This is a genomic window from Amycolatopsis sp. NPDC114484 (genome assembly GCF_055633755.1).
In genome coordinates this window covers 249550-307220 of the sequence record NZ_JBVKDQ010000005.1, presented here as the reverse complement: position 1 = coordinate 307220, position 57671 = coordinate 249550, and the positions used below count along the sequence as shown (strand labels likewise).

Below are 57671 nucleotides of genomic sequence, written 5' to 3'. Positions count from 1 at the left end.
CGCACCCTGGTCGCGCGCGGCGCATCGGTCATCAACGTCTACGGGCCGACCGAAGCGTCGATCTGGGCCACCGCGGACGCTGTCGACGGAATCCCGGCGGGTCAGCCGATCGGCCGCCCGCTCGCCAACTACCGCGCCTATGTGCTGGACGCGGACCTCCGTCCGGTCCCGGTAGGCGCTCCCGGCGAGCTGTACCTGGCCGGTCCCGGCCTGGCGCGGGGCTACCTCGGCCGCCCCGGCCTGAGCGCGGCGCGGTTCGTGGCGAATCCGTTCGACGCGGGCCGCCGGATGTACCGGACCGGCGACGTCGCGCGCTGGCGGTCCGACGGCCGCCTGATGTGCCTCGGCCGGATCGACCATCAGGTCAAGATCCGCGGTTTCCGCATCGAACTGGGCGAGGTCGAAGCGGCTCTCACCGGCCACCCCGGGGTTGCCGCCGCCGTGGCGATGGCTCGCGAGGACCGCCCGGGCGACGTCCGCTTGATCGCCTACGCGGTGCCCGCCGCCGGACAGACCGTGGATCCGGCCGCGCTCCGCGCCCACGCCGCTCGGAGCCTTCCGGCCTACATGGTGCCCGCGGCCGTCGTCGTGCTTCCGGTCTTCCCGGTCAACACCGCCGGAAAGCTGGACCGCGCCGCACTGCCCGCCCCGGAACCGCCCCGGGCCCCGGCCGGCCGTCCTCCGCGCACCCGGCGGGAGCAGACGCTGTGCGGCCTGTTCGCGGAACTGCTCGGACTGGACTCGGTGTCGATCGACGACAGTTTCTTCGACCTCGGCGGCCATTCCCTGCTCGCCGCCCGGCTGATCAGCCGCGTGCGGTCGGCGCTCGGGGCGGAGGTCGGCATCCGGCAGCTGTTCCAGTCGCCGACCGTGGCCGGACTGGCCGCCGCGCTGGACGGCCCGGACGGCGGCTCCCCGCTGGACGTCGTGCTGCCCCTGCGCGCTGGGGGAGAGGCCGAACCGCTGTTCTGTGTGCATCCGGCGTCGGGCATCGCGTGGGTCTACGCGGGTCTGCTGCCGCACGTTGACTCACGGCATCCGGTCTACGGCCTGCAGGCGCCGGGCCTGACCGACCCGGCCCGCCGTCCGTCCGATGTGGACGGATTGGCCGCGGAGTACCTGCGGCTGATCCGGGAGATCCAGCCGACCGGTCCGTATCACCTGCTCGGCTGGTCCTTCGGCGCGGAAGTGGCACACCGGATCGCCGCCCGGCTCGCCGCGGCTGGGGAGCGGGTCGCGTCGCTGGTCCTGCTGGACGGCACCACGGGGATCGCTGCGCCGCCGGTCCAAGACGTCTACGCGGGGTTGCTGGGCTCACTCGGCTTCGATCTCGGCCGGTTCGGCGGTGCGCCGCTGACCGAGGCGGATTTCCTCGCGGTGGCTGCCGAACCCGGCGGGCCGCTGGCCGATTTCGCACCGGCGGAACTGTCCGCGATGGCGGCGGTGTTCGGGCATCATCTGGCGATCGCCGGAAGCGGCGAACCGGGGGTGCACGAGGGCGACGCGCTGGTGATCTCGGCCGTCCGGGACCGGGACTCGGACTCGCCGGATCCCGCCTTGTGGCGGCCGTACGTGACCGGCGAGATCGAGGTGCGCGAAGTGGATTGCGCCCACGGAGAACTGACCCAGCCCGCCGCGATGGCGGTGCTCGGCCCGCTGATCGCGGCCCGCCTCGCCGCCGGGAGCGCCGCGGCCGTGGGCTAGCCGCTGCCCAGCACCTCGGCACCCCACACGCCCCCGGCCCGGCCCGGGGACTGTCCGTGAGGGGAACCCCGAGGGAATCTGATTCCCCCAGGATTCCCCTCACGGACCCACGGCCGGGACGCGGGAAAACTGGCCGATAACCGTTCCCCGACACGATGTTCCCATCGCAGGACCTCCGGATGGGAGCGACGGGAAATGTGTGGCATTGCAGGCGTCTTCGCCCTCGCCGACGGGCGGCGGGCCGACGGCGGCGCGGTCGGGCGGATGACCGCCGCGCTCGCGCACCGCGGGCCCGACGACCTCGGCCGCTACGCGGACGGTCCGGTGTCCTTCGGCTTCCGCCGGCTGTCCCTGGTGGACCTCGAGCACGGCGGCCAGCCGCACCGGACTCCGGACGGCGGCGTCGTTTCGGTCTGCAACGGCGAGATCTTCAACCATCGCCAGCTGCGGACCCGCCTGATCCGCGATGGGCACCGGTTCCGCTCCGAATCCGACACCGAGGTCCTGGTCCACCTGTACCGGGAACAGGGGCCCGGCTTCGTCGCGGAGCTGGACGGCCAGTTCGGTTTCGCCCTCTACGACGCGCGGGCCCGGCGGCTGCTGCTGGCCCGCGACCGCTGCGGGATCGTGCCGCTCTTCTACACCGTGGTCGACGGGCAGCTGATCTTCGCGTCCGAAATCAAAGCAGTGCTGGCACATCCGCTGGTGCACCGCGCGGTCGACCTGCGCGGCCTCGACCAGGCGCTCGCCCTGCCCGGACTGGTCAGCCCGCGGACGATGTTCGAGGGCATCCGCTCGGTCCGGCCCGGCGAGCTGATCATCGCCGACGCCAGCGGGATCCGGACCCAGCAGTACTGGGACCTCGATTATCCCGAACACGACCCGGCCTCGGGACCCAGTGAGTCCGAAGTGGACCGGCACGCCGACGAGGTGCGCGAACTGCTCGACGAAGCGGTCCGCAGCAGGCTCGCCGCTGACGTCCCGGTCGGGCTTTACCTCTCCGGCGGGCTGGATTCCAGCCTGCTAGGCGCGCTGGCCACCGGTGCCGATCCGCGGCGGCAGCTGAAGAGCTTCGCGGTTTCGTTCCCGGGCAAGGAGTTCGACGAGAGCGGCTACCAGCGGCTGGTCGCGGCGAAGCTCGGCACGCACCACCACGAGGTGCCGATGCGCGACGGCGACTACGCCGATCTGCTCCGGAAGATGGTGCGGCACGCCGAAACCCCGGTGCGCGAATCCTACAACGTGTGCTCGCTGGCGCTGTCCCGCGAGGTCCGGGCGGCCGGGGTCACCGCGGTGCTGAGCGGGGAAGGGGCCGACGAGCTGTTCGGCGGCTACCCCGGCTACCGGTTCGACGCGTCCGGGCTCGGCGGCGGGGAACAGGATCCGCTCGAAGCCCGGCTGGAGCGCGAGATCAGCGAGCGGATGTGGGGCCTCGATTGGCGCTACGAACAGGCGCAGCTGCCCGCGCTGGAGGCCCGCCGCGAGATCTACAGCGCCGATCTCGCCGCCTCGCTGGACGAATTCGCGGTGACCGGGCAGCGGCTGGTCGACCCGGCCAAGCTCGCCGGACGGCACCCGCTGCACCAGCGGTCCTATGCGGACTTCAAACTGCGGCTCGCCGACCACCTGCTCGGCGACCACGGCGACCGGATGGCGATGGCCAACGGCGTCGAACTCCGTTTTCCCTTCCTGGCCAACAGCGTCCTGGACCACGCGCGGACGATGCCCGCCGAGCTGATGGTCGCGGGCGGGCGGGAGAAGGCGGTGCTGCACCGGGTCGCGCCGGGGCTGGTGCCGGACGAGGTGCTGAGCCGGACCAAATTCGGCTTCCGCGGCCAGACCAGCACCGACCTGCTCCGGGAGCGGGCGGAGTGGTTCGAGGACCTGATCTCGCCCGCGACGGTCGCCGCGCAGGGGTATTTCGACCCGGCCGCGATCACCGCGCTGGCCCGTCGCCAGCGCGCGGGCGGGCATCGGGTGCACCCGCATCTGGACACCGATTTCCTGTTGTTCGCCGCCACTTTCGCGCTGTTCGTGGAGGAGTTCGAGTTGCCATGCCTGCGCTGACGAAGGAACGGACCCCGCTGTTCGGCGTGGTCGGCGGAATGGGCCCGATGGCGTCGGCCGAACTGGTCGGCACGATCTACGGCGTCGAACCGCCGGACGACGAACGCACCGCCCCGCGCGTGCTGCTCTGTTCGGACCCGGCCGTCCCCGACCGGACCGAGGCGATCGAATCCGGGACCGAGCACGGGCTGGCCGACCGGCTGGAGGCGTCGGTCCGGCTGCTGGCCGCGGCCGGGGCCGAGCGGATCGTCGTCGCCTGCGTCACCGCGCATCACGTGCTCGACCGCCTGCCGCCGGAACTGGCGAGCCGCTGTGTGTCCTTAGTGGACCTGGTGATCGACGAGCTGGCGCGGGCCCGGCACCGGTATCTGCTGCTGTGCACCAGCGGCACCGCGAGCGCCGGGGTCTTCACCCGGCATCCGCGCTGGCCGGAGGTCGCCGACCGGGTCGCGGTGCCTGGCGAGGCGGACCAACTGGCGGTCCACCAGCACATCTACCGGCTCAAACGCGGCGGCGGGCGCGGCGAGGCGATCGAGTTCGTGCGGGACGCGCTGGTCCGGCACGGGGTGCGCGGATTCGTCGCCGGCTGCACCGAATTCCACTTGGTGACCAGGGCGATCGACGCCGCGGGCTTGGCCGCCGACCTGCCCAGCATCGACCCGCTGGCCATCGCCGCCAGGCGGATCAAGGAGGGAACACTGTGACCACGACCATCCTCGGCCGCTGGGCGGCGGGCGTCGCCCGGAACGGCCGCGCACCGGCGATCGAGACCAGCGAACGCGGGTTCACTTACACCGGACTGGCCCACCGCGTGGCCGGGTACGAAGCGGCGCTCGGGACCGGGTCCGGTCCCGTGCTGCTGCTCGCCGCCGACGCCGCGCAGGTCGTCGCCGCGATGCTCGGCTGCATGGCGGCGGGCCGGGCGTTCGCTCCCGCCGATCCGAGGCTGCCGAGCGCCGGGATCACGGATCTGATCGGCGTTCTCGCCCCGTCGACGGTGGTCGCGGACGAGGCCGGACGGGCCGCGCTCGCTGACGTCACGCTGCCCGCCGAGGTGCGGGTGCTGAGCACCGACGAGGTGCCGGACGCGCCGCCGGACGTGGAACGCTGGCTCGACCACGCCGTGCCGGACCGCGGCTACGTTTACTTCACTTCCGGCTCCACCGGCCGTCCGAAGGGCCTGCGCGGCAGCCTCGCCGCGATCGAGCACTTCGTGAGCTGGGAGATCGAGGAGTTCGCGGTCGACGCCGACAGCCGCGTCTCGCTGCTCACCTCGCCCGGTTTCGACGCCTTCCTGCGCGACGCCTTCGTCCCGCTGTGCGCTGGCGGAACGGTGTGCGTCGCGCCGCCGGAGGCCCGGATCGGAGCCGGGCTCGCGCGGTGGCTGACCGAATCCCGGATCACGCTGCTGCACTGCGTCCCGACGGTGTTCCGCACGCTGCGGGACGCACCGGCCGGCTGGCCCGCGCTGCGGTCCGTTCTGCTGGCGGGGGAGCGGGTGCACGCCTCGGACGTCGAGTGGTGGTTCTCCCGCTTCGACGGCAAGGACCTGGTGAATCTCTACGGCCCGTCCGAGACCACCATGACCAAGCTGTACCGCAGGCTCGGCATCGCGGACGCCGCGGCCGAGGTGGTGCCGGCCGGGCGTCCGCTGCCGGGTTGTTCGGTGCGGGTGCTCGGGTCCCGGCCCGGGGACGTCGGCGAGATCGAGCTGGAGGTCCCGTTCCGGCTGCTCGGCTACCTCGGCGCGGACCAGGGCGGATTCGACCCCGACGGACGCCGGTACCGCACCGGCGACCTCGGGCGGGTGCGCGAGGACGGCGAGATCGAGGTGCTCGGGCGCCGGGACCAGCAGGTGAAGGTCCACGGGGTGCGGGTCGAACTGGGGCAGATCGAAGCGGTGCTGCGGCGGCATCCTGGAGTTCGGGACGCTTGTGTGCTCGCCGTCGAAGGGGAGTTGCGCGCTTACGTGCTCGCTCCCGGCGTCGAGGACGCTGAGCTGGCCCGCCACACCGGCGAACTGCTTCCGCCATGGCTGGTCCCGGCCGAATTCGTTGCGGTGGAGGAGATTCCGCGGACGCTGAGCGGGAAGGTGGACCGCCGCGGGTTGCCTTCCCGGGCGGTGCGGCCGAGCGGGGGAGAGCCGCCGTCGGGGCCGCTGGAATGCGAGATCGCGGAGCTGGCGGCGGAACAGCTCGGCGTGCGAGGACTCGGCCGCCGGGACGATTTCACTGTGCTGGGCGGGAATTCGCTCACCATCGCGCGGCTGCTGGACCAGGTGCGGGCCCGGTTCCGCGCCGACGTCCCGTTGCGGGCCCTGCTGGCGGACCCGACCGTCGCCGGGCTGGCGGAGTCGGTCGCCGCGACTCGGCAGGAGCGGGTCGGATGAGCCCCCGGACCGGCATCCCGAAGCGCCCGGACCGCGAGTCCGCCCCGCTTTCCTTCGCCCAGCGCGCGATCTGGCGTGCCGACCAGCTCGCCGACGGCGCACCGCTGCACAACGAAGCCGTCGCGTTCCGGCTGTCCGGGCCGCTGGACGTCGACGCCTTGCGTGCCGCGCTGCAAGGTGTCGTCACGGCGCACGAGGTGTTCCGCGCGGCCCTCCGCTGGGACGGAACCGCCGAACCACACCAGGTCTTCGCCGAGCACGCCGACCTGCCGCTGGACCTGATCGACCTGACCGAGAACCCGGCCGCATTGCCGGACAAGATCGCCGAACTGGCCGCGGTGCCCTTCTCTCTGGACCGCGCCCCGCTGGCCAGGGCGCACCTGCTGCGGCTGGGACCCGACGACCACGTCCTCGTCCTGATCGCGCACCACCTGGTCATCGACGCGGGCGGGTTCGCGGTGCTCCTGGACGACCTCGCCGCCCGCTACACCGGCGCCGTCCCGGCAGAAACCCCCGGCGGCATCGGCTTCGGCGATTACGCGTCCTGGCAACGCACTTCGACCGAGCCCGGCGCCGACCTCGGCTACTGGACGCAACGGCTGGCAGCCGCGCCGACGACGGAACTGCCCTCCGACAGTCCACAAGGGACCTTCAAACACACCGACGGCGGCGCCTGCCACGCGGTGCTCCCGCCGGAGCTGGTCGCGCGCCTGAGCACGCTGGCCCGCGCCGAACGGGCGACGCTCGCCTCGGTCGTCCTCGCCGGGTTTTCCGCGGTGCTGCAGCGGTTCGCCGGGCTGGCCGAGCTGGTGGTCGGCATCCCGGTCGCCACTCGCGGCCGTCCGGGGCTCAACCGCGTGGTCGGCCCGTTGCTGAACCTGATCCCGTTCCGGATCGCGACGTCCGGGGCGCGGCCGTTCGCCGGGCTGCTGGACGAGGTCCGCCGTTCGCTGAAGGCCGATCTCGCCCACCGCGACGTTCCGCTCGACCTGCTCGTCGACGAACTGCGCCCGGCGAACCCGCTTTTCCAGCTTCTGTATGTGTTCCACAGTGGACCGGCGGCGCAGCTGAGCTTGCCCGGCGTCGCTTCGACCGCGCTCCCGGTGCACAACGGCTCCGCGAAGTACGACCTGTCGCTGCTCGTCCGCCCGAGGCCGGACGGCGGGCTCGACGTCACCCTGGAATACCGGTCCTCGCTGTTCAGCGAGGCGCTGGCGGAAAGCCTGACCGAAGCGATCGGCGCACTCCTGGGCGCGGCTGCGAACGAGGCGGAGCTCCCGATCGGCGCCTTGCCGCTGACCCCCACTCCACTGTCCGAAGTGGACTTCCCGGAGCGGGACTACCGCGACGCACCGGACGTCTCCACGGCAGTCCGGCGGCGGGCCGCCTCCGATCCGCACCGGCCAGCCGTCCGTCAGCACCGCACGACGCTCACCTATGCCGACCTAGACGAGCGCGCGGACCTAGTCGCGGACCGGCTGGCAGTCCGGCCCGGCGACAGGGTCGCGGTCCGGCTGGACCGCACGGTGAACGTGCTCCCGGTCGTGCTGGGGATCTGGCGGTCCGGCGGCGTGCTCGTGCCGGTCGACGGCGCGCTCCCGACTGAACGCGCTCGCTACCTTCTCGAAGACAGCGGTGCGAAGGTGCTGGTCACCGACCTCCCCTCGGCGGACCTGACCGCCGAGCGGGTACTGCACCCCGAAACCCTTCTCGCGCCAGGCCCGCGCTCCGAACCCCGGCACCGTCCGAAAGCGGACGAACTGGCCTACCTCATCTACACCTCCGGCTCGACCGGCAAGCCCAAGGGCGTCGCGGTCCGCCACGGCAACCTGACCAACCTCCTGCACACCATGGTGGAGACCCCGGGAATCGGCCCGGACGACGTCCTGCTCGCCATCACCTCGCTGTCCTTCGACATCTCCGTCCTGGAGCTGTTCGGCCCGCTGGTGGCTGGTGCCCAGGTGTGGATCGCGCCGTCGGGCACGGCCGCGGACGGCGAAGCGCTGGCGGCACTCGTCGGGAGCAGCGGCGCGACGATCGTGCAAGCGACGCCGTCGGTGTGGCGCGGTCTCGTCGCGGCGGATTGGCGCGGGTCCGGCGTGCGCGCCTGGACTGGCGGCGAAGCGCTGCCGCAAGACCTCGCCGAGGACTTGACTGGACGCGCCGCAGAGGTTTGGAACCTTTACGGGCCCACGGAAACGACCATCTGGTCCACAGTCGGCCGGATCGCCGCCGGAGAGCCGGTGACGGTCGGCCGCCCGGTGGCGAACACGTCCTGCGCCGTCGTCGATCCGGCCGGCCGTCCCGTGCCGCACGGCTGGACCGGGGAACTGACGATCGGCGGGGCCGGAGTGTCGGCCGGGTACTGGGGGCGGCCCGGGCTCACCTCGAGGGCCTTCGTCGCCGACCCGGCGCGGCCCGGCCGGATCCGGTACCGCACCGGGGACCGGGCGCGGGTGCGGCCGGACGGCCGGATCCGGGTGCTCGGCCGGATCGACGACCAGGTCAAGATCAACGGCCACCGCGTCGAACTGGGCGAGATCGAGCACGTGCTCGCCGGACTGCCCGGGATCCGGGAGGCCGCCGTCGTGCTGGACGTCTCCCGTGCGCCGCGGCTGGTCGCCTTCGTGACCGGGCAGCAGCCGGAAGAGGCCGCCCTGCGCGCCGCGCTCGGCCGTGTGCTGCCCGCGCAGATGATCCCGTCGGTGTTCCGCGCTCTGCCGAGGCTCCCGCTGAACACCAGCGGAAAAGTCGACCGCCCCCGGCTCGCTTCGGAAGCGGCCGGAATCGCGGCCGGAACCTCCCGGCGCGCACCGGTCGGCGCCACCGAACACCTGCTGGTCCGGATCTGGACCGACGTCACGGGTTCGCCCGCGGACGAGATCGGCACTGACGACGATTTCCTCGCCACCGGCGGGAATTCCCTCGCCGCGACCCGGCTGCTCGGCCGGATCCGCGCGGAATTCGGCACCGCGCCGACCCTCGCCGAGTTCTACGCCCGCCCGACCGTCGCCGCGCTGGCCGCGACGCTGCCGGAGCCGTCCGCGGGGCCGGTTCCGCTGGCCCGCAAGGAAAAACCGGCGCAGGTGCCGCTCACTGATCAGCAGCGGCAGGTGTGGCTGGCCGATCAGCTGGCCCCGGGGTCGGCCCGGTACAACCTGGCCGCCGCGATCCGCCTTTCCGGACCGCTGGACGTGGCAGCGCTGACCGCCGCGTTCGACGACCTGGTGGCCCGGCACGACCTGCTCTCCGCCCGGTGCGCGTCGGTCGACGGCGAGCCGATGCTCGTCCGCGACGCCGCCGCGGCTGCTCGGTTGCGGGTGGTGGACTTGCTTTCCGCCCGGTGCGCGTCGGTTGACGGTGAGTCGGTGCTCGTCCGCGACGCCGCCCGGTTGCCGGTGGTGGGCGATCCGCTTTCCGCCGGGTGCGCGTCGGTTGACGGGGAGCCGGTGCTCGCCCGGGACGCCGCCCGGTTGCCGGTGGTGGAGGACCCGCTTTCCGTCCGCTGCACCACGGTCGACGGGGAACCGATGCCCGACACCGCAGCCGCCGCTCAGCGCCGAGCCGTGGAAGGCTCGGCCGACAAGGAGGCAGCCAAGCCGTTCGACCTGGCCACCGGCCCGCTGCTGCGCGCGACCCTCCTCCGCCGCAGCCCCACCGAAGCCGAACTGGTCGTAGTCGCGCACCACCTGGCCCTGGACGGCTGGTCCATCGGCGTGGCCACCCGCGACCTCGCCGCCCTCTACGCCGCACGGACCGCAGGCACCGCACCGCCCGCGCCCCTCGACTGGAATTTCTTCGACCACGCCGCCGAAATCGCCGCGCGGACCGCCGACGAAGCTCCGCTGGAGTACTGGGCCGAACGTCTTTCCGGCCACTCCGGAGTGCTCCAGCTGCCAGTGGACAGCACCTCGACCGTCCAGCAGGGCGCGACCCTCCCGGTCGCCGTGCCGCCGGAGCTGGTCCGCGAAACCGCGACCCGCCTGCGCACCACCCCGTTCGCCGTGCTCCTGGCCGCGTTCGCGACCGTCCTCGGCCGCTACGGCAGCACCGACGACGTCGTCATCGGCGTCCCGGTGGCCAATCGGGCCGATCCCCGGTCGGCCGAGCTGCTCGGCTGCTTCGCCGGGACACTGCCGGTGCGCGTCGACCTCTCCGGCCGCCCCTCCTTCGACCAGCTGGTCACCCGGGTGGCGCGGACCGTTCCGGCGGACCTGGACCAGCCCGGCGTCCCGTTCGACCGGCTGGTCGAACGGCTCGGGCTGCCCCGCGACCCGGCCCGCCCGCCGGTCGCGCAGGCGATGCTCGTGTTCCAGAACCTCCCGGACGGCGACCTCGCCCTGCCCGGCCTGACCGCCGAGACCCGGCAGCTGGCCACCGGTGCCGCGAAGTACGACCTGACGCTCTCCCTCACCGACCGGCCCGGCTCGATGGCCGGCGAACTGGAGTACGCGGCCGACCGCTTCAGCGCGGGGATGGCCGACCGGTTCTTCGCCCACCTGACGACCGTGCTGCGCGCCGCCGCCGACCTCCCGCTGGACGACCTCGATCTCGGTCCGCAGACAGAACCCACCGGGGAGACGGATCTGCCGGAACTGCCGGTGCACGAGCTGTTCCACCAGCAGGCAAGCCGCACGCCGGACGCGATCGCAGTACGGCATTCGCAAGGGACGCTCAGCTACGCGGCTCTCGACCGCTGGAGCGACGCCATCGCGAACGAGCTGCTCCAGCGCGGTCCCGGCGAGTTCGTCGCGGTATCCCTGCCCGCCGGACCCGCACAAACCGCCGCGATCCTCGGCGTCGCCAAAACCGGGGCGGCCTTCGTGGTACTGGACCCAGGCGATCCCGCCTTGCGGATCAAGGAAATCCTCGCCGACGCCAACGCGACGCTGCTGCTGTCCACAATGGACATTAAAGTGCCCGGAATCGATCTGGTCGAGCTGCCCGAGTGCCCGGAAACCGCCCCGCCGGTACCGCGAAGCACCGTGCGTCCGGAGTTTCCGCTCTGCCTCGTGTACACCTCGGGCAGCACCGGCGTGCCCAAGGGAATTGTCCTGTCGCACCAGGTTTTCACCCAGTTCGCGGCCTGGCAGCGCGATCAGTTCGGGATCCGCCCGGACAGCCGGATCGCGCAGTGGGCGTCTTTCACCTACGACGCCGCCTACACCGAGGCCTTCGCCGCGCTCGGGGCCGGGGCGACGCTCTGCCTTCCCGACGCGGACAGCCGCCGCGACCCGGTGGCCATGGTGGACTGGCTGCGCGCCGAAGGCATCACCCAGCTGCAGACCGTGCCCGCGTTCTTCCGTCTCATGGTGGACGTTCTCGACGGCGCCGAGCTGCCCGCACTGGAGCATGTCCTGCTGGCCGGGGAAGTCCTGCCGCCCGCGCTCGTCGCGGATTGGGGCGGCCGGAGCAGGCTGCACAACCTGTACGGGCCGACGGAATGCATCCTCGCCACTCACCGAGAGCTGCGTAACGAGAACCTCGCGCCGACAGTGCCGATCGGCGAAGCGATCCCCGGCCGAGAGGTGCTCATCCTGGACCCGTGGCGGCGGCCGTGCCCGATCGGCGTGCCCGGCGAGCTGTACCTGCGCAGTCCGTTGCTGGCCGGTCGCTACCACCGGCGTCCCGAGGAGACGCTCGCCGCCTACGTGCCCGATCCGTGGCGGCTGGGCGGTTTCCTTTACCGCACCGGCGATCTCGCCTGCCGCCGCGCTGACGGCGAGCTGATCTTCGTCGGACGCCTGGGGCGGCAGGTCAAGCTGCGCGGCAACCGGGTCGAACTCGAAGGCGTCGAAGCCGTACTGGCCGCGCATCCGCAGGTTCGCGAAGCGGCCGCGATCGTGCACGACGGCGCGCTGCTCGCGTACGCGGTGGCCAGCGGGGCGACACCCGGCGAGCTGCGCGCGCACCTGGCCGACCGGTTGCCCGCCGCTGCGACGCCGGACGAAGTGGTCCTGCTGGACGACCTTCCCCGCACCCGCACCGGCAAACGAGACCTGGCCCGGCTGCCGGTGCGCACCAGCGGGCCAGCACCGGACAAGACCCCGCTGCGCGGCGCAGAACGCACCGTCGCCGAGGCCTGGTGCACGGTGCTGGGCCGGACGGAAATCCACCGCCACACCAACTTCTTCGAAGCGGGCGGCCAGTCGCTGCTCGCGGCGAAGCTGCAGCTCGAACTCAGTGCCCGGCTGGGCACGGAAATCCGGCTCGTGGACGTGTTCGCCCATCCGACGGTGGCCGGATTCGCCGCCTGGCTGGCGGACGCGGGCCGGACCCCGCGGCACGCGGCCCGCGGCGACCGGCGCCGGGCGGCTTTGCGCACGAGAGCCCGCACGCGGGCAGACCGCCGTACAACGAGGAAAGGATCGCTGTGAACGTCGAAGAAACCATGGCAGAGGTGACCGGCCGGGTCGGCGCGGACGGCCTCGAGCGCGTCCAGGAATGCCTGGAGATCATCGCCGGCCGCCGGGCCCCGCAGTACCTGCACGACGAGCAGGAGCCGACCCGGCTGTTCTTCCCCGGCATCAGCGCGCTGCCGTGGCACGACACCGCGCAGCTGGCGTGGGTGTCCGAAGTGGAGCGGGCGTACCCGGACATCAAGGCGGAATTCCTTGCCTTGCGCGAGGAACAAGCGCAGTTCGCGCCGTACGAGGACCTCTACACGAAGGAACTGGGCTGGCAGGGCTGGAACAATTACCAGCTTTACCGCAACGGCGAATGGCGCGAAGAGGCCCTGCGCCGCTGCCCGGCGACCGTCGAAGCGCTCCGCGCCACCCCGCACGGCCCGCGCGACGGCATGTTCACCGTGCTCAACCCCGGCGTGCACATCACCCCGCACACCGGCGGGGTGAACCTGCTGCTCACCTGCCACCTCGCGCTGCGGATCCCGCCCGGCTGCTCGATCACCGTCGCCGAGGACGAGCGGACCTGGCAGGAGGGCCGGTGCGTGCTGTTCGACGACAGCTTCATCCACGAAGCCCGCAACCAGGGCTCCGAACAGCGGGCGGTCCTGCTGTGGGACGTGTGGCACCCGGAGCTGACCCCGGTCGAGGTCGCCGCGCTCGAGTATCTGATGCCGAAGTTCCAGCGCTACTTCGCGGCCGCCTGAGACGGAGAGAACCATGACGGAACAGCACCAGAACCCCGGACTCCCGGACACCACCGACACCGACGACACCGCCGGACGGATCGCCGTCGTGGGCATGGCGGGCCGGTTCCCCGGCGCGGACTCGGTGTCCGGGCTGTGGCGGCTGCTGGAGGACGGCGCCGACGCGGTGCAACGGTTCACCGAGGCCGAACTCGCCGATGCCGGGATCCCGGCCGCCCTCGCGGCGGACCCGCGCTACGTCCCGGCGAAGGGCGTGCTGGACGACATCGCCGGTTTCGACTCGACGCTGTTCGGCTACGGCGCGCTGGAAGCCGACATCATCGACCCGCAGCAGCGGATCTTCCTGGAGGTCGCGCTGGCCGCGCTGGAGGACGCCGGCTGCGATCCGGACCGCACGGACGGCACCGTCGCCGTCTACGGCGGTTCGATGCTCAGCACCTACCTGATCCACCATCTGCTGCCGCGCGCCGATCTGCCCGCGAAGCTCGGGATTCCGTTGCTGTTCCAGGGAAACCAGCCCGACCAGCTGGCCGCGCGGGTGGCGTACAAGCTCGACCTGCGCGGTCCGGCGGTCACCGTGCAGACCGCGTGCTCCTCGTCGCTGGTCGCGGTCCACCTCGCCGCGTCCAGCCTGCTCAGCCAGGAATGCGACGTCGCGCTGGCCGGCGGCGTCACGGTCACCGTGCCCGACCGGGCGGGGTACCTGCCCACCGAGGGCGGCATCGAATCGCCCGACGGACGCTGCCGGCCGTTCGGCGCGGAAGCGAACGGCACCGTGTTCGGCAACGGCGCGGCGGTCGTGGTGCTCAAGCGGCTGTCCGACGCGATCGCCGACGGGGACCAGGTGCACGCGGTCATCCTCGGCTCGGCGGTGACGAACGACGGCGCCGCGAAGGCCGGGTACACCGCGCCGGGCGTCACCGGGCAGGCCGCGGCACTGCGGGAAGCGCTCGACCTGGCGGGCGCCGATCCGCGCTCGATCGGCTACGTCGAGGCGCACGGCACCGGCACCGCGATCGGCGACTCCATCGAGGTCGCGGCGCTGAGCGAGGTCTACGGCGAGCGGGCGGCCGAAGGCCCGGCGTGGTGCGGGCTCGGCTCGGTGAAGTCGAACATCGGCCACCTGGACACCGCGGCCGGGGTCACCGGCCTGATCAAGAGCGTGCTGACACTGCGGGCGGGCCGGATCCCGGCGAGCCTGCACGCCGGCAAGACCAACCCGGACCTCGGTTTGGACGGCAGCCCGTTCTTCGTGCCGGACCGGCTCGTCGACTGGCCGGTGGACGGCGGCCCGCGCCGCGCGGCGGTCAGCGCCTTCGGCATCGGCGGGACCAACGCCCACGTCGTGCTGGAACAGGCCCCGGAACTTCCGGCGCGCCCCGAGCCGTCCCGGAAGCCGCGGCTGCTGCCGATTTCGGCGGCGACCGGCACCGCGCTGTCGGCCGCGGCGAGCAAACTGGCCGACCACCTGGCCGAGCAGCCCGCCGAGCTGGCCGATGTCGCCAGCACCCTGCAGACCGGACGGCGGCAGCTGCCGCACCGGCGCGTCGTGGTCGCGGACGACACCGCTTCGGCGATCGCGGCGTTGCGTTCGGGCGGTCGCCGGGTGTCGGTGTCCGGACAGGCTGGCTCCGACGAGCCCTCGGTCGCGTTCGTGTTCCCGGGCCAGGGCGCGCAATTCGCCGGGATGGCGCAGGGGCTCTACGCCGCCGAGCCGGTGTTCGCCGAGGCACTGGACGAATGCGCGCAGCTGCTGGCCCGTCACAGCGACCTCGACCTGATCGACCTGTTGCGCCGGGACTCCGCGGAGCTGCAGCGCACGGAAATCACCCAGCCCGTCGTGTTCTGCGTGAGTTACGCGCTCACCAAGCTTTTCCAGCACCGCGGCGTCCGCCCGGCCGCCGTTCTCGGTCACAGCGTGGGGGAGTACGCCGCTGCCTGCGCGGCCGGAGTGTTCACCCTCGCCGAAGCCCTGAAGCTGGTCGTCGCCAGGGGCCGGGCTTTGGACGAGGTCCCGGCCGGGGCGATGCTCGCGGTGCCGCTCGCCGAAGACCAGGCCACGGTGCTCGCCGACCGGTACGGAGTGGATCTCGCCGCGGTGAACGGCCCTGAGTCCTGCGTGCTGTCCGGTCCGCGGGAGGGGATCGAGGCGGTCGCGGCGGAACTGGCCGAAGCGGGCAAACGGGCAGTGCGGCTGTCCGCCGACCGCGCGTTCCACAGCCGGTTGTGCGCGACGGCCGAGGAAGCTTTCTCCGCCGCATTGGCCGCAGTGACACCGAAAACGCCGACGGTACAGTTCGTGTCCACAGTCACCGGTGCCTGGATCACCGACGAAGCTGCCACCCGCGAGTACTGGCTCGGCCAGCTCCGCGCCCCGGTTCGCTTCCACGCCGCGCTCACCACACTGTCCGAAATGGACGGACGCGTCGTCGCCGTCGAGGCAGGCCCCGGCAGCGTGCTGACCGACCTGGCCAAGTCCGGGCGCAGCGGGATCCGCTTTGCGCCGGTGCCGCTGCCCAGCCGAGGGCAGGCCGGCGAGGAGGTTTCCGCGCTGCTGTCGGTCGCCGGGCTGTGGACCGAAGGCGTGCCGGTGGACTGGACGCGGTTCGCCGAGCCCGGCGGCCGCCGCGTGAGCCTGCCCGGCTACCCGTACGAGCACCGCCGCCACTGGATCGAACGCACCGCCCCGCTCCCGGTCAGCCCCTCCGGGCCGGTGCACGCGAAGCTCAGCTGGCGGGAAACCGCCGTCCCGGACACCGATCCGCTCGCCGAACGCCGCCACACCTGGCTGATTTTCGCCGATCCGGACGGCAGCACCCAGCCGGTCGCCGACTACCTGACCGCACGCGGCCAGATCGTCACCTCCGTGCTGCCCGGCGACGGATTCCGCCGGGTCCGTCGCGGGGTCTACGAAATCGACCCGGCCCGCGGCGAGGACTACGCGGCGCTGCTGCGCGAACTGCGCGGGATGGTCCGCACCCCGACCGCGATGGTGCACGGCTGGACGCTCGGCGGGAAAGCCGCCGCCGACGGCGATTTCGGTCCGCTCAGCCTGATCCGGCTCGCCCGCGCGATGGCCGAAGAAGCGTTGGTGACCGGCGTCGCGCTGGGCGTGCTGACCGCGGGCGGCCACGCGGTCGAAACCGGCGACCGGATCGACCCGGCGGCGACCGCGATGAGCGGCCCCGTGCTGGTCCTGCCCGAGGAGTTCCCGAACCTCCGGTGCACGCAGATCGACGTCGCCGCCGAGATCCCGGCCGAGCAGGTGGTCCGGACCGTGCTGTCGCCGCCGTCGAACCTCGTGGCCCTGCGCGGCGAACGGACGCTCGTGCGGATTCCGGTCCCGCTGCCGGATCAGGTTGGCGCGCCAACGGTATTGAAGCCGCGCGGAACCTACGTCGTCACCGGCGGTCTCGGCGGGATCGGCCGCTCCGTCGCGGAATACCTGGCCAGCACCAGCCAAGCCCGCTTGGTGCTGCTGGGACGACAGGCCGTCGCCGACGAAGCCTGGCTCGACCGGCTGCGGGCCGACGGTGCGGAAGTCCTTGTCCTGTCGGCCGATGTGGCCGACGCGAGCCAGGTCCGGCACGCGCTTTCCACGGCCCGTTCGCGGTTCGGCCGGATCGACGGTGTGGTGCACGCCGCCGGGGTGCCGGGCGGCGGATCGGTGTCGCTGCGCACCGACGAGGACGTGCGTGCGGTGCTCGCACCGAAGGTCGCCGGGACGCGCAACCTGCTGGCCGAACTCGCCGACGACGAAGCGGATTTCCTGCTGCTGTGCTCCTCGACCGCGGCCGTGCTGCCCACCTACGGGCAAGCCGACTATGCGGCGGCGAACGCCTACCTGGACGGGGTCGCGGCCGCGGCCACGGTCCGGCGCACGATCGCCGTCAACTGGGACATGTGGGCGCGGGTCGGAATGGCCGCGACCGCCGAAGTCCCGGCAGACCTCGAAGCCGTGCAAAAGGCGGCATTGGCGGGCGCGCTGACGCCGGAACAGGGCGTGGCGGCGTTCGCGGCGGTGCTCGGCGGCACGGAGCGGCAGGTGCTGATTCTGCGCGAGGGCGCGGAAATCCGCCCGGACGGCGCGCTGGACCTCGGCATCGCCGCGCCGGCCGCGGCCGCCCATCCCCGCCCGGATCTCGACACCCCTTACGCGGCACCGGAAACCGAAACCGAACTGCGGCTCGCTGAACTGTACGGGGAATCGCTCGGCCTCGACCGCGTCGGCGTCCAGGACGAATTCCTCGAACTCGGCGGGCATTCGCTGCTCGCCGCCCAGCTCGCGGCCCGGCTGCGCGCGGAGTTCGGCGTGGACGTCCCGGCGCGGGCCTTCTTCGAGGGCGGGCGGATCGCGGACGTGGCCGAAGAGATCGAAGCAGCGATCATCGCGGATTTGGAGAGTCATGAACGAGCGTGAGACACGAGTCAAGGACCGGCAACGCAAACTCGCCGCGCTCTCTCCCGAGCAGCGCGCGAAGTTCGAGCAGCGGGTGCGCGGCCAGGCCGCCGCCGCGCCGGAACGCGTTGTCCCGGCCCGCGAACCGGGCACCGCCGCGCCGCTGTCCTTCGGACAGGAACGCCTGTGGTTCCTGGATCAGCTTCAGCCCGGTCTGCCGTCCTACAACGAATATTTCGCGCTCCGGCTGACCGGTTCGGTCAGCGTGCTGGCGCTGGAAGCCGCGCTGCACGGCATCGTGCGGCGGCACGAAGCGCTGCGGACGGTCGTGGCCGCGACGGACGGCGTTCCCGCGCAACGGGTTCTGCCCGCCCCCGAGGACGTGCTGCGGGTCGTCGATCGGCCGGACGCGGATGCCGCGGAATTGGTGCGCGGCGCGGAAGAAGAGGCGGCCCGGCCGTTCGACCTGGCCGACGGACCGCTGTTCCGCGCGGTGCTGACGCGCGGCGCGGCCGAGTCGCTGCTGGTCATCGTCAACCACCACTTCGCCGGCGACGGCTGGTCACGGACGAATCTGCTCCGCGAACTGAGCGAGGGCTACCGCGCGTTCCTCGACGACGGGCCGGAACCCGAGGACCCGGCTGTGCAGTACGGCGACTGGTCCGCGTGGCAGCGCCGGGAACTGACCGACGAGAAACTGGCCGGACCGTTGCAGTACTGGCGCGAAAACCTCGCCGGGCTGCCCCCGCTGCTGGAACTGCCCGGCGACCGCCCCCGTCCGGCCACCGCCTCGTTCAAGGGCGGCCGGGTGCACTTCCGGATCGACGCCGAGGCCACCGCCGCGATCGACGCGCTGGGCAAGTCCGCGAAGGCCACCCCGTTCATGGTCGCGCTGACCGCGTGGCTGGCGGTGCTCGGGCAGTACTCCGGGCAGCGCGATGTCGCGGTCTCCACCCCGGTGGCCGGCCGGTCGCTGCCCGAGCTGACCGGTTCGGTCGGCATGTTCGTCAACAGCGTCGTGCTGCGGTCGGGCCTCGACGGCGATCCGACGTTCGCCGACCTGCTCGCCCGGGTGAAGGAAACCGTGCTCGGCGGCCTCGGGCACGCCGAAGTGCCGTTCGAACGGCTGGTGCGCGAGCTGGCGCCGGAACGCGACCCCGGCTACGCGCCGCTGGCCCAGGTCCAGTTCGGGTACCGCGTCGAGGAGGCCGTCGAGCTGGAGCTTCCCGGCGTCGTCGTGGAGCCGGTGGAGCTGGACAACGGCTGGTGCCGCGGCGATCTCGCGCTCGACCTCACCCGGATCGACGGCGAGACCGCGGGTGTCTGCGAGTACAGCCGCGATCTTTTCGACGCCGAGACGGTGACCGCGTTCACCGAATCGCTGGCGCACGTCCTTCGCACCGCCGCGGCGCACCCGGAACGCTCGCTGTCCGAGCTGTGCACGCCGACGCCGGCGGACCGGGCCCAGCTGGCGGAGGTCAACCAGACCGAGCTGAGCCTCGCCGGCGTCCCGGACGTAGTGACTGCCTTCGCCGAGCAGGCCCGCCGCCGCCCGGACGAAACCGCGCTGGTCGCCGACGGGGAAACGCTGACCTTCCGCGAACTGGACGAACGCGTCCGAACACTGGCCGCCCGGCTGCGTGCCGCGGGCGTCGGTCCGGGCACCACCGCGGGCATCTGCCTGCACCGCGGTCCGGACCTCGTCGTCGCGCTGTTCGGCGTGCTCGCCGCCGGGGCCGCCTATGTTCCGCTCGACCCCGCCTATCCGAAGGCCCGGCTCGCCTACGTGCTGGACGACGCGCGCCCAGCGGTGGTCATCGCGGAGCCCGGCCAAACCGCGCTGCCCGACGGCACGGCCGTGCTCACCGTGCGCGGCCCGGCTGCCGAGTTCGCTTACCCCGCACCGGATCCCGCCTCGCCCGCGTACGTCATCCACACCTCCGGATCGACCGGAAAGCCCAAGGGCGTGGTGCTCAGCCACCGCAACCTGACGCACTTCCTGCGCGCCATGGACGACACCGTCGAGGCCGATTGCCCGATCACCTGGCTGGCCGTGACGAGCGTGTCCTTCGACATCTCGGTGCTGGAAATCCTCTGGACGCTCACCCGCGGCCACCGCGTGGTGCTTTCCCCGGACCGCGCCCGCCCGGACGCCGCCCGGCCGGACTTCAGCCTGTTCTACTTCGGCAGCACCCCGTCCGCGCCCGGCCACGAGCAGTACCGGCTCCTGATGGAGGGCGCCCGGTTCGCCGACGACCACGAGTTCGCCGCGGTGTGGCTGCCGGAGCGGCACTTCCACGAGTTCGGCGGCCCGTTCCCGGCCCCGTCCGTGCTGGCCGGCGCGGTCGCCGCGAACACCAGCCGGGTGGCGATCCGCGCGGGCAGCGTCGTGCTTCCGCTGCACCACCCGATCCGCGTGGCCGAGGAATGGTCGGTGGTCGACAACCTGTCGGCGGGCCGCGTGGGACTGTCCTTCGCCTCGGGCTGGCACGTCGACGATTTCGTGCTGGCCAAGGATTCCTACCAGGACCGGAGCGAACTGACCCGGTCCGGGATGGACGTCGTGCGGCGGCTCTGGCGCGGCGAGCGCGCCGAGTTCGAGGCCCCGGGCGGCCGCCAGGTCGAGATCGGCGTGCTGCCCCAGCCGGTGCAGCCGGAACTGCCGTGCTGGCTGACCTCCTCGGGCAACATCGAAACCTGCCGCAACGCCGGACGGCTCGGCGTCGGCCTGCTGACGCACCTGCTCGGCCAGACCGTGGACGAACTCGCCGAACGCATCGCCGCCTACCGCGCGGCGTGGCACGAGGCCGGGCACGCCGGCCAGCCGCACGTGACGCTGATGGTGCACACCTACGTCGGCACCGACGCCGAGGACGTCCAGGCGACGGCGATCCCGCACTTCCGCGACTACCTGCGCACGTCGGTCGGCCTGATCGAGAAGATGGCGGCCGGGCTCGGCATGGACCTCAGCTCGGCCGATTTCACCGACGACGACCGCGAAGCGCTGCTCGACCACGCCGTCGCCCGCTACCAGCGCGACGCGTCGCTGATCGGCACCGCGGAAGAGTGCGGTCCGATGGTGGCCCGGCTGACCGCCGCCGGGGTGGACGAAATCGCCTGCCTGCTGGACTTCGGCGTGCCGGTCGACGCCGCGCTCGCCGCGCTGCCGAGGCTGGCCGCGCTGCGCGAATCCGCCGGCCCGGCCGAGCCGCCGTCGCTGTCGCAGCTGGTCCGCGACCACGGTGTCACCCATCTGCAGTGCACCCCGTCGCTGGCGCGGACGCTGCTGGACGAACCCGGCTCGGCGGCTTTCCGCGCGTTGCGGTTGCTGCTGCTCGGCGGGGAGCCGCTCGGCGCGGACCTGGCCGACCGCCTCGGCCGCGAGTTCGGCGTGCCGATCCGCAACATGTACGGACCGACCGAGACGACCGTCTGGTCCACCAGCACGCTCGTGCCGCCGGGCGCGGACCCGGTCGGCATCGGCGGCCCGATCGCGAACACCACCGTCCACGTGCTCGACCGCGCCGGGCGTCCGGTTCCCGTCGGCGTGGCCGGAGAGCTGTACCTCGGCGGCGCGGGCGTCGCCGACGGCTACCTCGGCCGCCCCGGCCAGACCGCCGAACGCTTCGTCGCCGACCCCTTCGGCCCGCCCGGGACCCGGCTGTACCGCACCGGCGACGTCGTGCGGCTGCGGCGCACCGGCGGGCTGGAGTACCTGGGCCGCAACGACGATCAGCTCAAGATTCGCGGTTTCCGCGTGGAACCGGCCGAGATCGAGCAGGCGCTCGCCGCGCTGCCCGGCGTCCGCCGCGCCGCGGTGCGGGCCCACGATGCGGCGCTGACCGGGTACGTCCTGCTGGAGCCGGGGGCGACGGAAACGCCGGAGGCCGAACTGCGGGCCGCGCTGGCCGCCGAACTGCCCGCCCACCTGGTGCCGTCGCGAGTGCTCGTCCTGGACGAATTCCCGCACACGGACAACGGAAAGCTCGACCGCGCCGCCCTGCCCGCCCCTGAAGGCAGGCCCGGCGGAGAACCCGCTGTACTGCCCGGCACGCCCACCGAGGCGGAACTGGCCGCGATCTGGCAGTCCGTGCTCGGCATCGACCAGGCGGGCGTCACCGACGATTTCTTCGAGCTGGGCGGACATTCCCTGCTGGCCACGCAGCTGGTCGCGCGGGTGCGCCGCGAGCTGGCGGTGGAACTGCCGCTGCGTTCGGTGTTCTCGGCCCCGACCATCGCGGGTCTCGCGGCGGAGATCGACCGGCTGCGCGGCACGGAGGTCCAGCCGGAAGCCGACGCGCTCGTGCCGGATCCGGCGCACCGCCACGATCCCTTCCCGCTCACCGACACCCAGCGCGCCTACTGGATCGGGCGCACCGGCGAGATGGGCGGGGACGTCTCCTGCCACCTGTACGTCGAGCTGGACGCGTCCGATGTGGACGTAGCCCGGCTGGAAACCTCTTGGCGCGCCATGATCGAACGGCACGACGCGCTCCGGCTGGTCTTCGGCAACGATGGCACCCAGCGCATCCTGCCGACGGTGCCCGAGTACGCGATCAGCGTGACCGACCTCCGCGCAGAGTCCGAAGTGGACACTGAAGCTCAGCTGGCTGACCTTCGCGAGCACATGTCGCACCAAGTGCTGCCGTCGGACACCTGGCCGCTGTTCGACCTGCGCGTCAGCCGGATCGGCGACTCTCGCGTCCGGCTGCACCTGAGCATCGACACGCTCATCGCCGACGGCGCCAGCGTCCGGATCCTGTTGCGCGAGCTGCTGGCCCACTACCGCGGCGAACTCGACGCGCCGCTGCCCGAACTGTCCTTCCGGGACTACGTGCTGGCCGAATCGGCGCTGCGCGAAGGCCCGGCGCAGGAACGCGCCGCCGCGTACTGGCGCGGCCGCCTGGACACCCTGCCGCCCGCGCCGCAGCTCCCGCTGCGGGTCGCGCCGGGCGAACTGGCCTCGACCCGGTTCCGCCGCCGGGAACACCGGGTGCCCGCCGAGGTGTGGTCGCGGGTCAAATCCTTCGCGGCCGGACGCCGGATCACCCCGTCCGCCCTCGCCCTCACCGCGTACGCGCAGACCTTGGGCGCCTGGGCGGCCAGCGACCGGTTCACCCTCAACCTCACCCTGTTCAACCGCGCCGGCGACCACCCCGACCTGGCGACGATGGTCGGCGACTTCACCGCGCTGAGCATGTTCGAGGTCTCCGACGCCAGCGGCGGGAGCTTCGAGCAGCGCGCGAAACGCGTTCAGGAACAGCTGTGGGACGACCTCGACCACCGGCTGATGAGCGGGGTGCGGGTGGCAGGCGAACTCGCCCGCCATCGCGGCGGCGTCGCGGACGCGACCATGCCCGTGGTCTTCACCAGCGAGCTGGGCGCGGCGGAGGTCTCCGGGCAGGAGCTGCTCGAAGAGTTCGGCGCGACCGTCGCGCACACCATCACGCAGACGCCGCAGGTGTGGCTCGACCACCAGATCTCCGAGGAAGGCCCCGACCTCCGGCTGACCTGGGACGCCGTCGAAGACCTCTTCCCCGAGGGAATGCTCGACGCCATGTTCGCCGCGTATGTCGGCCTGCTGCACCACCTCGCCGACCCGGCGGCGTGGACCGACGAGCGCCCCGAACTGCTCCCGGCCGCGCAGACGGAGATCTACCGCGAGTTCAACGACACCGCCGGCCCGATCCCGGCCGGGCTGCTGCACGAGCCGTTCCTGGCGACCGCGGCGCGCACCCCGGACGAGACGGCCGTCATCAGCGCGACCGGAACCCGTACGTACGCCGAGCTGGAAGCCGCATCGCGAGCTGTCGCCGAAGCCGTCACCGCGGCGGGACACGGGCGGGGCGACCTCGTCGGCGTGCTGGTGGAACGCGGCTGGGAACAGGTGGCCGCGGTGCTCGGCGTGCTGCGCGCCGGAGCCGCGTACCTGCCGGTCGACCCGCGCTTGCCCGCCGCGCGAGTGGCGCAGGTGCTCGGACACGCCGAGGCCGCCGCGCTGATCGCGTTGCCGGACCACGACCTCACCGGGCACCTGCCGTCCGGCGTGCAGCGGATCCCGTTCGACCCGGTCCCGTCCGGCACACCCTGCGAGCCGCCCGCCGCCTCGGCGGAGGACGTCGCCTACGTCATCTACACCTCCGGCTCGACTGGCGAGCCCAAGGGCGTCGTGATCGATCACCGGGGCGCGCTCAACACCGTCACCGACATCAACGAGCGGTTCGGCGTCGGCCCGCAGGACCGGGTGTTCGGCTTGTCCGCCTTGGGCTTCGACCTGTCCGTGTACGACATCTTCGGCGCCTTCGCCGCCGGTGCGGCGCTCGTCGTGCCCGGCGCGGACGAGATCCGCGACCCGGCGAGCTGGACCGCCTCGATCGAGCGGAACCGGATCACCGTCTGGAATTCCGTCCCGGCCCTGATGGAGATGCTGCTCGCCTACGCCGGGGAAAGCCCTCGGGAGGAACTCGCGTCGCTGCGGCTGGTCATGCTCAGCGGCGACTGGATCCCGACCGGGATGCCGGACGCGATCCGCGCGGTGTGCCCGCCGGCCGAGGTGATCAGCCTCGGCGGCGCGACCGAAGCGTCGATCTGGTCGGTGTACTACCCGATCGGCGACGTCGACCCGGACTGGCCGAGCATCCCGTACGGCCGCCCGCTGCGGAACCAGACGATGCACGTGCTGGACAGCCAGCTGCGCCCCCGCCCGCCGTGGGCGCCGGGACAGCTCTACATCGGCGGCATCGGCGTCGCGCTCGGCTACTGGCACGCGCCCGAGCTGACCGAGCGGGCCTTCGTGACCCACCCGTCGACCGGCGAGCGGCTCTACCGCACCGGCGACCTCGCGCGGCATCTTCCCGACGGCACGCTCGAATTCCTCGGCCGCGAGGACACCCAGGTCAAGGTGCGCGGGATGCGCATCGAACTGTCCGAGATCGAGTCGACCCTGCTCAAGCTGCCCGGCGTGCGCGAATCGGCGGTCGTGGTGCGGGGCAAGGGAACCGGTGCCGAGCTGGTGTCCTTTGTGGTCGCCGACCGGCCTGCTCCCGCTCCGGCACCGGCACCCGTTGCCGCCGTCAGCGTTCCCGATCCGGAAGCGGTGGCGAAACTGGCCCTGCGGTTCAGCTCGCCCGGCCGCCGGACCGACCTGACCGGCAACGTCAGCTACCCGGCCGCCGGTCTCGACGCCGCGCCGACAGCCTTGTCCGCGAAGGCGTTCGGCGAAGGCCCGGTCGCCCTCTCCGCGGTCACTGACCTGCTGTCCGTGCTCGGCCAGCACCGCGAAGACGGAATGCCGAGGTACGCCTACGCGTCGGCGGGCGGTCTCTACCCAGTGCAGGCCTACCTGGCGGTCGGGGAGGACGGCGTCCGCGGCCTGCCCGCCGGGACCTACTACTACGACCCGGTGGACGCGGCGCTGGTGTCGCTGAAGCAAGGGGATTGGTTCACCTCCGCCCTCTACGACGAACGCAACCGCCCGCTCGCCGAACAGGCCGGTTTCGCGATCTTCCTCGTCGCGCGGAACTCGGCGATCGAACCGCAGTACGGCGAACTCGCCGAGCGGTTCTGCCTGCTGGAAGCCGGTGCCATCGCACAACTGCTTCGCCAGCGGGCGGCCGACACGGGCCTCGCGCTGTGCTCGATCGGCGACGTCTACGACGGCCCGTTGCAAGACGGACTGCTGCTGGAGCCGGGCCAGACCCAGCTGCACAGCATGCTCTGCGGCCTTCCCGTCGGGGCTCCCGCGGAGAGCGTCGAGGACACGCTGCGGGCCGGGCTCGCCGAGCGGCTTCCGTCCTATATGGTCCCGCGCGAGGTCCGGGTAGTCGACGCGTTGCCGTTGAGCGCCAACGGAAAAGTCGACCGTCGGCGGCTCATCGAACTCGCTGGCGCCGCTTCCGCGCCGGAGCGGCCCGCACCGGCTCTTCCGTCCACTTCGGACACTGTGGTCGACCGGCTCAGCGCGATCTGGCGCGACCTCCTCGGGGTCGAAGACGTCGGCGTGGACACGAATTTCTTCGAACTCGGGGCCAATTCGATCCACCTGGTCCGCGCGCAGCGCCGGGTCGGGACCGAGTTCGGCCGCGAGGTGCCGATCGTGGAGATGTTCGACCGCCCCACGATCCGGCAGTTCGCCGCGCTGCTGACCGGCGACGGCCCGGCGCGGCGGCCGTCCGTCGCACCGGCCGCCGAAGGCCGCGGCGGCCACCACCGGCGCCGGCGGGAAAGCCGGCGCGAATCCGTGAGGCAGGGATCATGAACGACGAACTAGAGGACGCGGTCGCGATCGTCGGCCTCGCCTGCCGGTTCCCCGGCGCCGAGAACGCGGACCAGTTCTGGGACAACCTGGTCAACGGCCGCGAAGGGATCAGCTTCTTCTCCGGCGACGACCTCGCCGCGCGCGGAATCGACGGCACCGCACCGGGATTCGTCCCGGCGGGCGGCGTGCTGCCCGGCATCGACGAGTTCGACGCGGAGTACTTCGGCATCTCGCCGAGGGACGCCGAGCTGATGGACCCGCAGCACCGGCTGTTCCTCCAGTGCGCCGTGCACGCGCTGGAGGACGCCGGTCTCCGCCCGGACCGAGGGGGAGACGTCGGTGTCTACGCGGCGGCCGGCTTCAACTCCTACCTGGCCCGCAACCTGCTGCCCGCCGCGCACGAACTGGGCGACCGCTCGTCCGTGCAATGGCTGTCCGGCAGCGAAAAGGACTACCTGGCCACCCAGTTGTCCTACCGGCTCGGCCTCACCGGCCCGAGCCTGAGCGTGCAGTCAGCGTGCTCGTCGGCCCTGGTCGCCGTGCACCTGGCCGGAGAAGCGCTGCTGTCCGGCGAATGCTCGGTCGCCCTGGCCGGTGCTGTGTCGATCGGCCTTGGCCAAGACTCCGGCTACCAGTTCACCGAAGGCGGAATCGTCTCTCCCGACGGCCATTGCCGCCCCTTCGACGCGGACGCCCAAGGCACGGTCTTCGGCAGCGGTGTCGCCGCCGTCGTCCTGAAACGCCTCGAAGACGCCGTCGCCGACGGAGACCCGATCCGCGCGGTGCTGCTGGGCTCCGCCGTCGCCAACGACGGCAACCGCAAGGTCGGCTTCACCGCTCCCGGCCTCGACGGCCAGCACCGCGTGATCACCGCCGCCCACCGGGTCGCCGGAATCGACCCAGGCGACGTCTCCTGCGTCGAAGCGCACGGCACCGGCACCGCACTCGGCGACCAGATCGAACTGGCCGCGCTGAACCGGGTCTTCGGGGATTCCTCCGGCGACTGCGTGCTGGGCTCGGTGAAATCGAACGTCGGCCATTTGGACACCTGCGCCGGAATGGCCGGGCTGATCAAAACGGTGCTTTCCCTGCAGCACCGCCGATTCGTCCCCACCGTGCACTTCCGCCGCCCGCACCCCGACCGGGGCATGCCCGGAAGCCGGTTCCGCGTACTGGCCGCCGCCGAACCGTGGCCAGGCTCGGACGGCACCCGAATCGCCGGAGTCAGCTCCTTCGGCATCGGCGGCACCAACGCCCACCTGGTCCTGCGCGACGCCCCTCCTTCCCCCGAGCCGTCCGCCGTCGAGGAATGGCAAGTAATCCCGATCTCGGCCCGAACCCCCGAGGCCGTGACTGTCCTATCTGGACAAACCGCCGACGCCCTCGCTGGTTCTCATCTCGCCGACGCCGCGCACACCCTCCAACTAGGCCGAGGCGAACACCAGACCCGCCGCGCGGTCGTCGCCAAAACCGGCGCTGAAGCCGCCACCCTGCTGCGCGTTGCAGATTCCGTCTCCTCTCGCGCCGTCCCTCCGGTCTTCGCGTTCCCCGGCCAAGGCAACGGCTACCCAGGCATGGCCGCCGAACTGCACCGCTCGGAACCCGCCTTCGCCGCGGCCCTGGACGACGCCCTGTCCGCGCTGGACCCCTCGCTGCGGCCGCTATTGCTGGACCCGGCGCACCCAGATCTCTTCGACCAGACCGAAATCGCCCAACCGGCTCTGTTCGCCGTCGAATACGCGCTGGCTTCGTGGTGGCTTTCGCTGGGCGTCACTCCCGGTGCGCTGATCGGCCACAGCGTCGGCGAATACGCCGCAGCTTGTGTTGCCGGAGTCTTCACGGTGCCGGACGCCGCCCGCCTGGTCACCGCCCGGGGACGGTTGATGGCCACCACCCCGCCCGGTGCCATGGTCTCAGTCCCGCTGCCAGAATCTGAGCTGGCCGACCTGCTCAGCCCGGCTGTCTCCCTAGCCGCCGTCAACGCGCCAGACCGTTGCGTGCTGGCCGGATCCGTCGACGCCGTGGTCGCCGTAGAACGGCTGCTGGCCGAACGGGGCGTCCACACGAAGCGCCTGGCGACTCAGCACGCGTTCCACTCGCACCACCAGGACAGCGTCCTGGCCGCCTTCGCCGCCGAGGTACGCGCCGTGCCCCTGGCCGAACCGCAGCTGCCGATCATCTCGACCGTCACCGGCCGCACGCTGACTCCGGCGGAGGCGACTTCCCCCGACTACTGGGCCCGGCAGATCCGGGAACCCGTGCGCTTCGCCGCCGCCCTGGCCGCGACGTCGGGCCCCGTGCTGGAACTTGGCCCCGGCCGAAGCCTTTCGTCAGCAGCCCGCCGGGCGCACTCGGCCCGGCTGGTGCTCCGCGGCCTCACCGGACGCACCGACGGCGTAGACACCCCGCCGAGCTGGCTGGCAGCACTGGCCGCAGTGTGGTCGCACGGCGCCGAAGTGCGCTGGTCCGCCCAAGGCCATCGCGCCGAACGCCGTCGAATCGCGTTGCCCGGCTACCCATTCGCGAAGGACCGTCACTGGTTCGAACCGTCCACTCCCGCTCCTGTTCCGGTCGCGGGCCCGCGCTACCACGTCCCGAACTGGACGCGGAGCCCGTTGCCCGGTCGGCCGGCGGCAGGGGAGGGGACAGTCCTGGTGGTATCGGACACCTCCGGCCTCGGCGCCGCAGTGGCGGACGAACTTCGCTTTCTCGGCCGAACCGCCGTGGTGGTGCCTCCCGCCGAGGACTTCGCCCCGCTCCTGACCCAACTCCACGCCGAAGGACTCACCCCGGACGCGGCCGTGCTCTGCCGCGCCTTCGACGACCCGGATCTCGAGTCCGCCACCCCGTCCGAGATCGCCGCCGCCGCCGAATCAGCGGTCGCCGACCCGCTGTTCCTGGCCCGCGCCCTCGGCGATACCTTCCCCGGACGCCCCGTACGGCTGCTGTGCGTCACCCGCGCCGCCCAAGCCGTCGGCGCACGACCGCCGAAAACCCCGCATTCGGCGGTCGTGCTCGGCCCGGTCCAGGCGATCCCGCTGGAACTGCCCGGCCTGACCGCACGGTGCGTCGACCTGTGGCCCGAGGAGGGCACCCGGACAACCGCTCTCGCCGAACGGGTCTGCGCGGAACTGCTCTCCGCCGACTGGCCCCCGGAAGGCCCGAACCTGATCGCCGCCCACGGCCCGTCCCGCTGGGTGCGGACCTGGGAACCCGCCGACCTGCCCGAACCGGACGCCGCCCTGCCGTCGCTGATCCGCGGCCTGCCGAATCCGGCTGGCGACCTGGCCGAATCAGACGGTGGTCTGCCGGGCCGGTCCGGTGAATCGCCGCTTCCGGCGTCCGAGGCGGCCGGATCGCCTCTGCCGATCCGCGACCTGGTCGAATCAGAGGGTGGTCTGCGGGGCGGAGCTGGTGAATCGCCGCTTCCGGCGTCCGAGGCGGCCGGATCGCCTCTGCCGATCCGCGACCTGGTCGAATCAGGCGGTGGTCTGCCGGGCCGGGCAAGCGAATCGCCGCTTCCCGCGACCGACCCGGCCGCATCACCCCCGCCGACCCGCAGCCTGCCGAACCCGGCTGCCCCTCCTCAGCCACCGGGCCTCCCAGTCGAACCGTCCAGCGACCTGGCCGCACCATCCAGCGAATCCCCGCTCCCCCCGACCGCCCCGGCCCCACCCCTCCACCCCACCGGAACCTGCCTGATCACCGGCGGACTAGGCGGCATCGGCGGCCAACTAGCCCTCCGCCTGGCCCGCTCCGGCGCCCCCGCCCTGGTCCTCCTAGGCCGCTCCGCCTTCCCCGACAGTCCACTATGGACCTCCATCCGCCCACCCGAAACCGCCCCCGGCCCACCCCTCGACCCGGCCACCGAAACCCTCCTCACCGCCCTGGCACACACCGGCGCGACGATCTGCCTGGCCCAAGCCGACGTCTCCGACGAAACCGAACTCCGCCCGGTCCTCGCCCGCGTCAAAGCCGCAGTCGGCCCCATCACCGGCGTAGTCCACGCGGCAGGCGTCCCCGGCGGCGCGATGGCCCACCAAGTCACCCGCGCCGGAATCCGCCGGGTGCTCGCGGCCAAAGTCGCCGGAACCGTGCTCCTCCACCGCATCCTGCGAGAAGACCGTCCGAGCTTCTTCGCGCTCTGCTCGTCCACGATGGCCGTCTCCGGAGTCCCCGGCCAATCCGCCTACAGCGGAGCCAACGCCTTCCTCGACACCTTCGCCCACACCGCCGACGGCCTCCTCTCCATCGGCTGGGACGGCTGGGCCGAAGTCGGCATGGCCGCCCGAAGCACCGCAACCAAGCCAAAAACACCCCTGGAACCCTTCGACCACCCCCTGTTCGACGCCCGAGGCGCAAACGGAGCGCCCGAATTCCGCTTGGCCCGCAACACCCACACCCGCTGGCTCAGCGAAGAACACCTCCTCGCCGGAACCCCGGTCCTGCCCGGCAGCGCACTGCTGGAACTGGCGATCGCCGCCTACCGCCTGGCCGAACCCGGCCACACCGGCCCGGTCGAGCTGAGAGAAGTCCGCTTCCTCAGCCCGGTCGACGACCTGTCCAACGTCGTGATCACCCTGCGCCCCAAGGAAAACGGTTACACCTGGGAGGTCGGCACCCACGCCCGCGGGTTCGTCGCCGCGCACCGGGAAGCGCTTCCCGAACCGATCGGACCAGGCACGTCCACAATGGACACCCTGGACATCAGCAGGCAAACCGGTCTCGTCGCCACCGGCCCGCGCTGGGACTGCGTCGCGGGTGCCTGGTCGACCGGCACGCAGGCACTCCTCAACCTCCGCCTCGCCCCGGCCTTCGGCACCGACTTCCCGGCCCACCCCCTGCACCCCGCCCTGTTCGACGTCGCCACCGGAGCGGTCGCGGCAGGCGCCGAACTCCCCGTCGGCTACCAGCGCCTGATCTCCTACCGCGACCTCCCCGGCGAGCTGTACGCCTGGATCCGCCGGGTCGACCGAGACGAGCAAGGCACGACCACCGCAGACCTCGAACTCACCGACGCGGACGGAAACGCGGTGGCCCGGGTGGAAGGTTTCCTGCTGCGGCAGACCTCGGCGAAAACCGGCCTGACCACCGAGGAAGCCTTAGCCGCGTTCGACCGCGTGCTGGCGAACCGCCACCTCCCGCACATCGTGGTCAGCCAGCGGACCCGCGCCGCCCGGCCGGAGCGAACCAGGCCGTCCGCCCGGCCGGCCGCGGTCCAGGCCGACTACCTCGCGCCACGGAACGAAACCGAGACCGTGCTGGCCGAGGTATGGGGTCGGCTCCTCGGCGTCCCGCGCGTCGGGGTGGAGGACGACCTCTTCGAACTCGGCGGGGATTCGCTGCTGATCGTGCAGATCGCCGCCGAGGCGCAACGGCTCGGTCTCGCGGTCTCGCCCAGCGCCGTCTTCGCGAACCCGACCGTCGCCAGTCTCGCCGCGGCGGTGCGGGAACCGGAGGCCGCCGCCGACGAGCCGGAAGCACCGGACGTCGAGCTGGACGACGACGAACTGGCGACCGTGCTGGGCATGTTCGCCTCGGGAACGGGGGAGAAGCCATGACCGCGGTAGCCGAGCTGTACCGCGTTTCCCCGGCACAGGAGGGAATGCTCTTCCACAGCCGGACGTCGCCGATCGACGGCTGCTACATCGAACTCACCACGTTCCGGATCCGCGGCGAACTGGACCAGACGGCGCTGACCGCGGCCTGGCGCACGGTGTTCGCCCGCCATCCGGTGCTGCGCACGGGCTTCGCCTGGGAAGGAATCCGCACGCCGCACCAAGTCGTGGTCGCCGACGCCGAGCCGAGGATCGATTTCGCCGACCTGACCGGCCTGCCGGACGGGGAGCGCGCGGCGTACCTGGCCGCCGAAACCGAACGCCGCCGGTCCGAACGATTCGACCTCACCAGGCCGCCGCTGATGCGGCTGCTGGTCGCGCGCTGCCCCGGCGAGCACCTGCTGATCTGGACCTATCACCACCTCCTCCTGGACGGCTGGTCGGCCGGGCTGCTGCTGGCTGAGGTCGCGACCCTGCTGGCCGGAGCGGAGCCGGGGCCGGTCCCGCCGCCGTACCGCGACTACGTCCAGTGGATCCTCCGCCGTCCGCCCGGCCCGGCGCGGGAGTTCTGGACGTCGTACCTCGCCGGGGTCCGGCCCGCCCCGGCCGACCCCGGCGCCGGAGAACACCGCACCGCGCGCCTCCGCGTCCCGCCGGACCGGACCGCGGCGCTGCGGCAAGCCGCGATCCGGAACCGGATCACGCTGAGCGAGCTGTTCGAGAGCGCGTGGGGCATCGTGCTCAGCCGGTTTTCCGGCCGGGACGACGTCGTCTTCGGCGCGGCCACCGCCGGGCGGCCCCCGGAACTGCCCGGCGCGGGCGACATGGTCGGGATGTTCGTCAACACCGTCCCGGTGCGGGTGCGCCCTTCGCCGGACCTCCCGGTTTCGCGCTTCCTGGAGGAGTACCGCTCCGGGCGCCGCCTCCTGCACGACCACCAGTACCTGCCGCTGCCCGACATCCAGGCCTGTGCCGCGATCCCGGCCGGCACCGCGCTGTTCGACACCCTCGTCGCCTTCGAAAGCTACCCGGAAAGCGCCCTGCCGGAGGACAGTCCGGTCTCCGTCGAGGACGTCCAGTACGAAACCCGCACCAACTACGGCCTCACTCTCGTGATCCGCATCGGCGACGACCTCACCGTGCAAGCGATCGGGCGGCACCGCGAAAGCGATCTAAAACAGCAGCTGCACTACCTGGACACGGTGCTGACCCGGCTGAGCACCACGTCGTCCGCCACCGTGCGCGAGATCGGCGCGCTGCCCGAAGACACCCTGCGCCGGATCACCGAGCTGACCTCATCCGAGCCCGGCAAGGAAATCTCCGTACTGCTCGCCCAACACGCGCGCGAAACCCCGGACGCCGCCGCACTCGGCTCCACGAGCTACCGCGAACTGGACCACCAGGTGAGCGCGGCAGCGAATCGGTTGCGGCACCAGGGAATCGGACCGAACGACCGAGTGGCCTGCCAATTCGGCACACCCGCCGACCTGGTCACCGCCTTGCTCGCGATCGACCGGATCGGCGCGCGCTGGGCACCGCCGGACACCCACCCGGCTTTCGTCCTCACCGCCGATGACGCGACCCGCCAAAACTCCACAATGGACGAAACCATCGACCGTCAGCTGCTGTCCACGCAACCGGCGGCCCTGGCCCAGCGAATCGGCCTGAACCGCTCGGATGTCGTTCTCCTGCAAGCCGATCCGGCACCGGCCGAGCTGCTGGCCCCGATCGCAGCGGGCGCGACGCTCGTCTGCGCGCCCACACTCACCAGCAGCGAACTGGACGACTGGATCGCCCGCTTCCGCGTCACGACGCTCCTGGCCGACCCGTCCCAGCTGACCACCCGCCCCGGCCTGCGCACCATCTCCACCGGACCGCCCGCAGCGCCCTGGCCGGGCCTGTGGTGGCTCCGCCGCCATCCGGCGACCGGCCTGTGCCTCGGCGCGACGGAACACGACCCCAGCCGCCCGGGAATGACCCCGCTGCCCGGCGTCGCCGTGCTCGACGACGCGGGCGACCCAGTGCCCTTCGGCGTGCCCGGAGCACTGACCTTCGGCGGGCACCCGACCGGCGAACAGGCCCGCCTGCTGCCGGACGGGCGGCTGGACCTCGTCGCGCCAGCCGGATCCACGACCGCCGCGGCCGTGCTCCGCCTCTTCCGGGAAGTGCTGGGGGACAACGAGATCACCCCCGACGACGACTTCTTCGACCGAGGCGGCGACTCGGCGGGCGCGCTGGCGCTGGCCGGGCTGATCCGGTCCGAATTCGGCGGGGAGCTCGACCCCGAGCTGGTGTTCGACCGCCCGACCGCGCGCGAGCTGGCCGCCGCCCTGCCCAAGACCGAAATCCGCGGAAACTGAGGGAGAGAAGAGATGAAGGACCCGAGCGGCACCACCGCGCCCCAGCCGGCCATCCGGCTGCGGAACGTCGTCAAGAAATACGGCGGCCTGGCCGCGGTCGACGGCCTCGACCTCGATGTCCGGGCCGGGATCTGCCTCGGCCTGCTCGGCCCGAACGGGGCGGGCAAGTCGACCACGATGCGGATGCTGACCGGCCTCGCGCTGCCCGACGGCGGCGAGATCGAGGTGCTCGGCTGGCGGCTGCCCGCGGCGGCGCGGGAAGCCCGCGCGTGCGTGGGAGTCGTTCCCCAGCACGACAATCTCGACATCGAGCTGAGCGTCCGGCAGAACCTGGAGGTCTTCGCCCGGTTCGCCAGGATCCCGAAGCCGCGGATCGCCGAGGCGGTCGCGCGGACGCTGCGCGCGACCAAGCTGACCGACCGGGCGGGCAGCCGGGTCGAGACCCTGTCCGGCGGGATGCGCCGCAGGCTGCTGCTGGCCCGCGGCGTGCTCGCCGGGCCGAGCCTGCTCCTGCTGGACGAGCCGACGGTCGGCCTCGACCCGCAGATCCGCCAGGAGCTGTGGGACCTCATCGACGAGATGCGCGCCGGCGGCAGCACGATCCTGATGTCCACGCACTACATCGAGGAGGCGGAGCGCCTCGCCGACGAGGTGGCCGTGATGTTCGAGGGCAAGCTGATCGCGCACGGCACCGTTTCGGAACTGCTGGACCGGCACGTCGGCAAGCAGGCGGCCGAGTACCAGGGCAACGACCGCCGCCGCGGCGAGGTCGTCGCGATCGCCGACGCGGCGCACCTGCCGAGCCGCCGCACCGGCCTCGCCGTCTCGGTGCTGCGGGCCGAGGACATGCCGCAGTCGGTGCACGACCGGCTCGGCCCGCCGGACGTGCTGCGCCGGACCAACCTCGAGGACGTGTTCGTGATGCTGACCGGGGAGATGTTCACATGACCACGCCGACCGCGAATTCCCCCGCCCCCGCCCCCGCCGGACCGACCATGTCCGTGAAGGGAACCCTCCGGGAATCAGATTCCCTCAGGGTTCCCCTCACGGACAGCCAGCCAGGCGACGCGGCCAGGCGGGGCAGCTCGGGCTGGCCGACGGTCAAAGCGATCTGGCTGCGCGAGACCCTGCTGTTCCGCGACCACTGGCTGTCGGTCACCTTCGGCGCGCTCGTCGAACCGCTGATGTACATGATCGGCTTCGGGCTCGGCTTCGCCCCGCTGGTCCGCTCGGCCGACGGACATCCGTACCTGCAGTTCATCGGCACCGGCATGGTGGTCACCTCGGCGCTGTTCGCCGCCGCCTTCGCCGGGATGTTCGAGACCTACACGCGCCGCCGGTACCAGAAGCTCTACGACGCGATCCTCGCCGAGCCGGTGGGCGTGCGCGACCTCGTCGTGGCCGAAACCTCCTGGTACGCGGTGAAAGCGATGGTCTACGGCTGCGCCCCGCTGGTCGTCGTGCTGGCGGCCGGGCTGCCGCCGCGCGCGGGACTGCTGCTGGTCCCGGTGATCTGCCTGGTCGCCGGAGCCGGGTTCGGGCTGTTCGGCGTGTGGGTCTCGGCCTCGGTGCCGACGATCGACGGCCTGCGGCTCGTGGTGTCCGGCCTGCTGACGCCGGTGATGATGGCGGCCGGGGTGTTCTTCCCGGTGAGCGGCATGCCTGCCTGGCTGTACTGGGTCAACCAGCTCAACCCGGTCTACCACTGCGCGGAACTGGTGCGGCACAGCGCGTTCGGCGAACTCGTCCCGGCCGATCTGGTGCATTCCGGCGCGCTGGCGGCGTTCGCCGCGCTGGTCGCCGCGCTGGCGGTCCGCTCGATGCGCCGCAGGCTGATCAGCTGACCCCGTCCGTCCCCCCGGCATTGGAGAACCATGACGACATCCGCCGCACCGGCGCCCGCCAGGGACCTGGCCGCGCTCGACCTCGCCGATCCCCGCCTGCACGCCGAGACCGATCTGCACGACGTGTGGGCGCGCCTGCGGGAAACCCGGCCCGCGCACTGGCAGCCGCCCGCCGAGGACCGCGACGGGTTCTGGAACATCACCCGCTACGAGGACGTCGACCGGCTGTACAAGGACGACCGGAGGCTGACCTCCGAGCGCGGCAACGTGCTGGACGCGCTGATGGGCCGCGGCGATTCCGCGGGCGGCCGGATGGTCTCGGTGACCGACGGCGTCCGGCACGCGGAGGTGCGCAAGATCCTGCTCCGGTCGTTCACCCGCGAGGCGCTGGCGGCCGCGGCCGCGCGGATCCGGAGCGCGGCGCGGCGGCTCGTCCGGGACGCGGTGTCGCGGGGCAGCTGCGATTTCGCCAAGGACGTCGCCGCGCACGTCCCGCTGGTCGCGATCTGCGATCTCCTCGGCGTCCCGGAGGCGGACCGCCCGCACATCCTGGCGCTCACCTCGTCCGCGGTCAGCTCCGAACGGGCGCAGCACACCCCGGAGGACGCCTGGCGGGCCAAGAACGACATCCTGTTCTACTTCGCCGAACTGGCCGAGCGCCGCCGCGACGATCCGCTGGCCGACCTGGTCAGCGCACTGGTGACGAGCCGGGTCAACGGGCGGCCGCTCGACGCGGACGAGGTCATCTTCAACTGCTACAGCCTGGTGCTCGGCGGGGACGAGACCACCCGGCTGGCCATCGTCGGGGGAGTGCAGGCCCTGCTGCGCGACCCCGGGCAGTGGCGCGCGCTGTCCTCGGGCGAGGCGGGCATCGACACCGCGGTCGAGGAAATCCTGCGCTGGACCACGCCGTCGATGCACCAGGGGCGGGCGGCCGTCGAGCAACTGACGGTCGGCGACGCCACGATCGAACCGGGCGAACTGGTCGTGCTGTGGAACGTGGCCGCCAACCGGGACGAGCGGGTGTTCGACCGCCCGGACCGGTTCGACCTGACGCGTACGCCGAACCGGCACCTGACCTTCGCCGTCGGGCCGCACTACTGCCTCGGCGCGCAGCTGGCCCGGATCGAGATCGCCGCGATCCTGGAGGCGCTGCGGGACTTCGCGGCCGGAATCGAGGCGGCCGGGCCGCCGTCCCGGATCTACTCGAATTTCCTGTCCGGGCTGAGCAGCCTGCCCGTCGTGCTGCGCGGGAAGTGATCGCCGGGCACTTCTTTTTGCCTTTTCGGGCAGCCTGCGCAATTCCGTCCCGCTGGCGGGACGGAATTGCGCCAGCTGCCCGCCGTACCTGGGTTGTCTTCGCGTCCGGGCTGCGGGAAGCTTTTCCGAGCGTTTCGAGGGGACTTCGGATAATTCCTCGGCGCGGTTTTCGGTCGCACTTCCCGTTTGTTCGCCGCAATAAACGACTCAGTATTGGCAGAAAGGGCGATTATGAGCACGGTCGAACTCGCCACCAGGCACCCAGCGGTGACCTGGGCTCTTCGCTACCTGACTTACCCGGTGATCATGATCGGCGCGCTGGGCACGTCGATCACGTTGGCGGGAACCAGTTTCCCTCCGCTCGCCGTCATCGCGCTGACCACCGCGTTCGCCGTCGTGGTGACCGCGGTGGTCGAACGCGTGCAGCCTTACTACGAAAGCTGGAACCGGAGCCGGAAAGACGTGCTCACCGATCTTCTCTCCGGCGCAGTGGTGCTGGTGGTCATCGCGCGAATGGTCGAACCGATCCTGTTCGCGGTGTTCTACTGGCTTTCCGTTCCGCTGTCCCGCGCGGTCGGCTTCACGTTCTGGCCGACCGGCTGGCATCCCGCCGCGCAGGCCGCGCTCGCCTTGGTGGTCGGCGAATTCTTCTACTACTGGCTGCACCGCTGGATCCACGGTTCGGCGCGGTTCTGGCGGTTCCACGCGGTGCACCACAGTTCGGAGCGGCTGTACTGGCTGAACTCGGTCCGCTTCCACCCGGTGGACTTCCTGCTGGACGACGTGGCGCTGATCCTGCCGCTGGCGCTGACCGGCTGGACGCTCACCGAATCCGGCCTGCAGGGCGCGCTCATCCTGCTCACCTTCTACAACGCGCACGGCGCGACGATGCATTCGAACATGGACATCCGGCTCGGCCCGCTGAACTACCTCGTGCCCGGACCGGAAATGCACCGCTGGCACCACTCGCGCAACCTCGACGAGGCCAACAGCAACTTCGGCGGCAAGATCATGTTCTACGACTGGATGTTCGGCACTCTGCTGCGCCCGAACGGCCGTCGCCCGCCGGAGGACATCGGCCTTTCCGGCGGCGTGCGGCTGCCGACGTCGTATCCGGCCCTGCTGGCGGCTCCGTTCCGGTATTCGAAGTTCGAGAAGGACGCCGAACGCCGGGCGAAGTCCGGGAGCTGACGCGCGAAGCCCGCTGACGCGGCTGCGCCACCGCCGGACCCCCGGTGGTGGCGCAGCCTTTTCCGGGTCAGTGCCTCAGCGCGCTTCCCGGGTCGCCGTGTCGAGCGCGGCCAGCAGGATCCCGGCGGCCGTGCGCACGACTTCCGCGGTGACGTTGAGCGGCGGCAGCAACCGCACGACGCAGTCGCCGCGCCCGCCCAGTTCGAGGATGAGCCCGCGGCGCAACGCGTGGTTCTGCACGGCCAGCGCGAGTTCCGACGCCGGCGCCCCGGTGCGCGGGTCGGTCAGTTCGATGCCCCACATCAGCCCGGTGCCGCGCACGTCGGTCACCCACGGGTGGCTGGCCAGCGGGGACAACAGCGCTTCGAACTGGTCTCCGCGCTCGACGACGTTGTCCAGCACGCTGTCGCGGTTGACGACCTCGATCGCCCGCGCGCCCGCGGCGAACGCGAGCTGATTGCCCCGGAACGCACCGGTGTGTGTGCGAGGGGCCCAGTTGTCGAGGTGCTCGTCGTAGATGATCAGCGAGACCGGCGAACCGATTCCGCTGAGCGCCTTGGACGCGACGATCACGTCGGGTTCGATGCCGTAGCGCTCGAAGGCGAACCAGGTCCCGGTCCGGCCGCAGCCGGTCTGCAGTTCGTCGACGATCAGCGGGATGCCCAGCTCCCGGGTCAGCTCGCGCACCCGGTGCACGAAATCCGCGCGCGCCGGCACCACGCCGCCCTCGCCCTGCACCAGTTCGAGCACCACCGCGGCGGGCAGCGGGAGTCCGCCGTCGGGGTCGTGCAGGGAGCGTTCGACCAGGTCCGGGCAGGTCGCCGCGCAGGAGCCCGGATCGTGCCCGGCCGGGCAGCGGGGGCACGAGGAGTACGGGGGGTACTGCGTGCTGGGCAGGGGATTCGCGACCGACCGCTGCTGGCCGGCCAGTCCGGTCAGGCCCAACGCCGCGTGCGCGCTGCCGTGGAACCGGCCCTGGAACGACACGACGCCGCCGCGTCCGGTCGCGGTTTTGCAGAGCTTGAGCGCGGCTTCGACCGCGTTGGTCCCGGCCGGCCCGCAGAAGTGCAGTTTCATCCGCGACCGCAGCGCCTCGGGCAGCATCGCGAGCTGGGCCTCGGAGAACTCGTCCTTGACCGGGGTCGCGAAGTCGAGCGCGTGGGTCAGCGTGCTCAGCTGCGCGGTCATGGCCGCGACCAGCTCGGGATGGTTGTGCCCGAGGGAGAGCACGCCCGCCCCGGCGAGGAAGTCGATGAAGACGTTGCCGTCGGCGTCGCGCACGAAACTGCCCGAACCCTCGGTGATCGCGATCGGCAGCCGCCGGGGGCCGCCGCGCGGGATCGGTTCGCGGCGGTCCTGCCGGGCGAGGTATTCGGCGGAGCGCGGTCCGGGCAGATCGCAGTAAACGGCGGGGCCGGTGAGCGGCGCGGGGTGGTCGAGGATGGTCATCTGGCCTGTTCTCCCCTGACAGTGGTGGTGGGGCGGCCGAGCCCGCCTCGGTGCGCGGCGGCCGCGCCGGTGTCCTCGCGTCCATAATGGACGAAGACATCCGGGGCGAACCGCTCCCGCCCGGCGCTCGCGGAGAGCCGCCGGGGGAAGTTCTTCGGGAATAGACGGAGCGGCCGTTCTCTCGGGTGCGGCGGTATTGCGGTGCCCTCCTCGGGACAGATCTCCTCGGTGCCGGCCCGCCGATGCGTGCCGCCGACGTCGCGCGGCGCGTCCGGCGTCGAGTCCGTCATGCACTCCTCCTCTTTTTCGCAGGGATTCGCGGACCGCCGAAAAACGGTCGGCGAGGAAGGAAACGTTTTTTCGCGGGCAGAGGCGAGGGAGGGCCGCGCTGGGCGCAGCCCTCCCTCGGTTGACCTCACTGGAATACCGCGGGGCACAGCGTAGCGCAGCCGGTTCCGCCGCAGCGGCACGTCGGCCGCGGGCGAGCCGGGCCCGGCTGCGGAAAGAAAAGAAACTGCCGATATTAGGCAAGGCAATGCGCCAGGAGAGTGAAGGAGGCGATTTCGCGGAGTTCGCCGCGCTGGGCTGAACGACTGAAATGGCAACGGTGTTCGCGGTCACGCGAAACGGAGCGTGAATATTCACGCTCCGTTTCCGGCATGTGAATCGGGGGCGGAGGACCGCATGGTGGGATGTTTTCGGGATAGTTGCCGAAGGTGTTCGGGGATATGTCGGCTGGGAGAAATATCGAGGCCGCCGGGTTGTTTCTGACGTTTTCGCCGCCGGGTCCGGTCGCCGGCGAGGTTTTCCGCGGGGAACGGGCGGCGGGCTGCGTTTTCGGCGGCGGGCTCCGCGAGGCGGCGGGCGGTGTGGTCCAGACCAAGCCGGTGGTCTGGACCGCTGGCCCGCTGGTTCGGACCGGGGCGGCCGGGTGGACGGCGGGCGCGTCCGGGGGAGCGGGCCTGCTCCGGCGGGAGGTGTGCCGGTCGGACCAGGTGCCGTAGCGCGGAGTGAACGAGGGCGGCGAACCCGTGTTTATCTCGAACGTAACGTCTCTGATGCAGAGAACTACCTGACATCACCGATGGTAGGAAATTAGCCAACTTTACCGTTTTTGATCGAGTTTCGCCCTGCGTTTGAGCTGGAAGCGTTGCCGTTGAGCCGTGATTAATTAACCAACTAGCCTGCTCTAAGTGTGACGCACTGTCGCCTGACTGCTACGCGCCGAGGCGATCTGTGGCCGATCCCACTGCCTCTGTACACTTGCCGTTTCCGTTTCGTAATCTTCTCGAGCTTTTGCGGTGACCTGCGATCTACCCCGAGGATCAGCGACCCGAAGCCGCCGCGAACCGTCGCTGCTCGCTGCCTGGCCAGGCACGAGGACGGCCGCGCGGTGTGACAGCGAAGGAGCCCACCCACCGTGGGACGGCACAGCAAACCCAGCAAGACGAAGACAGTCCTCCAGCGCACCGGCGCGACCGCGGCTCTCGCGGGCGCCACCCTCGGCGGCATCGGCCTCGCCGGGGCGGGCACGGCCAACGCCTTCCCGGGGCAGGCCGGCATCGTCAAGTGCGAGAGCAGCGGCAACCCGACGGCGGTCAACAACACCGCGGCGGGCCAGCGCGCGGGCCGCCCCGCCGGCCTGTTCCAGATCGTCACGAAGACCTGGCTCGCGAACGGCGGCGGCCAGTTCGCCCCGACGGCCGACAAGGCCACGCCCGCGCAGCAGCAGATCGTCGCGGACCGGATCTACGCGAAGCAGGGTTCGGCCCCGTGGCAGTGCCGCGGCGGCTCGGGCCCGGCGAGCTACGCGAACTTCGGCGGCGACACCTCCGGCGGCTCCGCCGAGGTCGAGGCCGTGGCCGCGAAGCCGAAGGCCGAGGTCAAGGCCGAGACGAAGGTCAAGTCCGCGCCGAAGCACGCCGCGCCGGCCTCGAACCCGGACGGCAGCTACACCGTCGCCGCGGGCGACACCCTCTCCGGCATCGCGAAGAACCTCGACGTGGACGGCGGCTGGCAGCACCTGCAGCAGCTGAACCAGAAGTTCATCACGGACGCCAACCTGATCCTGGTCGGCCAGAAGATCGTCACGAAGTAACCCCGCCGAGGCCCCGGCCGTGCCCGTGCCGCTTTCCCCCGGGCGGCACGACCCCGGCCGGAGGCCGCCGGTGCACGCGCGCGCGACAAGTGCGCTCGGGCACCGCCGCGCGCCCCGGCGGCCGGCGTGCGGCGCGGAAGTGCCCGCTTCGTGGGAACACGGGCCGGTCCGCGCCGCATGCCTTGCCAGGAACGCCAGCCTGTCGTCGAGCGATGGCGAGGAAGGCCGACGGTTTCGCGGAGATTCCCGAATGCCCGCCCGTTGCTGCGGCCTGTTCGGCTGGATGTCGTCCGGGTGCAGTGCCTTGTCGTTCTTCGCCAAATCCTGGTGTTGCTGTTCGAACTGGGCGGCGTTGATCGTCACGCTCCATCCAAAGTCGAAGGCTGCCTCTAAAACCGCTGAATGACGAATACCGTCATTCAGCGCACCCGCAGCGGAACGCTCCGCAGCAACGCCAGCGCGTCAGCACTCGGACTGCCGGGCTCAGCCTGATAAACGATCAACTGCTGCCCAGGCGCGCTCCGCACGTCGAACGCCTGATAGGTCAGCGTGAGCGGCCCGACCGCGGGATGTACGAGATGCTTGGGCTCACGGGTTTTCCCGCGTACCTGATGGGTTTCCCACAGCGCCCGGAACTGTTCGCTGCCCTCGCTGAGTTCCGCCGCCAATCGCGGCAGGGCGGGGTCTCCCGCTGCCGCGCGCAGATTCGCCACGGTGGCCTGGGCCGTCCAGTCCCAGCGGGCGTAGAAATTCCGGCCGGCCGGGTCGAGGAAAGTCATGCGCGCGAGGTTGTCCGCGGTGGCGAACGGGGAGAACAGGGCGTCGGCGAGGGAGTTGGCGGCCAGGACGTTCAGGACGCGGTCGAGCACGAAAGCGGGGGCGTGCGGAGAGTTGTCCATGAGTTGCCGCAGTTCGGGGCTCACGGTCTGGGGTGCCGGGGACGGCAGATCGGGCGAGGCGGCGCCGGCGAGGCGGTACAGGTGTTCGCGGGCGTCGGGGTCCAGGTCCAGTGCGCGGCAGAGGGCGTCGAGCACCTGCGGTGACGGGTGGGTTTCACGGCCCTGTTCCAGGCGCGCGTAGTAGTCGACGTTCACTCCGGCGAGCACGGCGACTTCCTCGCGGCGCAGTCCGTTGACCTTGCGCCTGCCGGAGTGGCGCACGTCGGCGTCTTCCGGGGAGCGTTGTGCGCGGCGTGCCCGCAGGAAGTCGCCGAGTTCCGTACTGCCCATGCGAACCAGGGTAGGCGGCGGTTGGGTGGGTGCGACACGTCCTGCCAACGGGATCCGTCGCCGCTGAGACTGGACGGCATGACGAGTGAATTGGCGGGAAAGGTCGCCCTGGTCACGGGTGCCGCGCGCGGGGTCGGTGCGGCGACGGTCGCTTGGCTGCGCGCGCACGGGGCACGTGTGCTGGCCACGGACATCCGGCCCGAGGTGGAACAGTTCGCCGACGAGAACGGGGTGGCCGTGCTGGTCGGCGATGTGTCCGAAGAGGACGTCGCGGTGCGGTCGGCGGCCACGGCGGTGGAACGGTTCGGCGGTCTGGACATTCTGATCGCGAATGCGGGGCGTTCGGTGAACAGGCCGGTCACCGAGACCACTGCGGCGGACTGGGACGAGTTGATGTCCGTCAACGCCCGCGGCGCGTTTTTGCATGCGCGGGAGGCCTTCCGGGTGATGCGCGACAACGGCGGGGGAGCTATCGTCACCGTCGGTTCGTTCGCCTGCACGGTCGGGATGGCCGAAGCGGCGGCGTACAGCGCGTCCAAGGGAGCGCTGGCGCAGTTGACGAAGGTGCTCGCGCTGGAAGGCGGTCCGCACGGAATTCGCGCGAATGTCGTTGCGCCAGGCGTGATCGAGACCGACCTGCTCGACACTTTCCGGCCCGACAGCCGCGCGTACCTGCGGTCCTTCGGCGACGCCCATCCCCTGGGCCGGGTCGCGCAGCCGGAGGAAATCGCCGAGGTGATCGGGTTTCTGGCCTCGCCGCGGTCCGCGTTCATCACCGGTGCGGTCGTCGCCGCGGACGGTGGCTACACGGCGGCTTGATCCCGTCGGAGAAAGGAATGTTCATGAGGCTCAAGGGCAAGGTCGTGCTGCTCACCGGAGCGACCGGCGGCATCGGACAAGCCACCGCGGAACTGTTCGCCCGCGAGGGAGCCAGCCTGGTGGTCACCGACGTAGACCGAGCAGCGGTGGAGAAGCTCGCCCTGCGGTTGGGGACCGACGTGCTGGCCGACCGGCTGGACGTCTCCTCGCCGGAAAACTGGCGCGAGACCGTCGAACGGACTCAAGAGCGCTTCGGCCGCCTAGACGTGCTGGTCAATATCGCGGGGATCGTGGACTGGCCGGGCATCGAGGAGACCGAGCCGGACGACTGGGACCGGGTGATCGCGGTCAACCAGACCGGAACCTGGCTCGGGATGAAGACCGCGATGCCGCTGCTGCGCGCCTCCGGCACCGCCTCGATCGTCAATACCTCCTCGGTGCTGGGCCTGGTCGGCAGCGGCGCGGCCGCCGCGTACCAGGCGTCCAAAGGGGCGGTGCGGTTGCTGACCAAGACCGCCGCCGTCGAATACGCGACGCGCGGGGTCCGGGTCAATTCGGTGCATCCGGGCGTCATCGCCACCCCGATGATCCAGGACCTCCTCGACGAGCAGGGCGACCAGCAGCCCGACATCGTCCGCACGCCGATGCGCCGCGCGGGCAGTCCGGCCGAGGTCGCGCACGCGATGCTTTTCCTGGCCAGCGACGAATCCTCGTTCGTCACCGGAACCGAACTGATCGTGGACGGCGGGCTCACCGCACACTGAGACTCGATCTACTATCCGCCATAGTAGATCGAGAGGAGCACTGCGGCCCGCGGGAAGGCTCGTGGCGGGCTGGGCGCGGGCGGGGCGGCGTTCGCGGCGGCGGCGCGAGCGGCTCCGGCAGAGCGCGAAAGCGCAAGAAAGCCGAAAGGCCCCGTGTGTACGCGCCGGTGACCCACACCATCACCTCGAACTACGGTGCCCGCTGGGGAGCGAATCACTACGGCCTGGACGTCGCGAACGCCATCGGCGCCCCGGTCCGGACTCCGCTCGCGGGACGGTCGTCGAGGCTGGTCCGGCGAGCGGGTTCGGGCTGCGGGTTCGCGTCCGGCACGAGGACGGGACCGTCACGGTCTACGGCCACCTCAACCGTTACTCGGTCTCCGCCGGGCAGCGGGTGGCGGCGGGGCAGGTGATCGCCGTGGTGGGCGACCGCGGGCAGTCGACGGGGCCGCATCTGCACTTCGAGGCCTGGTCGGCGGGGGAGCGCAAAACCGATCCGCTGCGCTGGCCGCCGGGGCCCGGCGTGCGGATCGAACCGGGCGGGTGACCCGCGGTGGACGTCCGCCGGGGCGTGCGCGACAATACATGCACGTTTCACTATATATCAGGGGCGGTGCGGGGTGAGCGAGCACAACACGGGGCACGGCCACGGCCACGGGGTCTCGGCGGGCACGGATCGCGAGTGGCTGGTGCGGGCGCTGGTGCTGATCGTCGGGTTCATGGCCGTCGAACTGGTCGTCGGCCTGATCGCCGGGTCGCTCGCGCTGATCACCGACGCGGGCCACATGCTGACCGACGCCGCGTCGATCGTGCTCGCGCTGGTCGCGATCCGGCTGGCCGCGCGTCCGGCGAAGGGCGGGTTCACCTACGGCCTCAAGCGCGCGGAAATCCTGTCGGCGCAGGCCAACGGGATCACCTTGCTGCTGCTGACCGCGTGGTTCCTCTACGAGGCGGTGACCCGGCTGATCGACCCGTCGCAGGTACAGGGCGCGCTGGTGCTCGTGACCGCGCTGGCCGGGATCGTCGTGAACGTCGCGGCGAGCTGGTGCATCAGCCGCGCGAACCGCTCGAGCCTGAACGTCGAGGGCGCGTTCCAGCACATCCTCAACGACCTCTACGCGTTCATCGCGACCGCGGTGGCCGGCGCGATCGTGTGGTGGACCGGGTTCGCTCGCGCCGACGCGATCGCGGCGCTGGTGGTCGCCGCGCTGATGGCGAAGGCGGGCTGGGGGCTGGTCCGCGAATCGGGCCGGATTTTCCTGGAGGCGGCGCCCGCGGGGATCGATCCGGAGGCGGTCGGCGAGCAGGTGGCGTCGGTTCCGGAGGTGGTGCAGGTGCACGATCTGCACATTTGGCAGATCACCTCGGGCGAGCCGGCGTTGTCCGCGCACGTGCTGGTGCGGCCCGCGGCCGATTGCCACGCGGTGCGGGCGGGGATCGAGGAGATCATGCGGTCCCGGCACCGGCTGGACCACACGACGCTGCAGGTGGATCACGTCGACGAGGCCCGGGCCGAGCACTGCGAAGGATCGCATGGGCCGACTTACCGGTTCACCGGACGCAGCTGAATCCGCGAACGAAAGGAACCGCGTGCACTCCACTCCGGCCGCTGCTTCGGCTGCCGGCGGCTGGACGCTGCTGGCTGTTTTCGCGGTGCTCGCGATCCTGCTGACCGCGATCGGCATCGCCCAGGCCCGCGACCCCGCGCGCCGCCGTCCGCCCCCGGGCGAGCCGGAAACAACCGCTGACGAAGCCGGATGAGCGAGTCCTAGGATGCGTGGCGTGCAAGGACTCGGCGAGCTGGAATCGGCGGCGATGGACGTCTTGTGGCGCGCGGGCGAAGCGCGCACGGTCCGCGAAGTGCTGGAGGGGCTGAACCGGGACCTGGCTTATACGACAGTCCTCACCGTGCTCGATCATTTGCACAGCAAGGGCTGGGCGGAACGCGAAAAGCGCAGCCGCGCCTACTGCTACACCCCGGCACTCTCGCGGGAGGAAGCGGCGGCACGCGCGATGCGGAATCTGCTCGCCGACGTCGGCGATCCCGAAGGAGTGCTGCTGCATTTCGCGCGGTCGGCGTCGGAGGGGGAGCGGGAGGCGTTGCGGCGGGGGCTGCGGAAGCGCTCGTGATCGTCTCCTCGGCGCTCGTCGTGACCGCGGCGGTCGTGGGGTTTTGCGGACCGGCACTTCTGCGTCGGGTGTTGCGGGCGCGGACGCCCGCACCGCTGCGGTTTGTCGCGTGGATCCTGTTGCTGGGCAGCATGATCGCCGCTGGAGCCGGTGCGGTGGCGGCGGCGTTCGGGCCGGGACCCGAGGCAGCGCTGCGGTTTGTCGCGTGGATGCGGCTCGAAACCTTGCGCCACCACGAAGTTCTGCATCTGGACGAGGTGGTCGGAGTATCCGGTGCGCTGGGCGCGGCCGGGGCGTTCGCGGTGGCGTCGGTGCGGTGGTACCGGCATCAGACAATTCCGCGAAATGTCAGCGAAGCCGCTTTCGGAAGGACTCGCGAAAGACCTCTCCGGGCCGGAACTCGCGGCGGTGGTCGACCACGAACGGTCCCATCTGCGCGGACGGCACCATCGGCTGGTCGGGTTCGCGCACGCGGTGTCGGCCGCGTTGCCGTTCGTTCCGTTGGCTAGGCAGTCGCCGGAATTCGTTGCCGGAGCGTGGACGGCGGCTCCCGCCCTGCTCCACGCCTGACCGCTATGACTACTATGTCCGTTAGTAATCGCGAACGGGGGCAGATCAGGTGCTGGGCCGAAAAACGCAGATCATCGCGGGGCTCCTCGCCGGGCTGGTGCTGACGGCGGGGTGCACGGCCGCACCGGATCCCGGACGCGGCACCAGCGACGACAAGAAGAGCAGCGCCGCGCCGGTGCCCGCGACCCTCGATCTCGGGCCGAAGGACGGTTCGAACGACGTCGCGCCCGGCGAGCCCGTCACCGCGGTGGCCGGAGGGTCCACGCTCAGCGAGGTCACCGTCGCGGCCGCGGACGGCACCGCGATTCCCGGCGAGATGGACCCGGCGAAGCAGCGCTGGAACACCAGCGAACCCCTGGAATACGGCACGAAATACACGCTGACCGCCCGCTCGGCCGGCGCGGACGGCAACCCGGTGACCCGCACCAGCACCTTCACCACGGCGACCGCCAAAGCGCAGGCGTATCCGTCGGTGATCCCGCTCGACGGCGAGACCACCGGCGTCGGGATGCCGATCACGATCAAGTTCTCCGCGCCGGTCGCGGACAAAGCCGCCGCGGAGAAGATGCTCACCGTCGCCTCCGACAAGCCCGCCACCGGAGCGTGGCGCTGGTTCGGCGACGACGAGGTGCACTACCGCACCAAGGAGTACTGGCCCGCCTACTCCACGATCACCCTCGACATCAAGATCGCCGGCCGCGCGCTCGGCAACGGGGTGTTCGGCAAGGCCGACCGCAAGATCACCTTCAAGACCGGTCCGTCGATCATCTCGAAGGTGTCGGACAACGAAAAGCAGATGCGGACGTACAAGGACGGCCAGCTCGTCCTGACCTCTCCGGTCAGTCTCGGCAAGCCGTCGGCGCGCAGCGTTTCGGGCACCATGCTGATCATGACCGTGCAGTCTCCCTACACTATGGACTCCAGCACGTACGGCGTCCCCACCGACGCGCCGGGCGGCTACCGCACCACGGTCAAGTACGCGCTGCGGCTCACCAACTCCGGCCAGTTCCTGCACTCCGCACCGTGGTCGGTCCGGCAGCAGGGCCACTCCAACACTTCGCACGGCTGCCTCAACGTCAGCGTCGAGAACGCGAAGTGGTTCTACGAGAACTCCCATCGCGGGGACGTCGTGACGGTGTCCGACACCGGAGCGGACCTCAAACCCGGCGACGGCTGGACCGACTGGCGGTTCAGCTGGGAGGAATGGCAGAAGAACGTCTGATCCCGCCGGGGACGGCGCACCGGAGGATGCCGGTGCGCCGCCGCGCGCGGATCAGACGGACTGGCGGGGCTGCGGGGAAAGCACGTCCTCTCCGTAGATGCCCTGCAGCCAGTTGGTCTGGTAGATCGTGTCGAGATAGCGCTCGCCGAGGTCCGGGGCGACGGCCACCGCGGTCAGGTGGTGCGCGTCGTGTTCGGACAGCCAGCTGGTGGCCCCGCTGACCACCGTCCCGGTCGAGCCGCCGAACAGGAACCCGTTGCGCGCCAGCCGGTGGCACGCCCGGACCGAATCCGGCTCCTCGACCAGGACCACGTCGTCCACATAGGACTCGTCGAGGATCGCCGGGCGCACGCTGGTGCCCAGTCCCGGCAGCATCCGCCTGCCCGCCGGGCCGCCGAAGGTCACCGAGCCGACGCTGTCGATCGCGACGATCCGCACCGGACGGTGCCATTGCCGGAAGAACCGCGCGCAGCCCATCAGGGTGCCCGTGGTGCCCGCGCCGACGAACAGCACGTCGAGGTTCGGGAACGCGGCGGCGATCTCCGGCCCGGTGCGGTGGAAATGCGCTCCCCAGTTGTCCGGGTTCGTGTACTGGTTGAGCCAGACGTACCGTTCGTCCGACGCGCACAGCATGCGCACGTGGTCGATGCGCGCCCCGAGGAAACCGCCCTCGGGACTGGGTTCGGTGATGATGTGCACCTCGTTGCCGAGCGCCTCGATCGCGCGGCGCGTCGCGAGGTTGCAGCGGGAATCGGTGACGCACAGGAACTTGTACCCCCGGCTGGCCGCGATCATGCTCAGCGCGACGCCGAGGTTGCCCGAAGACGACTCGACGATGATCGAGCCCGGCCGCAGCAGGCCGTCGCGTTCGGCCGCGTCGACCATCTCGGTCGCGGCTTTCAGCTTGATGGAGCCGGCGAAGTTGAAACCCTCGCATTTGAGGTAGAGCGAATAGCCGAAACTCCAGCGGAGATCGACGTACAGCGACTCCTCGTTGAAAGCTTCGGGAACGGTGATGACTCGCACAGTTTTCTCCTCGTCAGGCAAAGCTCAGTGGCGGACGGCGCTCAGCCGTACCGGCGCAGTTCGTGGAAGAAGTCCTCGATGACGTGCAGTCCGCCGGTGTCGGACACTCTCTTGTGGACGAAGGCGCCGACCGCGAGGTCGAGGACGCCGAGCCCGAACGGGGAGAAGATCAGCGGCTGGCCGGCGGGCGGGCTGACCCGCCCGGACAGCACGTCGTCCAGGGTGCCGAGCAGGAAGTCCCGGCTGCCGGTGCGCTGCTCCACCAGATGCGGCGAGGTGTTGGCCTTGAGGCAGTGGTCGACGTCGTCGACGATGTTCGCCGACGCCAGCAGGACCTCCGGGGCGAGGTCGCGCAAGGAAACGTGCAGTACCAACGGGTTGTGCGAGAACCACGAGGGATCGTGCACGTGCGGTTCCCCCGCGATGGTCGCGAAGATCACCAGATCGCTGTCGCGGATCAGCCCTTCGGCGGTCTCGTGCACGCTGATGTCGCCGCCGAACCCGGACTGCTCCAGGTAGCCGCGGAACCCGGCGGCGCTGTCGGGGTGGCTGTCGTGCACGTTGATCTCGTCGAATTCCCAGCCGGTCCCGGCGAGGAAGGTGTGGATGTAGCGGGCGATCAGGCCGACGCCGAAGAACCCGGCGCGCCGGGGACGACCGCGGGTCCGGCTGAGCCGGTCCGCGGCCAGCGCCGCGGACGCCGCGGTCCTGGTCGCGCTGATGATGGAGCTTTCCAGGCAGGCGAACGGATAACCGGTCGCCAGGTCGTTCAGGACGAGCACCGCCGACGCCCTCGGGATCCCGGCGGCGACGTTGCCCGGAAAGCTGGAGATCCACTTCAGGCCCGCGACGTTCGTTTCCCCGCCGAGCGAGGCGGGCAGCGCGATGATCCGGTCGGCCGGACGGTCGGGGAAGCGCAGGAAATAGGAGGGCGGGTTGACCGAATCGCCGGAGCCGTGCACCCGGTAGGCGGTCTCGACGAGGTCGACCACCTCCCGTTCGCGCCCGGCCAGCGCCTGCTGGACCTGGGCGCCGGAGATCACCGCGAACGGCGGCACGGCGACCGGCCCCGCCGACGCGGATTCGGCGGTGAAAGATTGCGTGGTCACTGGGTTTTCCCCTCGGCAGCGAGCGAGCAGTCGGAAAGTCGTACCGGGTCGGCCAGCCCGACGAGCACCTCGCGCGGGCCCTCGTAGGCGTCCCGGCTGTGCGCGGTGCGGACGTTGTCGACCAGCAGCAGGTCGCCCGCCTGCCACGGTTCACCGGCGGTGTGCTCCTCGTACACCTCGTTGAGCAGTTGCACGACGTCCTCGCCGATCGGGTCGCCGTTGCCGAAGCGGGTGTTGAACGGAAGCCCGTCGGCCCCGTAGATGTCGACCAGGTACTCGTGCACCTCGGGCGCCATCGTCCACTCGTTGAGGAAGGCGATCTGGTTGAACCAGCAGGGCTGGCCGGTGACCGGGTGCCCGACGATCGCGTCGCGCCGCTGCCGGGTGCGCAGCCCGCCGTCGGGCTGCCATTCGAACTCGATCCGGTTGGCGCGGCAGTAGTTCTCGATCGCGGACCGGTCCTCGGTGCCGAACGCCTCGGCGACCGACGCCCCGATCTCGTCGTTGAAGCTGCGGGTGAGCAGCCAGCCGTCGCGCTCGAACCGCGCGCGCAGGTCGGCGGGCAGCGAGGCGAGCACGGCGGTGGAATCGCTGACGCCGGTGACCCCGCCCGAGGACGGCGGGCTGACGCAGGCGAACAGCATCAGCCCCGGGAATTCGAGCGTGTAGCTCAGTTCGTGGTGCATGCACATCGGCTGGTTCGGCGGCCATTCCGTCGAGGAGTGCACCCCGCCGGGATAGGCCGCGCGCGGCGCGAAGGCCTCCCGCTCGGTCATCAGCAGGTCGGTCAGCCTCCCGAACACGGCCGCGACGGCGGTCTGTTCGGCGAGCCCGAGACCGCGGACGAGCACCGCGCCGTATTCGGCGACGAGTCTTCGCACCGTCTCCCGGTGCTTGCTCGCCCAGCCGGCCGGGTCGCCGCCTGCCTCGGCCCGCAGCACCGCGGGCAGCCCGGGACAGAAATCCGGCTCGGGCGGGGAAGTCTTGGGCAGGAATTTGGACAACGACATCGTGGAATCCCTTCGATTTCCGCGGTTCAGGAGTCAGGAAGTGCGGGACGAGGAGCCGGACCGGCTGTCGATCAGCGCGGCCAGGTCGGCGAGCACCGGGTGCTTGGCGACGTCCTTGATCGAGACCGCGCGGTCGAGCGCGATCGCCAGTTTCACCGCGGACAGCGACGTGCCGCCCCGGTCGAAGAAGTGGTCCTTGCTGCCGATCTGGCCGGGCCGGATGCCGAGCACCTGCGCCCAGGCCTCGGCGAGCCGCTGTTCGGTGCCGGTGACCGGTTCGGTGTAGTCCTCTTCCGCGGCGTCGAGTTCGGCGGCCAGCGCGGCGAGGTTCTTCTTGTCGATCTTCCCGTTGGCGGTCAACGGCAGCCGCTCCCGCCCATGGAACGCCGAGGGCAGCATGTACTCGGGCAGCGCCGCGCCGAGCTGTTCCCGCAGCAGTTCGAGGTCGAGCTGCTCGCGGCTGGAGTAGAACGCCACCAGCCGTTTGCTCTGCCCGCGTTCGGCCACGACCACCGCGCCGTCGCGCACGCCGGGCACCCGCAGCAGCGTGTTCTCGATTTCGCCGATCTCGATCCGGAAACCGCGGATCTTGACCTGGGAATCGCGCCGGCCGAGGAATTCCAGCTTGCCCTCGGGCAGCCAGCGGCCGTGGTCGCCGCTGCGGTAGAGCCGGGCGTCCGGGCGGTGCGGGTCGGAGGTGAACGCCCGCGCGGTGCGCTCGGGGTCGTTGATGTAGCCGCGGCCCACGCACACCCCGGAGAACACGATCTCGCCGGGCGCGCCGAGCGGGACCGGGTCGAGCTTCTCGTCGACGACGTAGACGCGCACGTTCTGCACCGGCGGCCCGAGCGGCACCCGCTCCCGCGCCGGCGCGCGGTCCATCACCTCGTGGTTGGTGTCGTCCGAGGTTTCGGTGAGGCCGTAGGCGTTGACCAGCTTGACGTCCGGCATCGCGGCGAACCAGCGCTGGGCCAGTTCGGTCTTGAGCGCCTCGCCGGTCACCGAGACGCAGCGCAGATCCGGCAGCGCGACCGGGTTCTTGTCCACCGCGGACAGGACGACCTCGAGGTAGGAGGGCACGACCTGCAGCACCGAAACCCCGCCGCTGCCGAGCCGGTCCACGAACCGGTCGGCGTCCAGGATCACGTCCTGCTCGATCAGCAGCGTCCTCCCGCCGACCAGCAGCGCGGAGACCAGCTGCCACAGCGAGATGTCGAAGCACTGCGGCGCGACCTGCGCCACCACCGACTCCTCGGTGATGCCGAGGTCGTTGATCTTGGCGTAGAGGTGGTTGACCATCCCGGCGTGCTCGCACATCGCGCCCTTCGGCTCGCCCGTGGAGCCCGAGGTGAAGTAGATGTAGGCGAGCTGGCCGGCATCGACGGCGATGCCGAGGTCTTCTTCGGAGTGGTCCTCCTCGTACGCGGCGTCCACGAACAAGGTGCGCACGCCGGGCAGCGATTCGACCGCCTTGCGCAGCGTGGTCGTGCTGCCCGGTTCGGTCAGCACCAGTTCGCAGTCGGCCCGGCGCAGCGTGGTCGCGATCCGGTCGGTCGGGAAATGCGGCTCGATGGGCAGGTAGACGCCGCCCGCCTTGAACACCGCGAGCACGGCGGCCATCCAGTCCAGATTGCGTTCGGTCACCACCGCGACGACGCCCTCACGCCGCAGCCCGCGCGCCATCAGCGCCCTCGCCAGGCGGTTCGCGCGCCCGTTGAGCTCCCGGTACGTCCACTGCCGGTCGCCGTGCACCGCCGCGATCGCGTCCGGGTGCCGGGCGACGCCGCGCTGGAACAGCTCGTGGCAGCGCAGGTCCGGCACTTCGACGTGCGGCCCGGCGAGGCCTTCCAGCTGCAGCTTGAGCTCCGCGGACGACAGCAGCGTCGTCTCGCTGTGCGGCGCGGTGACGTCCGTGCGGATCAGCATGAGCGCGCTCAAGTGGTAGCCGAGGACGCGTTCGGCGGCTTCGGAATCCAGCACCTCGGTGCGGAAGCGCAGCCGGAGCGTCTCCAGGTCCGGCGACACGTCCAGCTGCAGCACGGTGTCCCCGGCGAGGTCCCCGGCGGTGCCGGTCGGGTCGAAAACCGTTTCGAACGGCGGCGCGATGATGCCGAGTTCGGTGCGCAGTTCGTCCACCGGGAAGTCCCGCAACGCGCACGTCTGCGCGTCGATCTCCGCGGTGTGCTCGATCAGTTCGCGCCAGGTGCCGGGTTCGGTGCTCAGCCGGCAGGGCAGCGGCGCTCCGCCGGGCCCGGCGACGTAGCCGGTGCACACCTCGGGCTCGCCCGAAAGCGCGGCGAGCACCTTGGCGTGCGCGGCGAGCAGCACCGAACTCAGCGGCACGCGCAGCTGTTCGGCCAGCAGCCGCAGGCCGGCGGCGGTCCCCCGGGGGATCGGCGTTTCGTGGTCGCCGATCGCGGAGCCGGGGTCCAGCGTCCAGCGCGGGACGCTGGTGCGGCCGCCGGCGGTGAGTACTTCGCGCCAGTGCTCGCGGCCCGCTCCCAGTCCGGTTCTCATGGATTGTCCTTCCCGTGGTTGTCGTTGCTCCGTCACGATTTCCCCGCCAGCTGACGGCGGACCGCCCGGATTTCGTTCGCGGGGTTCCCGCCCCAGTGCGCGCGGTCCGGGACCTCAGTGCCCTTCATGAGGAAGGAATGGGGGGCGAGCGTCGAGCCGTCGCCCATCGTCACGCCGTAATGCACCAGTGCGCCGGTGCCGACGGTGCAGCCGCTGCCGATGGAGATGCGGTCCATCTTGAAACCGCCGTCTTCCTGCGAATGGCACTGGACGACGGACCCGATGTTGAGGGTGACGTCGTCTCCCAGGCGCACCAGCGTCTTTTCGATGATGAGCGCGCCGTCGTCGAACAGCCGCTTGCCGACCTTGACGCCCAGCAGCCGCCAGACCGCGCCCTTGAACGGGGTCCCGTCGAGCGCGCGGAAGATCGCGCCCGCCGCGGCCGCTTTCCAGAACCGTTCCTGCCGCCAGAACCGCCGGTCGTAGATCGAGCACGACACCGGGCTCTGCGGCCGGATGAACACCGTGATCCGTTCCAGTGCGACGAAATAGAGCATGCCGTAGAGGAGCATCGCGGCCGTGTCGATCGCGAACAGCGGGGCGCCGATCAGGTCGTAGTAGACGTCCGAGGCCCAGGTCATCAGCAGCAGCCCGTAGAAGAACAGCCAGTGGGACAGGGCGTACAGCAGCATGCCCCCGGCGTTGTGCCGGGTCTTGGCGGCCAGCCGGCGGCGGAACTCCTCCGGCGTCTTCGGGTGGTCGAACTGGCTGTCGCGCTCCACCGAGCGCGGGATTTCGAAGCTGGGGGAGCCGAGCAGGCCGACGCCCTCGCGCACCGGGCCGTCGAGCGGGACCAGGACCTTGGTGGCCAGCAGGCAGTTGTCGCCGGTCTTCGCCCCGGCGGGGTAGGCGACGTGGTTGCCGAGGAAGTTCTGCGCCCCGACGTGCACCCGGGACAGCCGGAACGAGGTGCTGGTGTACTCGGCGTTGATCACCGACAGGCCGTCGGCGACCATCGTGCCCGCGCCGGAGGAGAAGAGGAACGGGTTCTCGTATTTCTCGTCGAGCCCGAAGTTGGACCCGGTCTGCTCTTTCTTGGACACCTTGCAGCCCAGCGCGCGCAGGTAGTGCACGACGGCCGAGCTGTCGCCGAAGAGCGTCTTGAAGAAGCGCAGGTTGGTGAGCACGCGGATGGCGCGGTGCGCGGTGTAGCGGAAGGTGTAGAGGCGGTAGACCTCGCCGGGCTTGAGCGCCAGGTTCAGCAGCCGCGGCACGAACGTGACGATCAGGAAACCGGTCAGCCGCAGGCCGAAGTACAGGACGAACGAGACGGCGAGGGCCTTCCAGTAGAAATTCAGGTAGGTGAAGTCCAGGACGGCGGTGCCGAGTCCCATCGCCGGGCTGAGGTTCGGCAGGGTGTTCAGCACGAAGCCGAGCAGGCCGAGCACCACCGGGGCCAGCAGGAAGACGGCGGTCAGGGTCTGGCGCACGGCGAACAGCGCCCGCAGGACGCTGCCGCAGGCGCGCGGTTCGACCCGCCGGTAGTGCACGTCGGCGGGGACAGCGGGGACGCCGTGCCAGCTCTGCCCCTCCGGAACCGTCTGCCCGGAGTGAAGGGACGAGGCGTGCCCGAGCTGGGCATGGGCGCCGAGCCGGGTTTCGATGTCGAGGACGGACATCTCGCCGACGTAGGAGTGCGCGCCGATCGCGACCGGGCCGGTCCGGATCACGCCGTCCTGTGCGCGATAGGTGGTGAAGTAGGTGTCCTTGCAGATCACCGCGCCTTCCCCGACGGTGAGCAGATCGGTGCACACCGGGACGAACCGCGAGAAGATCGTGACGCCCTTGCCGATCTTCGCGCCCAGCGCCCGCAGGTACAGCGAGTAGAGCGGGGAGCCGACGAACAACGGGACCAGCAGGTTCCGCTGGACGAGCGTCTTGACCACCCAGAACCGGACGTAGCCGAGGCTCCACGTGCGGATCTCCCCGGGCTTCCAGCGGCCGACGAGGATCCATTTGAGCGCGATCGGGAGGGTGCACAGCACCGCCAGCACCACGGTGCCGAAGAGCACCGAGCGCAGGTAGGTGTCGAACACGCCGGTGCCGGCGAGAATCCAGCCGGTGCCGATGCCGAGCACCTGGGCCACGAGGTACGAATAGGCGAAGAAGGCCAGCAGCTGCAGTATCCCGCAGCCGAAGTATTCGAGCCGGCTCGCCCGCTTCGGCGGCTCCGCGGGGGCGGGAGCCGGTGCGTCGGCCGGGATCTCCTCGGTCTCGGCCAAAGCGGAGACGAGACCGGCGATGGTCGGATTCCGGTAAATGTCTTTGATGGAGACGGCGGGAAGATCGGCACGCTTGCGCACTCGCGCGCAGAACTGTGCCATCACGAGCGAGTTCGCCCCGAGATCGGCGAAGAAGTTGCTGTCGACCGACACGTTTTCCTGCCCGGTGACATCGGCCATCACCTGGGCGAATGCTTCTTCGGTGTCGGGTGCCGGACCGGGGCGGGCGGTCGGGTACTCGGTGAGATCCATATTCCTAATGATCGGTGGATGTAACGCCGACGTAACCTACGGACGTCGGTGTTGACAATTTCGTGACCTGTTCGATGCGAGTCGCGGTTGACAAATGCGGCACGAGTCGAGATTGAGGTCTAGACCACGTAAAGGACCATTAATCTGGCAAAGGGGACTTACGCCGTGAATGCCCTTTGTTTTTCAACAGCCAGTGGCGGTTGTCGACGGATCCGGGACTATCCGGCGAAGGGTTCCGGTGAAGTCTGATCGTCGTCGTGCATTTACCGCAAACCGATCCTCCGCACGGGCGATGTTACCAGGAATTCCCCGCTTTCGGGGGCCGGATTCCCCTGTTGGCGGAGGTGAAGCTGGTCCGCTGGGGTGAAATCCGTGGCACAAGGAGTGATGCGGAGTCGCTGCGCGGAGGCGGTGTCCGCATCCGCTCCGGCCCCGCCGCGTCCGCTTCGGGCGGCCGTCAAGTTTCGTTGGTCCTCGAATTCGGTGACATTATGTGCCGAATCGGAATATGCAAGCGCTGCTTCGCGGGATTGATGGCACTTTCGAGGGAATTGCCGTCTCGGGTCGTGAGTTTGTGCCATCGAGGTGAGTTTCGCGGCAGACGGCTGGCGTCGTTGCGCTGTTCGGCGGATGCGCGACTGCTCTTCCGAAGTTTTCCGCAGGTCTGCCGGTTGGTGCCGGTGGCCTCGGGAAGCTCACGCGGAGGGCTTCCCGGGAGGAAACGGCCAATTGCGGTATTTCCGCGTCCGGCCGGTCGGCGAGTCGGGGCTTCGGTCCGGTCGAGGTGATTATGTCGCTTCTCGTGGGTTTTCCGGCAGTCTTGAAACATTTTCGTGTTGTCCGGATTTCCCGGATCACGCCAGGGGAGAAACTGAAGGAAAACATGAAGACGGAGCCGCCCGTCCGGTCCGGCCCGGGATTCGAGTGGCACGGCGAGGTCCGGCACTGCCCCGGGGACAACGATCACCGCGACGAACGCGGTGCGGCTGGACGTCGTGACCTACGCGCGGCTCGTCGCCCGCCTCGTCGTGCACGATCTGGCCGCGTCCGGCTG

The 57671-nt window shown here is 71.1% G+C and carries 32 protein-coding genes (1 of these 32 running past the window's edge); 24 read left to right on the top strand and 8 right to left on the bottom strand.

Annotated elements, in window-relative coordinates:
• The 14 genes from ACZ7SW_RS16240 to ACZ7SW_RS16175 form a co-directional block, all read left to right on the top strand.
• Positions 1–1704, top strand: the final stretch of a protein-coding gene (locus ACZ7SW_RS16240) for an amino acid adenylation domain-containing protein (RefSeq protein WP_470231189.1). It extends 5322 nt beyond the left edge of the window; the window shows 1704 of its 7026 coding nt (coding positions 5323–7026); the start codon falls outside the window, past its left edge; it ends in the stop codon at positions 1702–1704.
• A 195-nt stretch (positions 1705–1899) separates the two neighbouring features.
• Positions 1900–3771 carry an asparagine synthase (glutamine-hydrolyzing) gene (gene asnB / locus ACZ7SW_RS16235; RefSeq protein WP_470231188.1) on the top strand — a complete coding sequence of 624 codons (1872 nt, stop codon included), beginning with the start codon at positions 1900–1902 and terminating at the stop codon, positions 3769–3771.
• Positions 3759–4475, top strand: a complete 717-nt coding sequence (locus tag ACZ7SW_RS16230; protein WP_470231187.1) for an aspartate/glutamate racemase family protein — start codon at positions 3759–3761, stop codon at positions 4473–4475. The genes asnB and ACZ7SW_RS16230 overlap by 13 nt, the downstream gene beginning before the upstream one ends.
• Complete coding sequence (locus tag ACZ7SW_RS16225) at positions 4472–6160, top strand: non-ribosomal peptide synthetase (protein ID WP_470231186.1); 1689 nt, start codon at positions 4472–4474, stop codon at positions 6158–6160. The genes ACZ7SW_RS16230 and ACZ7SW_RS16225 overlap by 4 nt, the downstream gene beginning before the upstream one ends.
• Positions 6157–12537, top strand: coding sequence for an amino acid adenylation domain-containing protein (locus tag ACZ7SW_RS16220; RefSeq protein ID WP_470231185.1), 6381 nt, complete (start codon positions 6157–6159; stop codon positions 12535–12537). Before ACZ7SW_RS16225 ends, ACZ7SW_RS16220 begins: the two co-directional genes overlap by 4 nt.
• Positions 12534–13271, top strand: coding sequence for an aspartyl/asparaginyl beta-hydroxylase domain-containing protein (locus ACZ7SW_RS16215; protein WP_470231184.1), 738 nt, complete (start codon positions 12534–12536; stop codon positions 13269–13271). The genes ACZ7SW_RS16220 and ACZ7SW_RS16215 overlap by 4 nt, the downstream gene beginning before the upstream one ends.
• A 13-nt stretch (positions 13272–13284) precedes the next feature.
• Positions 13285–17691, top strand: coding sequence for a type I polyketide synthase (locus tag ACZ7SW_RS16210; RefSeq protein WP_470231183.1), 4407 nt, complete (start codon positions 13285–13287; stop codon positions 17689–17691).
• 73 nt (positions 17692–17764) lie between these two features.
• Complete coding sequence (locus tag ACZ7SW_RS16205) at positions 17765–25927, top strand: amino acid adenylation domain-containing protein (RefSeq protein WP_470231182.1); 8163 nt, start codon at positions 17765–17767, stop codon at positions 25925–25927.
• Positions 25924–31488 (top strand): type I polyketide synthase, encoded by a 5565-nt coding sequence (locus ACZ7SW_RS16200; protein WP_470231181.1) that lies wholly within the window; start codon positions 25924–25926, stop codon positions 31486–31488. The genes ACZ7SW_RS16205 and ACZ7SW_RS16200 overlap by 4 nt, the downstream gene beginning before the upstream one ends.
• Positions 31485–33845 (top strand): condensation domain-containing protein, encoded by a 2361-nt coding sequence (locus ACZ7SW_RS16195; RefSeq protein ID WP_470231180.1) that lies wholly within the window; start codon positions 31485–31487, stop codon positions 33843–33845. The genes ACZ7SW_RS16200 and ACZ7SW_RS16195 overlap by 4 nt, the downstream gene beginning before the upstream one ends.
• Positions 33846–33857: 12 nt before the next feature.
• Positions 33858–34793 (top strand): ABC transporter ATP-binding protein, encoded by a 936-nt coding sequence (locus ACZ7SW_RS16190; protein WP_470231179.1) that lies wholly within the window; start codon positions 33858–33860, stop codon positions 34791–34793.
• The gene (locus ACZ7SW_RS16185; RefSeq protein ID WP_470231178.1) at positions 34790–35689 is read left to right on the top strand and encodes an ABC transporter permease; all 900 of its coding nucleotides are present in this window, start codon (positions 34790–34792) and stop codon (positions 35687–35689) included. Before ACZ7SW_RS16190 ends, ACZ7SW_RS16185 begins: the two co-directional genes overlap by 4 nt.
• Positions 35690–35719: 30 nt before the next feature.
• Entirely contained in the window at positions 35720–36949 is a 1230-nt protein-coding gene (locus ACZ7SW_RS16180; protein ID WP_470231177.1) for a cytochrome P450, read from the top strand.
• A 231-nt stretch (positions 36950–37180) separates the two neighbouring features.
• Positions 37181–38140, top strand: a complete 960-nt coding sequence (locus ACZ7SW_RS16175) for a sterol desaturase family protein (RefSeq protein WP_470231176.1) — start codon at positions 37181–37183, stop codon at positions 38138–38140.
• Between the two features lie 75 nt (positions 38141–38215).
• Here the strand turns inward: ACZ7SW_RS16175 and ACZ7SW_RS16170 are convergent, their stop codons facing one another.
• Together ACZ7SW_RS16170 and ACZ7SW_RS16165 are read right to left on the bottom strand one after the other, a co-directional pair.
• Positions 38216–39589: an aspartate aminotransferase family protein gene (locus tag ACZ7SW_RS16170; RefSeq protein ID WP_470231175.1), complete on the bottom strand. Its 1374-nt coding sequence runs from the start codon at positions 39587–39589 to the stop codon at positions 38216–38218.
• A complete protein-coding gene (locus tag ACZ7SW_RS16165) occupies positions 39586–39879 on the bottom strand; it encodes a hypothetical protein (RefSeq protein ID WP_470231174.1) in 294 nt (97 codons plus the stop codon). Before ACZ7SW_RS16165 ends, ACZ7SW_RS16170 begins: the two co-directional genes overlap by 4 nt.
• A 438-nt stretch (positions 39880–40317) precedes the next feature.
• Here ACZ7SW_RS16165 and ACZ7SW_RS16160 point away from each other — a divergent pair, with 438 nt between their 5' ends.
• Positions 40318–40593 carry a hypothetical protein gene (locus ACZ7SW_RS16160; protein WP_470231173.1) on the top strand — a complete coding sequence of 92 codons (276 nt, stop codon included), beginning with the start codon at positions 40318–40320 and terminating at the stop codon, positions 40591–40593.
• Between the two features lie 416 nt (positions 40594–41009).
• A complete protein-coding gene (locus tag ACZ7SW_RS16155; RefSeq protein WP_470231172.1) occupies positions 41010–41687 on the top strand; it encodes a LysM peptidoglycan-binding domain-containing protein in 678 nt (225 codons plus the stop codon).
• A gap of 419 nt (positions 41688–42106) precedes the next feature.
• Here ACZ7SW_RS16155 and ACZ7SW_RS16150 read toward each other — a convergent pair whose 3' ends face one another.
• Positions 42107–42916, bottom strand: coding sequence for a helix-turn-helix transcriptional regulator (locus tag ACZ7SW_RS16150; protein ID WP_470231171.1), 810 nt, complete (start codon positions 42914–42916; stop codon positions 42107–42109).
• Positions 42917–42994: 78 nt separating this feature from the next.
• Here ACZ7SW_RS16150 and ACZ7SW_RS16145 point away from each other — a divergent pair, with 78 nt between their 5' ends.
• The 8 genes from ACZ7SW_RS16145 (at position 42995) to ACZ7SW_RS16110 (ending at position 48421) form a co-directional block, all read left to right on the top strand.
• The gene (locus ACZ7SW_RS16145; RefSeq protein WP_470231170.1) at positions 42995–43735 is read left to right on the top strand and encodes an SDR family NAD(P)-dependent oxidoreductase; all 741 of its coding nucleotides are present in this window, start codon (positions 42995–42997) and stop codon (positions 43733–43735) included.
• A 17-nt stretch (positions 43736–43752) separates the two neighbouring features.
• Positions 43753–44499 (top strand): SDR family NAD(P)-dependent oxidoreductase, encoded by a 747-nt coding sequence (locus ACZ7SW_RS16140; RefSeq protein ID WP_470231169.1) that lies wholly within the window; start codon positions 43753–43755, stop codon positions 44497–44499.
• A gap of 61 nt (positions 44500–44560) precedes the next feature.
• A complete protein-coding gene (locus ACZ7SW_RS16135) occupies positions 44561–45046 on the top strand; it encodes a M23 family metallopeptidase (RefSeq protein ID WP_470231168.1) in 486 nt (161 codons plus the stop codon).
• A gap of 73 nt (positions 45047–45119) precedes the next feature.
• Entirely contained in the window at positions 45120–46067 is a 948-nt protein-coding gene (locus ACZ7SW_RS16130) for a cation diffusion facilitator family transporter (protein WP_470231167.1), read from the top strand.
• 22 nt (positions 46068–46089) lie between these two features.
• Positions 46090–46260 carry a hypothetical protein gene (locus ACZ7SW_RS16125; protein WP_470231166.1) on the top strand — a complete coding sequence of 57 codons (171 nt, stop codon included), beginning with the start codon at positions 46090–46092 and terminating at the stop codon, positions 46258–46260.
• A 21-nt stretch (positions 46261–46281) separates the two neighbouring features.
• Complete coding sequence (locus tag ACZ7SW_RS16120) at positions 46282–46629, top strand: BlaI/MecI/CopY family transcriptional regulator (RefSeq protein ID WP_470231165.1); 348 nt, start codon at positions 46282–46284, stop codon at positions 46627–46629.
• Between the two features lie 345 nt (positions 46630–46974).
• Positions 46975–47199 (top strand): M48 family metalloprotease, encoded by a 225-nt coding sequence (locus tag ACZ7SW_RS16115; RefSeq protein ID WP_470231164.1) that lies wholly within the window; start codon positions 46975–46977, stop codon positions 47197–47199.
• A 49-nt stretch (positions 47200–47248) separates the two neighbouring features.
• The gene (locus ACZ7SW_RS16110) at positions 47249–48421 is read left to right on the top strand and encodes a L,D-transpeptidase (protein WP_470231163.1); all 1173 of its coding nucleotides are present in this window, start codon (positions 47249–47251) and stop codon (positions 48419–48421) included.
• Positions 48422–48472: 51 nt separating this feature from the next.
• On the opposite strand, the gene sbnA is transcribed toward ACZ7SW_RS16110, so the two are convergent.
• The 5 genes from sbnA to ACZ7SW_RS16085 are packed head-to-tail and all read right to left on the bottom strand — an operon-like array spanning position 48473 to position 56617.
• Positions 48473–49447, bottom strand: coding sequence for a 2,3-diaminopropionate biosynthesis protein SbnA (sbnA, locus tag ACZ7SW_RS16105; protein ID WP_470231162.1), 975 nt, complete (start codon positions 49445–49447; stop codon positions 48473–48475).
• 41 nt (positions 49448–49488) lie between these two features.
• Positions 49489–50556, bottom strand: a complete 1068-nt coding sequence (gene sbnB / locus ACZ7SW_RS16100; protein ID WP_470231161.1) for a 2,3-diaminopropionate biosynthesis protein SbnB — start codon at positions 50554–50556, stop codon at positions 49489–49491.
• Positions 50553–51566, bottom strand: a complete 1014-nt coding sequence (locus ACZ7SW_RS16095) for a TauD/TfdA family dioxygenase (protein WP_470231160.1) — start codon at positions 51564–51566, stop codon at positions 50553–50555. The genes sbnB and ACZ7SW_RS16095 overlap by 4 nt, the downstream gene beginning before the upstream one ends.
• A 33-nt stretch (positions 51567–51599) precedes the next feature.
• Positions 51600–54083, bottom strand: coding sequence for a non-ribosomal peptide synthetase (locus tag ACZ7SW_RS16090; RefSeq protein ID WP_470231159.1), 2484 nt, complete (start codon positions 54081–54083; stop codon positions 51600–51602).
• 32 nt (positions 54084–54115) lie between these two features.
• Positions 54116–56617 carry a Pls/PosA family non-ribosomal peptide synthetase gene (locus tag ACZ7SW_RS16085; protein ID WP_470231158.1) on the bottom strand — a complete coding sequence of 834 codons (2502 nt, stop codon included), beginning with the start codon at positions 56615–56617 and terminating at the stop codon, positions 54116–54118.
• Positions 56618–57671: the final 1054 nt, after the last annotated feature.

Coding starts and splice junctions, on each gene's coding strand:
- asnB (WP_470231188.1), top strand. CDS start 1,900: ATGTGTGGCATTGCAGGCGTCTTCGCCCTCGCCGACGGGCGGCGGGCC.
- ACZ7SW_RS16230 (WP_470231187.1), top strand. CDS start 3,759: ATGCCTGCGCTGACGAAGGAACGGACCCCGCTGTTCGGCGTGGTCGGC.
- ACZ7SW_RS16220 (WP_470231185.1), top strand. CDS start 6,157: ATGAGCCCCCGGACCGGCATCCCGAAGCGCCCGGACCGCGAGTCCGCC.
- ACZ7SW_RS16210 (WP_470231183.1), top strand. CDS start 13,285: ATGACGGAACAGCACCAGAACCCCGGACTCCCGGACACCACCGACACC.
- ACZ7SW_RS16200 (WP_470231181.1), top strand. CDS start 25,924: ATGAACGACGAACTAGAGGACGCGGTCGCGATCGTCGGCCTCGCCTGC.
- ACZ7SW_RS16195 (WP_470231180.1), top strand. CDS start 31,485: ATGACCGCGGTAGCCGAGCTGTACCGCGTTTCCCCGGCACAGGAGGGA.
- ACZ7SW_RS16190 (WP_470231179.1), top strand. CDS start 33,858: ATGAAGGACCCGAGCGGCACCACCGCGCCCCAGCCGGCCATCCGGCTG.
- ACZ7SW_RS16185 (WP_470231178.1), top strand. CDS start 34,790: ATGACCACGCCGACCGCGAATTCCCCCGCCCCCGCCCCCGCCGGACCG.
- ACZ7SW_RS16180 (WP_470231177.1), top strand. CDS start 35,720: ATGACGACATCCGCCGCACCGGCGCCCGCCAGGGACCTGGCCGCGCTC.
- ACZ7SW_RS16175 (WP_470231176.1), top strand. CDS start 37,181: ATGAGCACGGTCGAACTCGCCACCAGGCACCCAGCGGTGACCTGGGCT.
- ACZ7SW_RS16170 (WP_470231175.1), bottom strand. CDS start 39,589: ATGACCATCCTCGACCACCCCGCGCCGCTCACCGGCCCCGCCGTTTAC.
- ACZ7SW_RS16165 (WP_470231174.1), bottom strand. CDS start 39,879: ATGACGGACTCGACGCCGGACGCGCCGCGCGACGTCGGCGGCACGCAT.
- ACZ7SW_RS16160 (WP_470231173.1), top strand. CDS start 40,318: ATGTCGGCTGGGAGAAATATCGAGGCCGCCGGGTTGTTTCTGACGTTT.
- ACZ7SW_RS16150 (WP_470231171.1), bottom strand. CDS start 42,916: ATGGGCAGTACGGAACTCGGCGACTTCCTGCGGGCACGCCGCGCACAA.
- ACZ7SW_RS16145 (WP_470231170.1), top strand. CDS start 42,995: ATGACGAGTGAATTGGCGGGAAAGGTCGCCCTGGTCACGGGTGCCGCG.
- ACZ7SW_RS16140 (WP_470231169.1), top strand. CDS start 43,753: ATGTTCATGAGGCTCAAGGGCAAGGTCGTGCTGCTCACCGGAGCGACC.
- ACZ7SW_RS16115 (WP_470231164.1), top strand. CDS start 46,975: ATGTCAGCGAAGCCGCTTTCGGAAGGACTCGCGAAAGACCTCTCCGGG.
- ACZ7SW_RS16095 (WP_470231160.1), bottom strand. CDS start 51,566: ATGTCGTTGTCCAAATTCCTGCCCAAGACTTCCCCGCCCGAGCCGGAT.
- ACZ7SW_RS16090 (WP_470231159.1), bottom strand. CDS start 54,083: ATGAGAACCGGACTGGGAGCGGGCCGCGAGCACTGGCGCGAAGTACTC.
- ACZ7SW_RS16085 (WP_470231158.1), bottom strand. CDS start 56,617: ATGGATCTCACCGAGTACCCGACCGCCCGCCCCGGTCCGGCACCCGAC.